Annotated in this window: 42 protein-coding genes and 8 pseudogenes; 24 read left to right on the top strand and 26 right to left on the bottom strand. The window is 70.0% G+C overall.

Annotated features, from left to right (window positions below; all coding sequences use genetic code 11):
• Positions 1-137 (top strand): annotated as a pseudogene (locus tag ACWD6R_RS27350) (IS110 family transposase); the annotation flags it as partial.
• Between the two features lie 8 nt (positions 138-145).
• Here ACWD6R_RS27350 and ACWD6R_RS27355 read toward each other — a convergent pair.
• The gene (locus tag ACWD6R_RS27355; RefSeq protein WP_451821141.1) at positions 146-1,288 is read right to left on the bottom strand and encodes a CaiB/BaiF CoA transferase family protein; all 1,143 of its coding nucleotides are present in this window, start codon (positions 1,286-1,288) and stop codon (positions 146-148) included.
• 366 nt (positions 1,289-1,654) lie between these two features.
• Between ACWD6R_RS27355 and ACWD6R_RS27360 the strand changes: the two genes are divergently transcribed.
• The gene (locus ACWD6R_RS27360) at positions 1,655-2,845 is read left to right on the top strand and encodes a saccharopine dehydrogenase family protein (protein ID WP_451821142.1); all 1,191 of its coding nucleotides are present in this window, start codon (positions 1,655-1,657) and stop codon (positions 2,843-2,845) included.
• Between the two features lie 44 nt (positions 2,846-2,889).
• On the opposite strand, the gene mmpA is transcribed toward ACWD6R_RS27360, so the two are convergent.
• Both mmpA and ACWD6R_RS27370 read right to left on the bottom strand, forming a co-directional pair.
• Positions 2,890-3,033, bottom strand: a complete 144-nt coding sequence (mmpA, locus tag ACWD6R_RS27365; RefSeq protein WP_451821143.1) for a morphogenic membrane protein MmpA — start codon at positions 3,031-3,033, stop codon at positions 2,890-2,892.
• 284 nt (positions 3,034-3,317) lie between these two features.
• Entirely contained in the window at positions 3,318-3,995 is a 678-nt protein-coding gene (locus ACWD6R_RS27370; RefSeq protein WP_451821144.1) for an endonuclease V, read from the bottom strand.
• Positions 3,996-4,349: 354 nt separating this feature from the next.
• On the opposite strand from ACWD6R_RS27370, the gene ACWD6R_RS27375 reads away from it, so the two are divergent.
• Both ACWD6R_RS27375 and ACWD6R_RS27380 read left to right on the top strand, forming a co-directional pair.
• Positions 4,350-5,885: a hypothetical protein gene (locus ACWD6R_RS27375; RefSeq protein ID WP_451821145.1), complete on the top strand. Its 1,536-nt coding sequence runs from the start codon at positions 4,350-4,352 to the stop codon at positions 5,883-5,885.
• Positions 5,843-7,084, top strand: coding sequence for a CHAT domain-containing protein (locus tag ACWD6R_RS27380; RefSeq protein ID WP_451821146.1), 1,242 nt, complete (start codon positions 5,843-5,845; stop codon positions 7,082-7,084). Before ACWD6R_RS27375 ends, ACWD6R_RS27380 begins: the two co-directional genes overlap by 43 nt.
• 602 nt (positions 7,085-7,686) lie before the next feature.
• On the opposite strand, the pseudogene ACWD6R_RS27385 reads toward ACWD6R_RS27380, so the two are convergent.
• The 3 genes and pseudogenes from ACWD6R_RS27385 to ACWD6R_RS27395 form a co-directional block, all read right to left on the bottom strand.
• Positions 7,687-8,017 (bottom strand): annotated as a pseudogene (locus ACWD6R_RS27385) (helix-turn-helix domain-containing protein); the annotation flags it as partial.
• A 286-nt stretch (positions 8,018-8,303) separates the two neighbouring features.
• On the bottom strand, positions 8,304-9,107 hold the full coding sequence (gene dpgD, locus ACWD6R_RS27390) for an enoyl-CoA-hydratase DpgD (RefSeq protein WP_451821147.1): 804 nt from the start codon (positions 9,105-9,107) through the stop codon (positions 8,304-8,306).
• Entirely contained in the window at positions 9,104-10,144 is a 1,041-nt protein-coding gene (locus tag ACWD6R_RS27395) for a hypothetical protein (RefSeq protein WP_451821178.1), read from the bottom strand. Before ACWD6R_RS27395 ends, dpgD begins: the two co-directional genes overlap by 4 nt.
• A 416-nt stretch (positions 10,145-10,560) precedes the next feature.
• On the opposite strand from ACWD6R_RS27395, the gene ACWD6R_RS27400 reads away from it, so the two are divergent.
• Entirely contained in the window at positions 10,561-10,977 is a 417-nt protein-coding gene (locus ACWD6R_RS27400; protein ID WP_366692242.1) for a spore wall synthesis regulator SsgD, read from the top strand.
• Between the two features lie 6 nt (positions 10,978-10,983).
• On the opposite strand, the gene ACWD6R_RS27405 is transcribed toward ACWD6R_RS27400, so the two are convergent.
• Complete coding sequence (locus ACWD6R_RS27405) at positions 10,984-12,345, bottom strand: hypothetical protein (protein ID WP_451821148.1); 1,362 nt, start codon at positions 12,343-12,345, stop codon at positions 10,984-10,986.
• Between the two features lie 347 nt (positions 12,346-12,692).
• Here ACWD6R_RS27405 and ACWD6R_RS27410 point away from each other — a divergent pair, with 347 nt between their 5' ends.
• The 3 genes from ACWD6R_RS27410 (at position 12,693) to ACWD6R_RS27420 (ending at position 16,318) form a co-directional block, all read left to right on the top strand.
• Complete coding sequence (locus ACWD6R_RS27410) at positions 12,693-14,324, top strand: ABC-F family ATP-binding cassette domain-containing protein (RefSeq protein ID WP_451821149.1); 1,632 nt, start codon at positions 12,693-12,695, stop codon at positions 14,322-14,324.
• Positions 14,325-14,451: 127 nt separating this feature from the next.
• On the top strand, positions 14,452-15,228 hold the full coding sequence (ddaH, locus tag ACWD6R_RS27415; RefSeq protein WP_451821150.1) for a dimethylargininase: 777 nt from the start codon (positions 14,452-14,454) through the stop codon (positions 15,226-15,228).
• 115 nt (positions 15,229-15,343) lie between these two features.
• Complete coding sequence (locus ACWD6R_RS27420; protein WP_451821151.1) at positions 15,344-16,318, top strand: acyl-ACP desaturase; 975 nt, start codon at positions 15,344-15,346, stop codon at positions 16,316-16,318.
• Positions 16,319-16,815: 497 nt separating this feature from the next.
• Here ACWD6R_RS27420 and ACWD6R_RS27425 read toward each other — a convergent pair whose 3' ends face one another.
• The gene (locus tag ACWD6R_RS27425; protein WP_327243128.1) at positions 16,816-17,070 is read right to left on the bottom strand and encodes a WhiB family transcriptional regulator; all 255 of its coding nucleotides are present in this window, start codon (positions 17,068-17,070) and stop codon (positions 16,816-16,818) included.
• A gap of 72 nt (positions 17,071-17,142) precedes the next feature.
• Positions 17,143-17,943 carry a VOC family protein gene (locus ACWD6R_RS27430; protein ID WP_451821152.1) on the bottom strand — a complete coding sequence of 267 codons (801 nt, stop codon included), beginning with the start codon at positions 17,941-17,943 and terminating at the stop codon, positions 17,143-17,145.
• 278 nt (positions 17,944-18,221) lie between these two features.
• Between ACWD6R_RS27430 and ACWD6R_RS27435 the strand changes: the two genes are divergently transcribed.
• Positions 18,222-18,620, top strand: a complete 399-nt coding sequence (locus ACWD6R_RS27435; RefSeq protein ID WP_451821153.1) for a hypothetical protein — start codon at positions 18,222-18,224, stop codon at positions 18,618-18,620.
• A gap of 28 nt (positions 18,621-18,648) precedes the next feature.
• Here ACWD6R_RS27435 and ACWD6R_RS27440 read toward each other — a convergent pair.
• Positions 18,649-19,026: pseudogene (locus ACWD6R_RS27440) on the bottom strand (HAD-IA family hydrolase); the annotation flags it as partial.
• On the opposite strand from ACWD6R_RS27440, the pseudogene ACWD6R_RS27445 reads away from it, so the two are divergent.
• Together ACWD6R_RS27445 and ACWD6R_RS27450 are read left to right on the top strand one after the other, a co-directional pair.
• Positions 19,000-19,248 (top strand): annotated as a pseudogene (locus tag ACWD6R_RS27445) (IclR family transcriptional regulator domain-containing protein); the annotation flags it as partial. The pseudogenes ACWD6R_RS27440 and ACWD6R_RS27445 sit on opposite strands and share 27 nt — an antisense overlap.
• Positions 19,249-19,369: 121 nt before the next feature.
• The gene (locus ACWD6R_RS27450; RefSeq protein ID WP_451821154.1) at positions 19,370-21,574 is read left to right on the top strand and encodes a DEAD/DEAH box helicase; all 2,205 of its coding nucleotides are present in this window, start codon (positions 19,370-19,372) and stop codon (positions 21,572-21,574) included.
• A gap of 30 nt (positions 21,575-21,604) precedes the next feature.
• Here the strand turns inward: ACWD6R_RS27450 and ACWD6R_RS27455 are convergent.
• The 3 genes and pseudogenes from ACWD6R_RS27455 to ligD form a co-directional block, all read right to left on the bottom strand.
• A pseudogene (locus ACWD6R_RS27455) lies at positions 21,605-22,006 on the bottom strand (multicopper oxidase domain-containing protein); the annotation flags it as partial.
• 90 nt (positions 22,007-22,096) lie between these two features.
• Complete coding sequence (locus tag ACWD6R_RS27460; protein WP_451821155.1) at positions 22,097-23,176, bottom strand: ABC transporter permease; 1,080 nt, start codon at positions 23,174-23,176, stop codon at positions 22,097-22,099.
• Positions 23,173-24,195 (bottom strand): non-homologous end-joining DNA ligase, encoded by a 1,023-nt coding sequence (gene ligD / locus ACWD6R_RS27465; protein WP_451821156.1) that lies wholly within the window; start codon positions 24,193-24,195, stop codon positions 23,173-23,175. Before ligD ends, ACWD6R_RS27460 begins: the two co-directional genes overlap by 4 nt.
• A 76-nt stretch (positions 24,196-24,271) precedes the next feature.
• Between ligD and ACWD6R_RS27470 the strand changes: the two genes are divergently transcribed.
• Positions 24,272-25,333, top strand: coding sequence for an ATP-dependent DNA ligase (locus ACWD6R_RS27470; RefSeq protein ID WP_451821157.1), 1,062 nt, complete (start codon positions 24,272-24,274; stop codon positions 25,331-25,333).
• Positions 25,334-25,475: 142 nt separating this feature from the next.
• The gene (locus tag ACWD6R_RS27475; RefSeq protein WP_451821158.1) at positions 25,476-25,649 is read left to right on the top strand and encodes a hypothetical protein; all 174 of its coding nucleotides are present in this window, start codon (positions 25,476-25,478) and stop codon (positions 25,647-25,649) included.
• On the opposite strand, the gene ACWD6R_RS27480 is transcribed toward ACWD6R_RS27475, so the two are convergent.
• A complete protein-coding gene (locus ACWD6R_RS27480) occupies positions 25,646-26,665 on the bottom strand; it encodes an MASE1 domain-containing protein (RefSeq protein ID WP_451821159.1) in 1,020 nt (339 codons plus the stop codon). The genes ACWD6R_RS27475 and ACWD6R_RS27480 overlap by 4 nt on opposite strands.
• Positions 26,666-26,754: 89 nt before the next feature.
• The gene (locus ACWD6R_RS27485; protein WP_451821160.1) at positions 26,755-27,585 is read right to left on the bottom strand and encodes a PP2C family protein-serine/threonine phosphatase; all 831 of its coding nucleotides are present in this window, start codon (positions 27,583-27,585) and stop codon (positions 26,755-26,757) included.
• A gap of 325 nt (positions 27,586-27,910) precedes the next feature.
• Here ACWD6R_RS27485 and ACWD6R_RS27490 point away from each other — a divergent pair.
• The 4 genes and pseudogenes from ACWD6R_RS27490 to ACWD6R_RS27505 form a co-directional block, all read left to right on the top strand.
• Positions 27,911-28,216, top strand: a pseudogene (locus tag ACWD6R_RS27490) (PucR family transcriptional regulator); the annotation flags it as partial.
• 219 nt (positions 28,217-28,435) lie between these two features.
• Complete coding sequence (locus ACWD6R_RS27495; RefSeq protein ID WP_451821161.1) at positions 28,436-28,699, top strand: hypothetical protein; 264 nt, start codon at positions 28,436-28,438, stop codon at positions 28,697-28,699.
• Positions 28,653-28,808, top strand: a pseudogene (locus tag ACWD6R_RS27500) (acyl-CoA dehydrogenase family protein); the annotation flags it as partial. The gene ACWD6R_RS27495 and the pseudogene ACWD6R_RS27500, both read left to right, overlap by 47 nt.
• Positions 28,809-29,334: 526 nt before the next feature.
• Positions 29,335-30,174, top strand: coding sequence for a hypothetical protein (locus tag ACWD6R_RS27505; protein ID WP_451821162.1), 840 nt, complete (start codon positions 29,335-29,337; stop codon positions 30,172-30,174).
• Between the two features lie 223 nt (positions 30,175-30,397).
• On the opposite strand, the gene ACWD6R_RS27510 is transcribed toward ACWD6R_RS27505, so the two are convergent.
• Complete coding sequence (locus tag ACWD6R_RS27510; protein ID WP_451821163.1) at positions 30,398-30,856, bottom strand: YchJ family protein; 459 nt, start codon at positions 30,854-30,856, stop codon at positions 30,398-30,400.
• A 246-nt stretch (positions 30,857-31,102) separates the two neighbouring features.
• Between ACWD6R_RS27510 and ACWD6R_RS27515 the strand changes: the two genes are divergently transcribed.
• Together ACWD6R_RS27515 and ACWD6R_RS27520 are read left to right on the top strand one after the other, a co-directional pair.
• Complete coding sequence (locus ACWD6R_RS27515) at positions 31,103-31,519, top strand: cupin domain-containing protein (protein WP_451821164.1); 417 nt, start codon at positions 31,103-31,105, stop codon at positions 31,517-31,519.
• A gap of 58 nt (positions 31,520-31,577) precedes the next feature.
• Complete coding sequence (locus ACWD6R_RS27520) at positions 31,578-33,065, top strand: membrane-associated oxidoreductase (RefSeq protein ID WP_451821165.1); 1,488 nt, start codon at positions 31,578-31,580, stop codon at positions 33,063-33,065.
• A 12-nt stretch (positions 33,066-33,077) separates the two neighbouring features.
• Here ACWD6R_RS27520 and ACWD6R_RS27525 read toward each other — a convergent pair.
• The 3 genes and pseudogenes from ACWD6R_RS27525 to ACWD6R_RS27535 form a co-directional block, all read right to left on the bottom strand.
• Positions 33,078-33,185, bottom strand: a pseudogene (locus ACWD6R_RS27525) (SAM-dependent methyltransferase); the annotation flags it as partial.
• A gap of 33 nt (positions 33,186-33,218) precedes the next feature.
• A complete protein-coding gene (locus ACWD6R_RS27530) occupies positions 33,219-33,461 on the bottom strand; it encodes a DUF397 domain-containing protein (protein WP_037698613.1) in 243 nt (80 codons plus the stop codon).
• 3 nt (positions 33,462-33,464) lie between these two features.
• A complete protein-coding gene (locus ACWD6R_RS27535) occupies positions 33,465-34,325 on the bottom strand; it encodes a helix-turn-helix domain-containing protein (RefSeq protein WP_451821166.1) in 861 nt (286 codons plus the stop codon).
• A gap of 204 nt (positions 34,326-34,529) precedes the next feature.
• On the opposite strand from ACWD6R_RS27535, the gene ACWD6R_RS27540 reads away from it, so the two are divergent.
• The 4 genes from ACWD6R_RS27540 to ACWD6R_RS27555 all read left to right on the top strand — a co-directional run bounded on the left by ACWD6R_RS27540 (position 34,530) and on the right by ACWD6R_RS27555 (position 36,800).
• Entirely contained in the window at positions 34,530-34,988 is a 459-nt protein-coding gene (locus ACWD6R_RS27540) for an ATP-binding protein (RefSeq protein ID WP_451821167.1), read from the top strand.
• Positions 34,982-35,425 carry a hypothetical protein gene (locus ACWD6R_RS27545; RefSeq protein ID WP_451821168.1) on the top strand — a complete coding sequence of 148 codons (444 nt, stop codon included), beginning with the start codon at positions 34,982-34,984 and terminating at the stop codon, positions 35,423-35,425. The genes ACWD6R_RS27540 and ACWD6R_RS27545 overlap by 7 nt, the downstream gene beginning before the upstream one ends.
• Before the next feature lie 63 nt (positions 35,426-35,488).
• Positions 35,489-35,626: a hypothetical protein gene (locus tag ACWD6R_RS27550; RefSeq protein ID WP_451821169.1), complete on the top strand. Its 138-nt coding sequence runs from the start codon at positions 35,489-35,491 to the stop codon at positions 35,624-35,626.
• Positions 35,627-35,753: 127 nt separating this feature from the next.
• Positions 35,754-36,800 carry a WGR domain-containing protein gene (locus ACWD6R_RS27555; RefSeq protein WP_451821170.1) on the top strand — a complete coding sequence of 349 codons (1,047 nt, stop codon included), beginning with the start codon at positions 35,754-35,756 and terminating at the stop codon, positions 36,798-36,800.
• Here the strand turns inward: ACWD6R_RS27555 and fusA are convergent.
• From fusA to ACWD6R_RS27590, 7 genes are all read right to left on the bottom strand, one after another.
• On the bottom strand, positions 36,689-38,794 hold the full coding sequence (fusA, locus tag ACWD6R_RS27560; protein WP_451821171.1) for an elongation factor G: 2,106 nt from the start codon (positions 38,792-38,794) through the stop codon (positions 36,689-36,691). The two genes, ACWD6R_RS27555 and fusA, sit on opposite strands and share 112 nt — an antisense overlap.
• A gap of 557 nt (positions 38,795-39,351) precedes the next feature.
• The gene (locus ACWD6R_RS27565; RefSeq protein WP_451821172.1) at positions 39,352-40,698 is read right to left on the bottom strand and encodes a 6-phospho-beta-glucosidase; all 1,347 of its coding nucleotides are present in this window, start codon (positions 40,696-40,698) and stop codon (positions 39,352-39,354) included.
• A gap of 133 nt (positions 40,699-40,831) precedes the next feature.
• On the bottom strand, positions 40,832-42,361 hold the full coding sequence (locus ACWD6R_RS27570) for a cytochrome P450 (protein WP_451821173.1): 1,530 nt from the start codon (positions 42,359-42,361) through the stop codon (positions 40,832-40,834).
• Positions 42,362-42,428: 67 nt separating this feature from the next.
• Positions 42,429-43,043, bottom strand: a complete 615-nt coding sequence (locus ACWD6R_RS27575; protein ID WP_451821174.1) for a GTP-binding protein — start codon at positions 43,041-43,043, stop codon at positions 42,429-42,431.
• On the bottom strand, positions 43,024-43,395 hold the full coding sequence (locus tag ACWD6R_RS27580) for a DUF742 domain-containing protein (RefSeq protein ID WP_451821175.1): 372 nt from the start codon (positions 43,393-43,395) through the stop codon (positions 43,024-43,026). The genes ACWD6R_RS27575 and ACWD6R_RS27580 overlap by 20 nt, the downstream gene beginning before the upstream one ends.
• Complete coding sequence (locus ACWD6R_RS27585; RefSeq protein ID WP_451821176.1) at positions 43,392-43,799, bottom strand: roadblock/LC7 domain-containing protein; 408 nt, start codon at positions 43,797-43,799, stop codon at positions 43,392-43,394. Before ACWD6R_RS27585 ends, ACWD6R_RS27580 begins: the two co-directional genes overlap by 4 nt.
• On the bottom strand, positions 43,796-45,400 hold the full coding sequence (locus ACWD6R_RS27590) for a sensor histidine kinase (RefSeq protein ID WP_451821177.1): 1,605 nt from the start codon (positions 45,398-45,400) through the stop codon (positions 43,796-43,798). Before ACWD6R_RS27590 ends, ACWD6R_RS27585 begins: the two co-directional genes overlap by 4 nt.
• A 363-nt stretch (positions 45,401-45,763) precedes the next feature.
• Here ACWD6R_RS27590 and ACWD6R_RS27595 point away from each other — a divergent pair.
• Positions 45,764-46,084, top strand: a 321-nt coding sequence (locus ACWD6R_RS27595) for an SDR family oxidoreductase (protein ID WP_451821179.1), incomplete at its 3' end; no start/stop codon positions are given.

The following is a 46,084-nucleotide window of genomic DNA, read 5'->3' on the forward strand; positions in this document are numbered from 1 at the left end:
AGCGCAAGCGCGCCGAAGGCAAGCGGCACACCCAGGCGGTCCTCGCCCTGGCCCGTCGACGGGTCAACGTCCTGTGGGCTTTGATACGTGACGGACGGTGCTACCAATGCGAACTCCCAGTCACCACAGCGGCTTGACAACAGCATTAGGAGGTGGGGTCCTTCCGGGGCCGGTGGATGCTCGGTACGTCCCAGTCCCGGGCGACGCCCTCGGTGTCCGCGCCGGGCTGCGCGGGTCCGCTGCGTACGGAGACGGGGGTGGCGGCGAAGCGGGGTGCGGGGGCGGGCTGGGTCAGGCCGCTGTGTTCGACGAAGGTGGAACGGGCCGCGAGGTGCGGGTGGTGCGGGGCCTCGCGGAGCGACAGGACCGGGGCCACACAGGCGTCCGTGGCTTCGAAGACCTCGGTCCACTCCGCGCGCGTCCGGGTCCTGAACCGGTCGGCGACGACCCCCCGCAGCTCCTCCCAGCGGGTGAAATCCCTGCGGTCCGGGGCCCGGTCCTCGATGCCGAGGAGCTTGCTGAACTCGTCGTAGAACTGCTGCTCCAGCGGGCCGACCGCCATGTACTGGCCGTCGGAGGTCTCGTACGACCCGTAGAACGGGCAGCCGCCGTCCAGGAGGTTGGAGCCGCGCCGGTCCTGCCAGCCGCCGGCCGCCAGCATCCCGTGGATCATCGTGGCGAGATGGGCGGCGCCGTCGACGATCGCCGCGTCCACGACCTGGCCCGCGCCGCCGGGGGTGCGGGCGTGCTGGAGGGCGGCGAGGACGCCGACGACGAGGTAGAGCGAGCCGCCCGCGTAGTCGCCGACCAGATTGGCGGGGACGGTGGGCGGCTCGCCGGGCTTGCCGATCATGGAGAGGGTGCCGGTGAGGGCGATGTACGCGATGTCGTGCCCGGCCCGTTCGGCGAGCGGCCCGTCCTGGCCCCAGCCGGTCATTCGCCCGTACACGAGCCGCGGGTTGCGGGCCAGGCAGGCGTCGGGGCCGACGCCGAGGCGCTCGGCGACGCCCGGCCGGTAGCCCTCGATCAGGATGTCGGCGCGTTCGACCAGGTCCAGGACGCGGTCCGGGCCGTCCTCGGCCTTGAGGTCGACGAGCACCGAGCGTTTGTTGCGGTTGGTGAGGTCGTACGCGGGGTCGATGCCGAGCCCCGCGCCGCCGGGCCGGTCGACCCTGACGACGTCGGCGCCGAGGTCGGCCAGCAGCATCGCGGCGAACGGGCCGGGTCCGATGCCCGCCAGCTCGACCACGCGCACACCCGCCAGCGGGCCGTGCTCTGTCGTTGCCATCGAACCCCCAGCGGTGTGACACAACTGATGTAACAGTGACGATGCTAAGAATGCTCCGCGCTCCGCACAACCCTTTTGGCCGAGCAAGCGCTTAGACCGACCGGCAATGGGGGGGTGGGTGAAGGAGCGGGGCTGGGGTGCGTGCATCACAAGGCGGAGGATTGAGCCATGGCGGAGCCATGGTGATGGACGACAACGCCGCGAGGTGCGTGCCCCAGCCCCGTGACGCCGCCCCCCAAATTGCCGGTCGGTCTTAGTTCTTTCTCAGGGATCCTCCCCCACGAGCGCCGCCCGGCTGCACACCGCCACGAACCCCTCCGCTAACCTCTGCCTGCTACATCGGCGCCGGCCCCTGCGGAGGCACTTGTGAACAGGCAGAACGGGGCACAACGCCCCTTTGACATAGTCCTCTTCGGCGCCACCGGCTTCGTGGGTGTCCTCACCGCCGAATATCTCGCCGCCCACGCGCCCGACGGCTGCCGCTGGGCGCTGGCCGGCCGCAGCCCGGCCAAGCTGCAGAAGCTGCGCGAACGCCTGGCCGCCATCGATCCGCGCTGCGCGGACCTTCCGCTGCTGCACGCGGACGCCGACGACCCCGGTTCACTGCGCGCACTCGCCGAATCGGCCCACGTGGTGGCCACCACCGTGGGCCCCTACGTCTGGTACGGCGAGCAGCTGGTCGCCGCCTGCGCGGAGGCAGGGACGGACTACACGGACCTGACCGGCGAGGCGGAGTTCGTGGACCGGATGTTTCTGGAGCACGATGCGCGGGCCCGCGAGACCGGGGCGCGGCTCGTGCACGCCTGCGGCTTCGACTCCGTACCGCACGACCTCGGCGTCTACTTCACCGTCCAGCAGCTGCCGCAGGACGTGCCGCTGACCATCGACGGGTTCGTCCGCAGCAACGCCGTCTTCTCCGGCGGTACGTTCGCCTCGGCGCTCACCGCGATGGGCCGCGGCCCGCAGATGCTGCGCGCCGCGCAGGAGCGCCGGCTGCACGAACCGCGCCTGGTCGGACGCCGCGCCCGCGCCCGCTTCGGCACCCCGCACTTCAGCTCCGAGACCGGCACCTGGGCGCTGCCCCTGCCGACACTGGACCCTCAGGTCATCGAGCGCTCGGCGCGGGCGCTCGCGCGGTACGGCCCCGACTTCCGCTACCGCCACTTCGCCTCGGTGAAGACGCTGCCGATGGCGCTGGGCGGCACGGCCGCGATCGGCGCCCTCGTGGGCGCCGCGCAGCTGCCCGCCGCGCGCAGCCGGCTGATGGACCGGTACGAGCCGGGTGAGGGCCCGGACGCGGAGCGCCGGAAGCGGAGCTGGTTCACGGTGCGGTTCGTCGCAGAAGGCGGCGGACACCGGGTCTTCACGGAGGTCTCCGGCGGCGACCCCGGCTACGACGAGACGGCGAAGATGCTCGCCCAGTCCGCGCTCTGCCTCGCCCTGGACGAACTCCCGCCCACATCGGGGCAGGTCACCACGGCCGTTGCGATGGGCGACGCACTGCTGGAGCGGCTGCGCGGGGCCGGGCTGCGCTTCCGGGTCGCGGCGACGCGCTGAGCGGATTCGCGCCGGGATGCCGCGGCCGGCGGGCCGTCCCGGTGTCAGAACATCCAGGACGCGAGCGTGCAGATCATCGAGACGGTCCAGACGACCCCGGCAACGACACCGAGAGTCATCCCTATGACGACGCGCCGCTGGGCGACGTAGACGGTTCCGGCACGTGTGGACGTTCGATGATCGGTCATACGCACCAGCGTGCCGTTCATGATCGGCAAGTGGTATCCGTACACATACTCAGATACTCGGACGCGGGCGCCGTCGGACGCTCAGAGCCTGTCGGGCGACCTTCGATCGGGCGGACGCGGTCTGGTGCGTGCGATTCCAAGGCGCCGGAAGGCCCTCGGATGGGGTCTCCCCTGCTCGAACGAAGCTGAGAGCTCGGGGAAGGAGCTACTGGGGGCATTTCGGCAACGCAGGAAGCGTGCGTGCCAGGGCGTGGCCGCCCGATCAGAGGTCACCCGACAGGCTCTCAGGCGGTCGCCTCCCGGAGGACCCGCCTGCAGAGTGCGTCGGCCCTGCGGGTGGTCTCCGGCTGGCGGAAGTCCCTGGCCAGCAGGAGTGTGTGCGCGCAGGCGTTGTCCAGACCGGTCCGGTGGCCGACGGACACGTACACCGGCTTGGTGCCGTCCTGGGTGCGCAGCGCCCGGCCCACCTCCTCATCCCCGTCGACGAGCGGGGAGAAGTCGCCGCGCCGGGGGCCCGGCTGTTCGTACGTGAAGGTGAACGGGTTCTTGGCGACGCCGATGACCGGCAGTCCGGTGAGGACGCCGAGGTGGCTGGCGAGCCCGAACCGGCGCGGGTGCGCCCTGCCGTAGCCGTCGCAGACGACGAGGCCGGGGTCGACCGGGAGGGATTCCAGCACGGCCAACACGGTCGGTATCTCCCGGAAGGCGAGGAGCCCCGGGATGTAGGGGAAGGTCACCCGGCCGGTGGCGGTGGCCTCGGCGACGACGTCGAGGGTGGCCGCGTCGAGCACGACCGCCGCTGCCACGACGAGGTCGCGCTCGTCGTCGTAGGCGACGTCCACACCGGTCACCCGTCCGGTGCCGGGCGGCGGTCCCGGCTCGTCCAGCACCACCCGGGCGCGGAGGGTGTCCTGGATGGCGCGGGCTTCGGCTGCGTCGGCCGGTGTGCGGAGCGTCGTCATGGCGCCTTCCAGATTAGCTTGATTTTTAAGGCTGCTGCTGTGCCCCGTCGCGCCTGAGCATGTCCTTTTTGTTGCGTTTCTTGCCGACTGGGTGGCGGGGTACGGGGACGGAGGTGCGGCCCTTGGGGCGGCCGGGCCCAGGGTGGGTGGCTTTCGGCGTGCTGGCTGGAGTGCCCAGGATCCGCCGGATGCGGGGATAGCCACGGCGGACCCGGCCGGGAGTGAGCCGATCCGGTGTCAGTGGTTTCTCCCAGGGCCGGCGCAGGTCCTGGGTCAGGGGGTGGGCGAGGCGGAGTTGGGTGTAGGCGGCGAGAACCGTTCGACAGCGGCTTCGCCCTGGCCTACGAGCATCACATGGCCGCTGATTTCGGGGCCGCGTGCGCCGTCTACGACGAGTTGCTCACCCTGGCCGAGTCCATCGAGGACTCGCCCGACGTGCGGTTCCTGCGGGCGCACCTGCTGTCCGATCTCGCGAGCGTCCTGCTCACCGCCTCGGACCTGCCCGGGGCGCAGGACGCCGTCGAGCGATCCCGCGCCCTGCTCGACGGCATCGCGTCGGCGCCGATGGGGCCGCAGGGCCGTCAACTGTGGCTGGAAATCGTGCTGAAGATGCAGATCGCCAGGTCCGATCTGCTGCGCGGGACGGGGCGCCTGGACGAGGCGCTCGCCTGTCTCGACGAGGCGGCGGCCAGGCTGCCCGAGTTCGACGATCCCGAGGGACTGCGCACCGCCGAACTCGGCCTGAACCGGGTGCTCCTGCTGATGGACCGGGGCGAGTGGGGAACGGCCGAGGAGCATGCCACGGTACTGCTGTCCACCACTCCGGCGACCGCGGTGGAGACCGTGCCGCGCCTGCTGACCGCGCTCGGCGTGATCTGCTCCTCGACCGGGCGGTTCGACCCGGCCGAGGACTGCTTCGCCCGTGCGGAGGACAGCTTTGGGGCGTTGGGGAACACCGGTGAGCGGCAGTCGCTGCTCGCGCACCGGGCGTACGTCGCGATGCACCGGGGCGAACTCGACCGCGCGGAGCGGTTGTTCGCCGAGGCGTCCGCGTTCTTCGAGCGACAGCGGCGGTTCGGTGATCTGGCGGTCTGTGAACAGGCCCGTAGCTTTCTCGCCGGTCGGCGCGGCGACGCCACGGGAGCGAACGACCTCATGGCGGCGAGCCTGCACCGGTTCGAACAACTCGGTGCCTCGATCGCCGCCGCCGACACCATGCTGCTGGGCGCCCAACACGCGTACGAGCGGGGCGACATCGAGGAGATGAAGCGGCTGGCTCAGGAAGCCCGCGACGTCTACCAGGAACGGGAGATCCACGAGCGGTGCGCGCAGGTCGACCTCATGCTCGCGAGAACCCTCGAGGACAACCTGAACCGGACGGACCACGGCGATCACGAGACGGCGTCCATCGACGCCGCGCTCTCCCTCGCCCTCCCCGCCGCACTGGCTCTGGCCGCGGCGCGCCACGACTTCGTCACCGCCCACGCGCGCAGCCAGTGGCTGGAACTGGCAGACGACGCCATGCGGTTGGCCTTCCGCCTCGCCGTACGCCGCCAGGATCAGGGGCTCCTCTTCGAACTGGTGGAACACCGCTGCGCGGGCGCTGCGCTGGCATGGGGCCCTATGTCGGGGTCCGTTGTGTCCTCCGAAGACACGGCGTCGGTCTTCCCGGACGCGGCCATGAAGTCGGCGTACGGGGATACCGACGGCGGTTCGATGACGCTCGGGGGTGTGGCTGCGGAGGCCGCCGCCTCCGCCGGTCTGCGCGTCGCACCGCCGCCGAAGGTGCGGATGTCGGCGGAGTCCGGCCGTGTCGCGCTCCAGGAGTTCATCGCGGCGGCCGCCCGGTGGTCCAGGTCCGGCTGGCCGACGCGGGCGACCTGTTCATGACCTGGACGTGGGCCGGCGGCGCCCGGGGGTTCGGCACCGGCCAGGGGCCTGCTGCCGAAGTCAACCAGGCGGTGAGCGAGTTGGCCGCCGCGCTGCCCGGGGCGGGCGAGGGAGCGGCGGGGATGCGACACGCGTTCGACTCGGGCGCGCTGGCCGATCAGCGCACCGAGCGACAGCTCGCGCGGACGCTGGCCGAGGCTCTGTGGCCGGAGGGGCTGACGGCGCAGATTCGCCAGGTGTCGGCGCGCGCGGGCCGCCCGCTGGTACGAATCCAGCCGTCGCCCCGGGTCGCCCAGGTCCCCTGGGAACTGCTGGCCGTCGACGAGGACGATGTCCGGCTCATCGATCTGGCGGACGTGGTGACCACCGTGCCGACGTCGTTGCGACGACGGAACGCTTCTGAACGTCCGGCACCGGACACCGACCCGGTCGTCCTCGTCCTCGACCCCCGGGTGCCCGGATTCCGGGCCGACTCCCCCCTCGGCTCGGTCCTGGGGCCGCCCGGCTCGGATCCGGGGCTGCTGTCGCTGGTCCAGAGCCGCCTCGACACGGGCGCCGTCGCGCCGCCCCTCGCCACCCCGGTCGAGGCGTTCCGCCGCACCGACCTGGACCGCGACTGGCTGAGCGGAGTGCTCCGCAAGGGGGCACGCAGACTGATGTACGTCGGTCACGTCAGCGGCGCGCCGGTCGAGGGCGGGCGGAGCGAGGACGGCACCCTCCATCTGTGCTGTGGTCCAAAGACCGCCGGCCTGGCCGAGGCGATCCGCACCCATCGGCCGCTGTCGGCCAAGAACCTCCTGCTGGGCACGCTTCCCCTGCGTGCCGACGGGGAGCCGGGTGCGCAGATCTGGCCCGCGCCGCCGCGTGTCGCCCTGATCGGCTGCGAGAGCGGCGGCGATCTGCGGTTCGCCGAGTCGTTCGGCCTGGCTACGGCGATGATCCACAACGGTGCCGAACTGGTCACCGCCACCCGCTGGGTCCTGCCGACCAGCTTCGCGTTCCACCGGCTGGCCGGTCTGCCCGAGTCCGTACGCCCGCTGTCAGAGGCGATCATCGCCGTCGACACCGCCCACGAGCACCGCGACCCCGTGCACCGGCTCGGCCGCTGGCAGCGCGAGCAACTCGACCGCTGGCGCGCCGGCGGCCGGATCGAGCACTCGCCCCAGCTGTGGGCGGCCATGACCTGCATCGTCGTGTGACCGCGGGGCGATCCACCGGGACCTGCCACTCCCAGAGGTTGTCTGTCCGCTGTACGAGCCTCCCGGCAGAACCCGCCTCACGCACACATGGACACACGTTGTTGGCTCCCCTGCTCCTCCCCCATGCATGGGGGACGCGGCCGCCGTCGAGAACGTCGTTGACGGTGCCGGAATCCATGCTGGCGACCTGCGCTGGGGGACCCCGTTGTTCAGCCAGGTGGTCAGGCACGTGTGCCGCAGGTCGTAGACACGCTTGCCGGTCGGGGAGTCGTACTCCGTCTCGGGAAGGACCGTCTTGCGGGCCTTGGCCCAGACCCTGCGGTAGACGGAGCCTGTGAGCAGACCGCCTCTTTCGCCCTGGAACAGGATGTCGTCACCGCGAAGACCGTAGTTCTCGGTCAGGTCACGCAGGATCGCGACGAATGCGGGATGGGCCGGTACGACGCGGGTGGCGCCCTCGCCGCGGCCCTTGAGATGCCGTTCGTCATGAACTTGGCCGGTGTCGGTCACTGGCTCCTGAGCACCGGCGTGGTCATGGTGCTCTGTATGGCGGGTTGAACTGCGGGCGGCTGGATGTAGCGCGGCTGCGCAGGGCCCTGGTCGTGGCGCTTGTGCTTCCCGGGGTAGTACGGGGTGTCGGCGGCAATCCGGTCGATCGGCAGCAGTGTGCCGTCCAGGATCACGAACGCTTTCCTGCGGATGGTTGCCATCGCCTCGGTCAGGGTAGGGGCGCGGGTGGACGGAACCTCGACGGCCTCACGTATGTAGCGGTACACGGTCGCGATGCCGATACCGAACCCGGCCGCGAGCTGTGAGCTGCGAGTAGGTATCCCCGCACCGCAGATGAGCCAGGACGAGCAGAGCCTGACGGCCGGCAGAAGGCCGCCGCCAGCGCGTCCCGACCTGCCGTTGCCGGGCCAGGAGCTTCGTCATTCCGTACACCCGGGTCCCGCCAACACCCGGACCACGCAGTCAGGTTGGAAAGGCCTCAGTGTGCTGCATGACCGGGATGACAATGAAGCAATTGAGATCTTGAATCAGAGCAGGGAATCCCTGTCATGCGGTGGAAGAGTATTCATCTGCGTCCTGATTCATACTTCGGTCTCATCGAGGCAAGTGGTTTCCAGGAGCGAGGTATTGGTCATCGGCGCTGTGGTCCGGCTCGGCCGAGCGGTGCGCGTCAGGGACAGACGTTCACCGCCCAGCTGTCAGCGGATACTCAACGAGCCTCCCAGCGAGGCGCGCGCTTCTCGGCGAAAGCGAGTGGGCCTTCGAGCGCGTCCTTGCTGTGCATGCGCCGTTCTTCCCAGGGGTAGCGGGTCGCGAATGCCGACTCCATCGGCATGGTCGCGGACTTCGTGGCCGCTTCCTTGATTGCCCGGACGGAGAGCGGCGCACAGCGCAGGATGTCGGCCACCCAGCCGTCGACGCAGTCCTCGAGATCCTCGACAGGGACCACCTCGTTGACGAGGCCGAGTTCGAAGGCGCGATGTGCGTCCATCGGGCGACCGGTCAGAAGATGCCCCATCGCTGTCTTCCACGGCAACTGCCGGGTCAGCCGGAACACTCCGCCCGCCCCCGCCATGAGGCCGAGTTTGGCTTCAGGCAGGGCAAAGGTCGCGTCCGCGGAGGCAATGACGATGTCGCATGCGAGAGCGAGTTCGAAGCCGCCGCCCATGGCGTACCCCTGGACCTTGGCGACGACCGGCTTGGCAAGATCGAACCGCTCCGTCAAGCGTGGCCAGCCCGCCTTTCCGCGGCTGCCGAATGTGGCCGTGCTCGCGGTTCCCTCGCGGACACGGTCGGCCACTTCCTTCAAGTCCTGACCGACGGAGAAGGCGCGGGTCCCGGCGCCGGAGAGAACGGCCACCCACAGATCGTCGTCGGTTTCGAAGTCGTCCCATATCTCGGCGAGTTCCTCATGCATGCGTAAGTCCATTGCATTGAGGACCTCGGGCCTGTCGAGTGTGATTCGGGCAAGGTGGCCATTCTTCTCGTAACGCACTCTAGATCTAGGCTTCATGGGAGGATCGTAATATGCTCGGCAATCAATTTTGGGTGAATTGTTGAGCCGAAACCGACGGATTCCCGGCTCGTTGATCGAGTGTGATCGAGGGTGGGGAGATGCGGCGGCTGTCGCCCGCTGCTCAGGAGGATCTGCGGCTGTGAGTGGTCGCGGCGCTGGAGTCGGGGTGGGTGTCGACGGACGACCGGGCCGGGGAGAGTCGCCCGATGGGACTGCTCGTGGAGCCGCGCTGAAGGCGATGCGCGATACTTGCGGACGATCGGCCACTTGCTCAGTACAGTGACGCCGCCGTCCTCCGGAGTGGTGGCTGAGTAGGCGCCGCCCGTGGTATCCCAGCCGCTCTTGCTCCGGCCCACCACCGACGTCTGATACGGATATGGGGCGGAGGTGTTCCGCGCCAGCGCGTCGGAGGCGGGCTTGCGGTGCTTCTTGCGCCGGGCGGCCCGCTGCTCCAGACGCAGAAGCCTGGCCTGCTCGGATTTGGTCAGCCACTCGCCGTGGCCGTACGTGGTGCCGTCCGAAAGGGCGAGGGGCACGGTGATGCCGACGTCGATGCCGACCTCCGGCCCCCGGTGCGGTTCCGGCTCGGGGGCCAGGGTCTGGACGCGGAAGGCGATGTGCCAGCCGAGGGCATCCTTGACCAGCCGTGCCCCGGTGATCCGGTTGTCACCATCGGCCTGTCGGCCCACGGGCAGGTTCTTCGTCCAGCGGAACCGGACCCGGCCGAACTTGGGAATGTTGACCATCCCCCACCGGCGGTGGACGCGGGCGATGTTCAGGTCCCGGCCCTGCGGAATGTCCACCGACATCACCGACCGCAAGCGGGCCTTGAAGTCCGGCGCGGCCGCACGCCCTTCCCAGCAGTTCTTCCCGGCCTGGAGGTACGTCTTCAGAACTGCCTGCGCAGCCTGCGCCGCAAGGACGGCGAGGAAGTCGATGTCCTTGCGGGCCTGGCGTATCGCCGCGTCCGCGTTCGCCGGGGTCCGCTTGTCCTTCGGCATCATCTGCCACCACGCGTGCAGCAGATTCCACATCGTGCGCGCCGCATGAGCCTGCTCATCGGCCCTGGCCGAGAGCACCGGGTCCAGCGCCAGCCGGGCACGGTGCCCGAACTGCCGCTTCTCGTACCCGATTTCCGTCCGGTCGCCGGGTCCGTGCCGCTGCCCCGGCGCTGCCTGCGCTGCCGGCGTGACCAGTACCGCGGTCAGCACCGCCCCGCACAGCCCCCATGCCATCAGTCGTGTCGTCTTCCCCTTGGGCCTCATGGCGCAGGAAGCTAACCCACGGGCAGTACGCCGTCCAAAGTGCGCCGCCGCCACGCGGGCACGTGCGTCGAAGGGAGTGCGGTGCGGTGACGCAGCTCACTCCGTCGCGCGAGCACGGATCGGGAAGTTCCGTCGTCTCTGCCAGTGCCGGGAACCGTTCATCTGGCCGCAAGAGGGAGTAAGTCTTGTCCAGCGTTATCGAGCAGTCCGTGCAGGCCCGCATGGTCGCATCCGCGCCGCGGATGGAGACCCTTCCCGCCACCTTGCAGTACGACTGCAGGGATCCGTTCGCCGTGCGCATGGCCTTCCCTGCCCCGGCAACCCTGGAGGGAACCGAGGTGTCCTGGGAGTTCTCCCGCGAACTGCTGGCGGCAGGAATGGAAGGAGCGGCCGGGGTCGGGGACGTACGGATCAGGCCGTTCGGCTACGACCGTACGGTCCTGGAGTTCCATGCCGCCGAGGGCATCGCCATGGTGCATGTCCACACGGCGGAATTGCGTCGCTTCCTCGGGCGCGCCGAGGAGCTGGTCCCGTCGGGGCAGGAGCACCGGTTCCTGGATCTCGACCGGAGTCTGACGGACCTGCTCGGCGGAGCGTGCTGAGCCCGGTCAGTCCTTCTTCACGGCTTTGACCTCCACCAGGTTCCGGCCGTCGCAGTACATCACCACATCGGACTTCACGGCGGCGAAGGCAATGCAGTCCGACGTCCCGCGCCAGCGCACCGCGCCGTCGTAGCCGACAAGCAGCAGTCTCCGCCCGACCTGGAAGAGGTCCCCCACCACCTGCCGGGCCCCCGCCTCCAGCGCCTTGGGCGGCTTCCGGTCGACAAGGGCGGCGTCGAGCGGGCGGTCGGGGCGGCCGGGGGCGCGGATCAGGTCCGGGGAGCCCCTGCCGTCCGCCGCGACCACGTACTCCCCCTCGGCGAGCCGCCGGGGGTGGTGCTCCGGGCCGAAGTACGGATCGAGGACCAGGGCGCCGCCCCGCTCGGGCAGCACCAGGTCGTAGCCGGTGTTCAGCGGCAGGCTGGGGTTCCAGCGGCAGCCGGTGTGCGGATCGCGTGCGGCCTGCGGCTGGTCCCAGACGAAGTCGTACCGCCACCCCTTGTGTTCGTCTCCCTGCGGAGCGGCTGCCAGGACCGTCGCCCGGCAGCTCCCCTTGGCCGGTGCGGTGACCAGGAAGGTCCGGTAGCTGAACCGAGCGACCCGGTCGACGGTCCCGGCCGGAGGGCGCAGCCCGGGGATCCACTCCGGGCGATGCGTCTCCTCGTCCAGGGTGCCGACCCGGTCCTTGCCGATGACCAACGGCTCGCACAGCCCGGGGGCGGCTTCGCGGCCGCCCAGCGCGTCGGCGCCGCACGGGGTCCGTACCCGGTACGCCCCCGGGATCCGGCGGCTCCACTGCCGTGTCCCGCGGTGGACGTCCCAGGCGGTGAACCGGCAACCGGCCTCGGAGCAGGTGGCCGCTCCGATCGCCGGCCCGGTGGTGCCGGGCAGCAGGAGGACCCGGCTGTCGGGCGGCAGGGTGTGCCTCCAGAGCAGGGCGCCGCTGCTGGGGTCGGCGAGGGCGACGGCGGTGGGATCCGTACGGCCGGTGCGGCCTCCGATCAGCACGATGCCGTACGGGAGAGGGACCGCCGAGTGAGGCCGGCCCGGCAGCCGCGAGGTGATCGCGAACTCGGCGGGAAGGGCTGCCGTCCAGCCCTTGACCGGGGCGCGCCCGCCCTCCTCGCCCTCCTGCGGGATCCGGGCGAGCTGACGCCCCTGGCCGATGAGCCCCTCCTTGGCCACGAGCAGCGCCCAGCTGCCGTCCGGCCCCGGCGGGACGGTCAGCGGAATGCGCCGCTGCTCGGAGGGGACGGACACGCCGTCCCCGAACCTCGGTGGCTGCGGTCCGAAGCAGCCGGTCAGCACCGCACCGGCGCAGAACACCGTGAGCATCCTCAGGGCTCTGCCCGTCCAGCGACCTGTCATCGTCCGGCCCCCCGATCCGCCGCACGCGCCGGCACGGCCGGGATCAGCGTAAATCGTTTGCCGGGGCGCGAGGTCCCGTCGTACCGTTTGTGACGTCCTTGTTGTCGTCGGATCGGAGAAGGACGTTGCTCGTCTGAGGTCGTGAGACACCGCGTTGCGCGCCGTGTCCGGACAGTGCATGCCGTTCAGGTCTGTCATGTCTGTCATGTCTGCGCGCCCGAGTGTGACCTCAGCTCTTCGAGCCGTCCTCCGCAACCGGGGCTCCTCCTTGGCCATGTCCGTGGAACGCCCGTGACCGGTGTCTCGCCCGTTGCCCCCCTGCCCTTCCTCGCAACCGGGAGATCCGTATGTCTACCCCCATGACTCATATCGCCTGTTCGTCACTCTCCTTCGTCTGGCCCGACGGCAGTGAGGTCTTCGACGACTTCCAGCTGGCCGTGGGCCCCGGCAGGACCGGTCTCATCGGCCTCAACGGGTGTGGAAAGTCCACCCTGTTGCGGCTGATCGCCGGTGAACTCACCCCCACCGATGGCCACATCCGCTCCTGGGGCGAGATCGGGTATCTCCCGCAGAATCTGGTCCTGGACACGGCGCTGCGGGTCGATGCGGCCCTGGGCATCGCCGGTACCCGGGCCGCTCTGCACGCCATCGAGGCGGGCGACGTCCGCGAGGAGCAGTTCGCGGCCGTCGGCGACGACTGGGACGTGGAGGAGCGCGCCCGCGCGACGCTCGATCAGCTCGGCCTCGGTCACATCGGGCTCGACCGCACGATCGGCGAGATGTCGGGCGGCGAGTGCGTGCTGCTGCGCCTGGCCGCGCTGTTGTTGGCCCGCCCCGGGGTGCTGCTGCTCGACGAGCCCACGAACAATCTGGATCTGTACGCGCGCAGGCGGCTGTACGAGGCGGTCGACGCCTGGGCGGGTGTCCTGGTCGTCGTCAGCCATGACCGTGAACTCCTGGAGCGGGTCGACCAGATCGCGGATCTGCGGGACGGATCGGTCACCTGGTACGGCGGGAATCTCTCGGAGTACGAGGAGGCGCTCGCCGTCGAGCAGGAGGCGGCCGAGCGCATGGTGCGGGTCGCGGAGGCCGACGTGCAGCGACAGAAGCGAGAACTGGCGGACGCCCAGGTCAAGTTGGCTCGACGCAAGCGCTACGGACAGAAGATGTCGGACAACAAGCGCGAGCCGAAGATCGTCATGGGCAACCGCAAGCGGGCCGCCCAGGAGTCGGCCGGCAAGCATCGACTCATGCACGCCGGGAAGCTGGCGGAGGCGAAGGAGCGCCTCGACGACGCCGTCGAGGCGGTGCGGGACGACGACGAGATCAGGGTCGAGCTGCCGCACACCAAGGTGCATCCGGGCCGGGGTGTGCTCGTACTGCGCGATCTGGAACTCGCGTACGGGGCACGGGTGAGCGGCGGGTTCGAGCTGCGGGGCCCTGAGCGGATCGCACTGGTGGGCCGCAATGGCGCGGGCAAGACAACGCTGTTGCGGACCATTGCCGGTGAGCTGGCGCCGGTGTCCGGCGAGGCGACACCCCAATTGCCGTTGGGCTTTCTGCCGCAGCGTCTGGACGTGCTCGACGACGGACTGAGCGTGGTCGAGAACGTGGCGCGATTCGCACCGAATGCCACGGACAATCGGATCAGGGCGAGGCTGGCGCACTTCCTGTTCAAGGGGGCTCGGGCGGACCGGCCCGTGGGGACGCTGTCGGGCGGGGAACGATTCCGTGCGGCACTGGCGGCGCTGCTGCTGGCCGAACCGGCACCGCAGCTGCTGATGCTGGACGAGCCGACGAACAATCTGGACATGGCGAGCGTGCGCCGGCTGACGGCGGCTCTGGAGTCGTACGAGGGAGCACTGATCGTGGCGAGCCACGATGTGCCATTCCTGGAATCGCTCGGCATCACGCGCTGGCTGCTGCTGGACGGCGAACTGCGTGACACGACGGCCGAGGCGGTGGCGACGGAGCTCTGAGCCGCGGGGGACGCGGGGTGGATCCCGTGCCCCCTGTGCCACTGTTGCTCCGAGTACGCCGACAGCCCCGAGCACCCGCCACCGGGGCCGTCCCCACCCCACGCCGAAAACTGTAGGGAGCCTGCCCGTGCCCAGTAGAAAAGCCCTGGTCCGCCGCCCCGACCCGCGCCTCGCCGAGGGGCTCGTCACCCATGTCGAGCGTACCCCCGTCGATGTCCGCCTCGCGGTCGAGCAGTGGGAGCGGTATGTCGCCGTCCTCGGCGAGTACGGATGGGAGACGGTCGAGGCGAAGCCGGCGGACGGATACCCGGACAGCGTGTTCGTCGAGGACACCGTGGTGATGTTCCGGAACGTGGCGCTCATCGCCCGGTCCGGCGCGGAGTCCCGCCGGGGCGAGACTGCGGCCGTGGAGGAGGCACTGGCCGGACTCGGCTGCTCGGTGAACCGGGTGAGGGAGCCGGGCACGCTGGACGGCGGCGACGTCCTGAAGATCGGCGACACGGTCTTTGTCGGGCGCGGCGGCCGGACGAACGCGGAGGGGGTGCGGCAGCTCAGATCCGCGTTCGAGCCGCTGGGCGCCCATGTCGTAGCCGTGCCGCTGACCAAGGTGCTGCACCTGAAGTCCGCGGTGACGGCACTGCCGGACGGCACAGTCGTCGGGTATCCACCCTTGATTGATGAACCGTCGCTTTTCGGACGTTTCCTACCTGTTCCGGAGGAAGCGGGCTCGCACGTGGTGCTGCTCAGTGGCGGGAATCTGCTGATGGCTGCGAGTGCACCGAAGACCGCGGAGCTGTTTGCCGGGCTCGGATATCACCCTGTATCAGTGGATATCAGCGAGTTCGAGAAACTGGAAGGATGCGTGACCTGTCTCTCCGTACGCCTGCGCGACCTGCAGACATAACGGTACGTAGTCGGACTTCGCGCGGGCGGAGTTGGCGGGGGCCTTACTCCCGCTTTAACCTACGGTCTCGTAACCTACGAGACCGTAGGTACTTCTCCCGTCCCCAGGAGCCCCCGTGACGATCACCTCTCCCCACCTCGGCAGTTCAAAGGCGTGGACCGACGCCCAACTGCTGCACTCCCTGGAAGAGGTGGTGGAGAAGGAGCTCAACCGCCATCTCAGGGTCGCCAAGGACTGGATGCCCCACGAGTACGTCCCCTTCTCGGACGGCCGGAATTTCCCCGGCGTCTTCGAGGACGGTGAGGCGTGGCAGGCCGACCAGTCCAAGGTCACCGACATCGGCAAGATCGCACTGGTCGTGAACCTGCTGACCGAGGACAACCTCCCCAGCTACCACCACGAGATCGCCTCCCTGTTCGGCCGTGACGGCGCCTGGGGCACCTGGGTGCACCGCTGGACCGCTGAGGAGGGCCGGCACGGCATCGTGATGCGCGACTACCTGCTCACCTCGCGCGCCGTCGACCCGGACAAGCTGGAGCAGTTCCGCATGGCGCACATGGCGGAGGGATTCGAGTCCGACAACCGACACTCGATGCTGCACTCCGTGGCGTACGTCGCCTTCCAGGAACTCGCGACCCGCGTCTCGCACCGCAACACCGGTCACCAGTCGGGCGACCCGGTCTGCGACCGCATGCTGGCCCGGATCGCCACCGACGAGAACCTGCACATGGTCTTCTACCGCAACCTGCTCGGCGCGGCCTTCGAACTCGCCCCGGACCTGACGATGCAGGCCGTGCGTGACGTCGTGGTCAACTTCCGGATGCCCGGTCACGGCATGCCCGGCTTCGAGCGGGCCGCAGCGCAGATGGCGATCGGCGAGATCTACAACATGCGGATCCACCACGACGACGTGATCCAGCCCGTGCTGCGTTACCTGAAGATCTTGGACATCGACGGGCTCGGCCCGGACGGGCTGAAGGCGCAGGAGGAGCTGGGGCTCTACATGGGCGGACTGGACAGCGAGGCGGCCAAGTTCGACGAGAAGCTGGCCGCGCGCAAGGCGCGGATGGCCGCCCGCGCGAACGCCTGACCCGCCGCTCTCGCGGAGGCCTGCGCCCCAGGCCTCCGCGAAACGCCTGACCCACAGCCCGCACAGCACCCGACGGCCCACGAGCCCGCTCAATCATGGGCCGTCACCTCTGCGTGACGCGGCATCACGCACATCGGGACCGCGACGGTGATACGGGGGCAGCACATCGAGCGGCGTGGCGCCCGCGGTGACGAGAGAGACCTCGCCCGCCGGTCGGCAACCGCTGCGTGGAAGGCGCCGTGCTGTAGTCCCAGTCGTAGGCGGTCCTGAGGAGCTTCGGGATGGCGGCCGGAATCCCGATCTCCGGCTTTCGGTCGCGCCCTCCCGCCTCGACGAGCGCGACCCGGACCCGTGGGGTCCTCGGAGAGTCGCGCGGCCGGCATGCAGTCGGCCGATCCCGCCCCGACGACGATGTTGTCGTACTCGCTCAACCCGGCTCCCCGGAGATACGGACTCAGGACCGCGGAGGGGCGAAGTCTGGGATGTACAGGGGAAGTTCAGGCCCTGTCGCGCTCAACTCTGCGCAGCCGTTCCCGCTCCTTCTCCGAAAGTCCGCCCCAGACGCCGAACCGTTCGTCGTTATCGAGGGCGTACTCCAGGCAGGCCACCCGGCCCTCGCAGGCGTTGCACAGCTGCTTCGCCTCACGTGTGGAGCTGCCGGGGGCAGGGAAGAAGAACTCGGGTCCCGCTTGCGCGCAGAGCGCCGTCTCCTGCCAGGCGAGTGCGGGGTCGGTCACGGTGTTGATCAGCATGGCGCACACAGTGCCCGGTCGCGATAAACGACTGCTCAACGCCGCATCAATGCGCGGACGTACGCCCTCCGGTCAGCTTTCCGACGTGTCCGAGCTCTTGATCACGGCGAACTGCGCCCCGTACGGATCGGCGACGTTGGCGAACTTGCCCACGCCTTCCATCTCCATCGGCTCCAGCGTCAGCTTGCCGCCCAGCCGCTCGACGTCCGCAACCGTGGCGTCGCAGTCGTCGACCTCGAAGTACGGCAGCCAGTGCGGTCCCAGAACGCCCTGTGTCGCAACGGCGTCGAGGGGTACGAGCCCGCCGAAGTCGGCGCGCTCGCCGCCGCCCTCGGTACGGATCAGAGTGTAGGACCCACCGCCGCCGGGGTACGCCACCTGTTGGGTCTCCCACCCGAAGACCATGCCGTAGAACGCGGCGGCCGCGGGCACGTCCGGGGTGTACAGCTCGGCCCAGCAGAGCGAGCGCGGCTCGCTCATCACGCCCAGGCCGGTGTTCTTCTTGGGCTGCCAGGTCCCGAAGTACGCCCCGTCCCGGTCCGTGAAGCCGCCCATCCGACCGAAGTCGAGGACATCCATCGGCTGGAAGGGCACCGCGCCGCCGGCCTGCTCGACCGCCTTGGCGGTGGCATCGGCATCGGGCGTCCGGAAGTAGACCGACCAGGACGACTTCGCCTGCTCCGGAGTGACGGTCATGGCTCCCGCGACCGATTTCCCGTCCAGCATGAACATCCCGTACCCGCCGGTCTCGGGACCGCCGGGAACGAAGTCCCAGCCGAAGAGGCCCCGGTAAAAGGTGGTGGCCCGGTCGAGGTCGGGCGTGCCGAGATCGAGCCAGTTGGGGGATCCGGTGACAAAACCGGTAGTGAGCATGGTGCGCTCCTTCAGCGAGTCCCGCGTGTGCACTGCAGGGGTTTCTCCTGACCATCCGAGTCTTGCACCGGGCACTGACAACCGCAGACTGCGCAACGCGGGAAACCATTGCGCCTCGGCGCGGCCTTCATGGATGATCGGCGCATGACCACCAGAAAGGCTCATGCCTCGTAGGCGCCCCCTGCTCCGCCCCTCGGCCCACGCGCCGCCGGCACCTGTGCATGTCCGCAGCCGCCCGGTTCACGTTCCGCGTTCCTGCTTTCCTGCCGAGGAGCACCATGGAGTCCACACCTCTGACCCCGTACGCCCGTCTGCCGCACACCTACCGGGGTCTGCACATGATGAGCAGCACCGTCGACGCGTACGGCCGCGCGCACTGGCTGCTGAGCAAGCACATCCCCGTGCGTGGCACGTCCGATCCGCATCCGTACGAAGCCACGATGGTCACCGCGGACGACGGCCGTGTGTACGAGACACACCTCAGCGCGGTGCAGTTGTACTGCTCTGCCTTCGACGCGCTCCCGGACGGCGGATTCGTACTGGCGGAATGCTGCAGCACCATCGACAGGCAGCACGTGCAGGTCTTCGACGCGCTGGGCCGGTCGTCCTGGATGTTCCGGATGTATGTGCGGGAGCGCAAGGGCACGGACTGGTCGGTGTTCGACCTCGGCGAGTAGTACCGCCGCGGCCCGCCCCTCTCCGGGATCAGAAGAGGTCCAGGATCTCGTCGAGGGCCGCGATCGAGGGCATGTCTTCGGTGGCGGCGACGTCACGGCACAGCGCGCGCCCCTCGTAGCCGAGCTCGATCGACGCCGCGACGAGGTCCGGATCGTCGTCGACGAACAGGCTCTGTGCGGGCTCCAGCCCCAGGCCGGCGCTCGCGTGGCGGTACATGCGGGGGTCCGGCTCGGTGCAGCCGAGCTCGGCGGAGGTCGCGTACACCTCGAAGAACTCCCCCGGTCCGAGCCCGGCGTGAAGTCCGGGGAGATTGGGCCGGGCGTCCGACACGACCGCCATACGCACGCCGCGCCTGCGCAGCTCCTGGAGCGTTCCCAGCACGTCCGGGTACGTCTCCAGGACGCCTACGCGCTCAACGACGGCGAGTCTGCGTACGGGGTACGGACGTTGGCCGTCCCGGTGCTGGACGGCGCCGGTCCTGCGCGGTTCGCCCTGGCGGTACGGGCGACGCCCGAGGTGATCACGGAGGGGCGCACCGAGTGGTTCCTGGCGCGGGCGCGGTCCTGCGCCAGGGCGCTGGAGGTCCTGCTGCTGTCCCCGGCCGAACGCCGTCCGCCCGCGTCCTGACCGTGTATCGGGGCTCTCGCTCCGCCGGGCCTGCACTGTCATCGGCCCATGGCACGATATGTCTCACTCGGGCAGCTGCCGGGCAAGGCGGCAGCGGGGCTGCGCGGACAGAGGAACGTACATGACAGAGGCCGGGGAGACCGGTACCGGGGCGAGGGACACCGGGGCGCCGACGGGGAAGGCAGCCCGGGAGCTGATCGCAGAAGCCGAACGGCTGCTCGACGCGGCGCGTGCCGTGCTGGCCGACCACACCCGCGCGACCGACGCCATACACGCCGCTCTCACCCCGATCCTCGACTCCCTGATCCACCGTGAGCTGGCCGCGATCCCGGTCTCCCGGCTCAAGGACGTCACCGAGGGCCGGTTGCGCCTCGGCGCGGTCGAGCAGGCGGGCTACACGACGGTCGGTCAGGTCCATGAGGCCAATCGGTACGAGCTCCGCCAGATCCCCGGCGTCGGTGCGCAGACCGCCGATCAGGCGCTCGCCGCCGCGGGCCAGATCGCGCACGCGGTCCGGGACACGGTCGCCGTCCGGATCGACGTGGAGGCGCCCGACGAGTCCACGACCGCCCTGGTCATGGCGTTGCACCGACTGGTCGAGGCCGGTCCGGACGTCCGGCGGGCCGTGGACGCGGCCCGGCGGCTCGTCGGGCGGCTGGAGCCGCTGCTCACCGAGGCCGGACCGGCCCGCGGGCGGTTGCGCATGCTGTTCGCCGGGCGGCAGGCCCGTGCGGCGGCGCTCACTGCCGTCGCCTCTGTCCGGACCGTGGTCGAGGCGGCGGAGCGCGGGCTTCCGCTGCTGTTCGGGCAGGTGTCGGTCGATCTGCTGCGGGCCCCGGAGTCGGACCTCGCGGCGTGGGTCGACTTCGAGCTGCGGTCCGCCGAGTACTACAGCCTGCTCGCCGAGATGTCGGGCACGCGCCCCGACCGGGACGCCGCCGAGGGGTTCCTTCCGTCGGGGATCGCCGACCGGGTGCGCGGGCTGCGGCTCGACGATGCGCATCTGCGGGTCTCCCTGCGGGGCTACCAGTCGTTCGGTGCGCGCTTCGCGCTCGCGCAGAAGCGGGTGATCCTCGGCGACGAGATGGGGCTCGGGAAGACCGTGCAGGCGATCGCCGCGCTCGCGCACCTCTCGGCGCGGGGCGAGACGCACTTCCTGGTGGTCTGCCCGGCGAGCGTGCTGATCAACTGGGCGCGGGAGCTCCGGGCCCGGTCCACCCTGCGGGTGCTGCCGGTGCACGGCCCCGAGCGGCAGGAGGCGTTCGCCGATTGGCGCGAGCGCGGCGGGGTCGCCCTCACCACCTTCGACGCCCTGCACACCCTCCCGGCCGCCCGGGACGGCGGGAAGCGGCCCGGCATGCTGGTCGTCGACGAGGCGCACTACGTCAAGAACCCCGCCACCCGCCGCTCGCGCGCGGTCTCCGGCTGGGCGGGGCGCACCGAACGGGTGCTGTTCCTGACCGGTACGCCGATGGAGAACCGGGTCGAGGAGTTCCGCAGCCTGGTTCGTCATCTCCAGCCCGAACTGGCACCGTCGATCAGGACCACCCACGGGATCGCCGGTTCACACGCCTTCCGCCGCGCCGTCGCGCCCGCCTATCTGCGGCGCAACCAGGAGGATGTGCTGACCGAACTCCCGGCGCTGGTGCAGGTCGACGAGTGGGAGGAGTTCAGCGAGGCGGATCTCGACGCCTACCGGGAGGCGGTCGCCGCCGGACAGTTCATGCGGATGCGCCGGGCCGCGTACGCCCGTCCGGAGACCTCCGCGAAGCTGAACCGGCTGCGCGAGCTGGTCACGGAGGCCGCCGGCAACGGGCTCAAGGTCGTCGTGTTCTCCTACTTCCGCGAGGTGCTCACCACGGTCCGGGAGGCCCTGGGCAACGGGGTGTTCGGGCCGGTCTCCGGCAACGTCCCGGCCGCCCGGCGGCAGGAGCTGATCGACGAGTTCAGCACGGTGGACGGCCACGCGGTCCTGCTGAGCCAGATCCAGGCCGGGGGCGTCGGGCTGAACATGCAGGCCGCGTCGGTTGTCATCCTCTGCGAGCCACAGATCAAACCGACGATGGAGCACCAGGCCGTGGCCCGCGCCCACCGGATGGGGCAGATACGCACGGTCCAGGTGCACCGGCTGCTCGCGACGGACAGCGTCGACCAGCGGATGCTGGACATCCTGGCCCGCAAGGAGCGGCTGTTCGACGCGTACGCGCGGCGCAGCGACGTCGCCGAGACGACGCCGGACGCCGTGGACGTGTCGGTCGGGAGCCTGGCCAGGCGCATCGTCGAGGAGGAACAGCTACGCCTGGCGACGGTGCCGACGGAACCCTGAGCGGATTGTGTCAGCCTCGGTCCGTCGGCCTCAGGTCTTGTCGGTCATCGCCTTGTCGTTCATCGGCGTGTCGGCCGTCATGTCATGCATGGCATGGGGGTCGTAGCCCGGGACCGTGCCGTCCGCCTTGGCGACCAGCAACAGTCCGGCCAAACCCATGTCGGAGTGGCTCTGCACATGGCAGTGGTACATCCAGGCACCCGCGCCCACGTGTTCGCCCGCGATGACCTGGAAGCCGAAGGAGTCCGCCGGGCCGACGATCTTCGTGTCGATGACGCGGCTGGGATCGTCGGGCCCGGCGAGCAGCCCGGTGCGATTGTCCGCCCAGCGATGACCGTGGATGTGGAACGTGTGGTAGTACTCGCCGTGCGTGATCATGACCACTTCGAGCCGGTCGCCCACGGTGGCCTCGAAGTTGGGGCTCTCGTGGGCTACACCAAGCTCTTCGACGGCACGGCGACGTCGTTCGCCAAGTGGCAGCAGGTCGGCGGCGGCAGGTTCGGGCTCAACGCCGACGGAAGGTCAGGAGGCCGTGGCCGCATGCTGAGGCATGTGGTCACGGCCTCCGGGGTACCGGTGGCGCCATAGCCAGAACACCGTGCAGGAGACCAGCGACCAGCCGGCGAGCACCAGGTAGGGGAAGATCCGCTGGTGCCCCTGGTAGTAGACGGCGGCGTGCTGGGCGTTGACCGAAGCGCCCGGGGGGAGCCAGCGGCCGATGAAGCCCAGCACCGACGGCAGCAGCGGCCAGGACACTGCACCGCCGGAGGACGGGTTGCCGAGCAGCACCATCAGTCCCCAGGTGGGGATCATCGCCCAGCGCCCCATGAGGGTGTTGAACATGGTGAAGACCATGCCCGTGGTGAACATCGTGAAGGCGAGAATCATCCACGACTGGACGAACGGCAGATCGACGGAGCCGAGCAGCCAGTCCACCACGGCGGCGATCGCGAAACCGCCGAGCAGGGCGTAGGTGACGGTGAACCCCATCCGCTCCAGGGGATTCAGCGCCTTGGCGTGCACGCTCAGCTGGATGGCGCCGATGAATCCGACGACCACGGCGGCGAGCGAGATATAGAAGAGGGCGAGGCCGCGCGGATCGCCCCGCTGCAGGGGCTTCACGTCCGTGACCTTGACCGGCACCTGGGCCGCTTCCCCCACCTTCAGCGTGGACTCGGCGAGCAGCTGGGCGACCGAGGCTCCGGACGCGCTCGCGACATCCACGGCGACCCCGCCGTTCGCGGACCGCAGGACGGCGAAGGCCTTCTGTTCCTCCAGCGCGGTGCGGGCCTCGGCTTCGGTGGCGTACTCGTGCAGCACCAGCGAGGTGTCGAGCGCGACCTCCAGCCGGGCGAGGAATGCCTTGTCGCGCGGAGTGCCGAGGTCGCCGACCGCGGCGGCCGGGATGTTGCGCGGGGTCGGATTGGCCATCGCGTACGTGTAGGAGCCGGCGAAGAGACCGGCTGCCGCCGCGATGATGAACAGCAGCACGACGGCGGGCAGATACGGGGACTCCTTGAACGCCGCCCAGCTGTCACCGCGGGTCCGGGGGCGGGCGTGTTCCCCGTACGGAGTGACGGGCTCCAGATCGGGCGCGCTCATGCCTCCCCGTCCTCGTCGTGCCGGGCGCGGCTCGGCTGAACCCGCTTGGGTTCGCCGGGCATCTTCGGGTACTCCGGCGGGTAGGGCATGTCACCGAGCCCGCGCTCCCGCTCGTCCCGGTCCGCCAGTTCCAGCAGCCGGTCGAGCCGGAAGGCGTGGTCGTCCATGTCCGCGTGCACGTCGCCGACCTCCGCGTACCGCTTCGGCATGGTGCGGATGTCGAAGTCCCGCGGCTCGGCGTCGTCGATCTCGTCCCAGCGCAGCGGTGCGGAGACCGGAGCGTGCGGGCGGGGCCGCACGGAGTAGGCGGAGGCGATCGTCCGGTCGCGGGCGGTCTGGTTGTAGTCGACGAAGATGCGTTCGCCGCGCTCCTCCTTCCACCACGCGGTGGTTACCCGGTCCGGCATCCGGCGTTCGAGTTCGCGGCCGGCCGCGATGGCCGCGCGACGGACCTCGGTGAAGGTCCAGCAGGGTTCGACGGGGACGAAGACGTGGATGCCGCGGCCGCCGGAGGTCTTGGGCCAGCCGCGCAGACCGTGGTCGTCGAGGACGGCGCGCAGCTCATGGGCGGCGGTGACCGCGTCGGCGTAGTCCGTGCCGGGCTGCGGGTCAAGGTCGACGCGGAGCTCGTCCGGGTGGTCGGTGTCGGCTCTCCGTACCGGCCAGGGGTGGAAGGTGAGCGTGCCGAGGTTGGCCGCCCACAGGACGGCGGCGAGTTCGGTGGGGCAGATCTCGTCGGCGGACCGGCCGCTGGGGAAGGCGATGCGGGCGGTGGGGATCCAGTCGGGGAGGTTCTTCGGGGCGCGCTTCTGGTAGAAGAAGTCGCCGTCGACACCGTCGACGAAGCGCTGGAGTGTGGTCGGCCGGTCGCGCAGGGCGCGCGTGATCCCGGCGCCCACGGAGAGGAAGTACTCGGCGACGTCCCGCTTCGTGTAGCCCTTCTCCGGGAAGTACACCTTGTCGGGGTTGGACAGCCGCACTGCCCGTCCGTCTGCATCCAGCTCCACCGCTGCGCCCATGGGGGCCACGGTAGGCCGGGCCCACATATGCCGCATATCGGGAGCCACGTCGAGGTATCCGAGCAAGAATCGGTCCATGGACCTGCCGGTGATGCCGCCCGTGAAGCCGATGCTCGCCAAGTCCGTGTCCCGGATCCCGCCGGGCATGCAGTACGAGGCCAAGTGGGACGGCTTCCGGGCGATCGTGCACCGCGACGGCGACGAGGTGGTGATCGGCAGCCGCACCGGCAAGCCGCTCACCCGGTACTTCCCCGAGCTGGTCACGGCGGTCCGGGAGAATCTGCCGCCTCGCTGTGTGATCGACGGCGAGATCGTCGTCGCGTACGACGGGAAACTGGACTTCGACCGGCTCAGCGAACGCATCCATCCGGCCGATTCACGGGTGCGGCTGCTCGCCGAGCAGACCCCGGCCAGTCTGGTCGCCTTCGACATCCTCGCGGTGGGCGACGACTCGCTGCTCTCCACCCGGCAGGCGGACCGCCGCTCCGTCCTGGAAGCGGCGCTGTCCGGCGCCTCGGCCCCCGTCCATCTCGCCCCCGCGACCACCGACCCGGCCGTCGCCCAGCAGTGGTTCGAACGGTACGAGGGTGCCGGGCTCGACGGTGTCGTCGCCAAGCCGCTGGATCTGCCGTACCGCCCGGACGTCCGCGTCATGTACAAGATCAAGCACGAGCGGACCGCCGACTGTGTGGTGGCGGGATACCGCTTCCACAAGAGCGGCCCGGTCGTCGGCTCGATGCTGCTCGGCCTGTACGACTCCGAAGGCGTCCTGCAGCACGTCGGGGTCTGCGCGGCGTTCTCGATGAAGCGCCGCGAGGAGCTGGTCGCTGAGCTGGAGCCGTTGCGGACGGAGTTCGCCGACCATCCGTGGGCGGCGTGGGGGGATGCCGCCGCCCACGAAACCGCCCGGCTGCCCGGTACACCGAGCCGCTGGTCCGGGAAGAAGGACCAGTCATGGGTGGCGCTGCGTCCGGAGCGGGTGTGCGAAGTCGGTTACGACCACATGGAGGGCGACCGGTTCCGGCACACGGCCCGGTTTCGCCGGTGGCGGCCCGACCGCACCCCCGGGAGCTGTACCTACGCACAGCTGGAAGAAATGGTGCGGTACGACCTGGCCGAGGTGCTGTCAGCCCGCTGATATCGCGCCCGACGGGGTGGCGCAGCCCCAGCCACCGTCCCGCCATGCCGGCCGCGGACGGGACGGGGCGACGGACGCAGCTGTCTGTGTCTCCTCGCACTCGGCAAGCGGCTCCATCAGGCTCGGCAACACCGTGGTGCCGGTGGGTGCCGGCGACCTCCAGGTCGACATGGTCACGCACCCGGGCGGTGGCGCGACGGTTGTCTCGCCTCCGGGCGGCGCGCTCGTCGCCGACTCCGCGCAGATCCCCGGTGGGCTGCTCGGCCTGATGTCCACCGGGGCGCGTACGGAGAGGTCGCCGGCCGGACACCCCTAACGATCGTCGGCGCGGCCGTCCGGGTCGTCGGGGTCGTCGGACGTCAGCCACTGGTCGGTGACCGGGTGGTCCGGCATGGCCGCCACTATGTCGGTGAGCCGCCCGCAGAGCCGGTTGATCTCGTCGTGGGTGCGGTTCCGCTCGGTGATGACCGCCGCGAGCAGCAGCGCGGTCAGTGCCGTGGCGCCGTTGAAGGCCTGGAGCGTGACCATATTGGTGAAGAGCTCCTTATGGGCGAATGGACCGGCCCCGCGGCTGGCGGCCAGAATCGCCAGCATGGAGACTCCGAGCGCACACGACGCGGCGCCGGCGCGTTCGAATCGGAACGCGGCCCAGATCAGGAACGGGAAGACAAGGAAGAGCAGGGAGGCACTGCTGCTGCCCGTCGCCAGGAGCGTGACCGCAAGGGTGCCGAGCAACAGGGCCGCCGCTTCGGCCCACCGCCGGAGTGCCACACCGCGTGGCCACCGCGCCTCGCGAAGGACGAGCAGAAACGGTGCGACGACCAGCACCCCCATGGCGTCGCCGGTCCACCACACCGACCACGTGGGCCAGAAATCTCCTGCCGGCACGGCGCCGGAGAGCACCAGCACGCTGCTGCCCATGGTCGCACTGATGAGCATCCCGCCCAGGGCGCCGATGAAGACCAGCGCCAGCGCGTCGCGCAGCCGGTCCAGATCGTTGTGGAACCCCGCACGCCGCAGCATCAGGTAGGAGCAGACCGGTGCGAGCGTGTTTCCCACCATGATGACCAGAACGGTGAGAGCCGTCGGTCCGATGGACACGTTCGCAAGAAAGGCCCCGATCGCAATGCCCGGCCAGACGCGGAGCCCGAAGACGAGCAGACCGGCCAGGGCAATGCCGGTAGGGGGCCAGAGCGGCGTGACCTGTCCGCGCACCAATTGTTCGAGGAGACCCAGCTGGGCGGCCCCGTAGTAGGCGGCTGCGACAGCGAGGACCAGGAGAGTCGCGGCGCCCTTGCGCCGAAGCTCCGGATTGGTCACCACGGCAGTCATCAGACACCACCTGGAAGGGCTCGACCGGCCATGACGGGCCGGGAGCCACCTCGGTCGTTGCAGCGCGGAACATGCAGCGCGGGCCATGGCTACCCCGCGCCGGGGAGGCCGGCATATCGGACGACGAGGACTGCGGCATCGTCGCAGTGGCCCGTCAGATCGGCCACCTTCACCACGTCACGAGCCAGCTCGTCGGGGTCGCCGTCGTAACCACTGCAGACCAGCCGTACCACCTCCTCCAGCCCTTTCTCCATCGGGCAGGCCGGTCCTTCCACCACCCCATCGGTGACCATGACCAACGATCCCGGCTCCGTCAGCCATCGTCGCGTCACCGGATAGACCTCCCCGGGGAGTATGCCGAGGGGCGGACCGCCACTGTCGAGGATGATGCCGGAGTGACCGGCGGACGTGGCCCAGACCATCGGGATGTGGCCTGCGCGGGAGATGGCGAGCGCGCCGCTGAGCGGGTCGAAGGTCAGGAAGCAGCAGGTCGCGAAAAGGCCGCAGCCCATGGAAATGAGCAGATCATTGGCGCGGCTCAGTACCTCGCCCGGATCGGTCGTGGCGCAGGCGAGGGCCCTCAGGCTGGTGCGGGCCTGTCCCATGAAGGCAATGGCTTCCACGTCGTGACCCTGCACGTCACCGATGGCGATCCCGACCGCCCCGTTCGTCATCGGAAAGGCGTCGTACCAGTCGCCCCCTACATCGAGACCGTCATGCGAGGGGGTGTAACGGGCCGCGATGGCCAGGTGGGGCAGCTGCGGAAGCCGGGGCGGGAGCAGATGGCGCTGCAATGCCTCGGCCAGTTCCACGCGCGCCCGCTGGATCCTGAGCCGCTCCAGCGCCTGGTCGACAAGACGCCCGAGGGTGAGCAGGGCTTCCTGGGAGCTGTCGGCATGGGTGGTGCGGTGTCGGCGCATGGGCCCCTCCGGGGGCGTTCCTACATGACCCGTATACCACCTTAGTTCTCTTCGTACCGGGGGGCCGGACTACTGGCTGACGGTGCAGGGACCCTCCAGCGGGATGGGGTCACCGCCGTTGATGGGACTTCTCCGAGGTAGGCGGATCCGGTCCAGCCCTGAGGAACCGTCGCCGACGACGACGCCATCGTCAACAGGCGTCACGACTTCGTGCCAGGCATCGTCGGCATGGTCGGCGGGCAGGGGGCAGAGGGCTCACTCGGAATACAGGTGGTGTCCTGGTTCATGGTGATCGCGTTCCCGGGGCCGGAGAGGGAAGCGGTGGTGGTTCCTCTCCGACCCGGCCTTCCTCGACCAGCTCGCCCGGCGCGAACTCGCACCCATCGCGGAGATCAGCGCCAACCGGCGCGAGCGGCTGATCGAGACGTTGCGGATCTGGCTCGAAACCCGCGGTACCGCCGCCCAGATGGGCGAGCTGCTCCACGTACACCCGCAGACGGTCCGCTACCGGATGCGCAATCTGGAGACCATCTTCGGCGAGCAAATCGTCGACCCCGAGTCGCGGTTCTCGACCGAGGCGGCGCTGCGTGCGATGCAGCTGCGCGCCCGCAGCGACGACGCGCCGCCCTGATCGGCGCAGCGCGGATTCCGACCGAGCACGTACCTCACGCGGAGTCAACTTACTTGCGAGTAAGGAGAAATAGCCGGTCACTCTCAAACGGTTGCCAGACGGAGACGTTCTCCATGGGAAACCCGGAACTGCTTCCCGTTACATAAGGAGGAGTCGACCGCCCACCCGGCGGCCGCGGAGCACCACCTCCTGGTCAACCATCCGAGAGGGAAACCCCCCATGACCGCCTCGCACCTCCTCGTTCCCGTGCCGATCCCGGACCGCGTCGCCGAACTGATCGGGTCCTGCATCCCGCCGCACATCGTGCGGGCAGAGTTCGACGCCGAGTGCGCCGCCCGCGAGGTCCGCAGGTTCCGCGGCCCGCGGCTCTGCATCGAGGACCAGGCGGACCGCGAGCAGGCCCTGTCCGAACTGGCGCAGGCCAACAAGGTCCTGGCCGCCCACCATCCCCGGCTGGCGGTGCGCCCCGGCAGCTCCTGGTGACTCACCCGCATCCGACCCGAGGGTCGCTGCCTTTTGCGTCTCCGAACCTCAGGCCGGCTCCGATGTCTCCGCGACGACCACCAGGGCCCGTTACGACGAATCCCACGAACGCCGGGCGCGAAGCCGGACGATGTGCCTGCGTCGCCCCCGATTCCACCCGGTCCGGGGGCGGTTGGATGTGCACACTGCGGGCGTGGGGGGCGCTGTCGCCGGAGAGTGCGGCCCGACGCCGGGCTGCTGGTGGAGTGGGCGGCCGCGGTCCGGCCGATGTCGGGACGGCCTGAACTGCGCGGCTCCGGCTGAGGCATCGGCCAAGGAGGGTACGGAGCGGCGTGACGGGCTCGGCGAGCGCCCCTGCCGCCCATCAGCGCCGATCGAGATGCCGTGGGGGTGGCCGGCTGAGACGCGAAACCATACGATCACGTGTGACCGGCGCACGGGGGCGGAGGCGACTTCGGGCCCCGGGCAAAGACGCCCTGCCCGGAAGGGGTGAATCCGTCGCGAGAGAATGTCGGGCAGTGGCGACACGTGCGACTCCTGTGGGGCAGAGGTCAGGATGCTCCAACGTGGTGAACGGGCAACGCCATCAAGGTTATTGATCCGCTGTCCGCCCCCGCACCCCCTGGGAGAACCTCATGCCTGCCGGTCCGCGCCCGTCCGTCCTCTTCGTCACCGACCTCGCGTACCAGGCGCGCGGCCGCCGCTACTGCGACGAGGACATCTTTCTCACCTCGCGGCTGCGCGAGGAATTCGATGTCGCACTCTGTCATCCGCGCGACGCGGCGGCGCTGCTCGACGGCTTCGACGCCGTCGTTGTCCGCAACAGCGGTCCGGTGCTGCACTACCAGGAGGCGTACGACGCGTTCTGCGCCCGCGCCCGCGAGCGGAAGGTGCCGGTGTACAACCCGCTGACCGGGCGCGGTGACATGGCGGGCAAGCAGTATCTGGTCGATCTGAGCACCTCGAAGTACCCGGTGATCGCGACCGTGGACCGGGCGGGCGATCTGGGGCAGCTGCCCGGGGCGGCTGAGTATGTGATCAAGCCGAAGCTGGGCGCGGACTCGGTCGGGCTGCGCTTCGTCACGCCGGACGAGCTCGCGGCCGAGGTGGGCGCCGAGCCGGACGGCACCGTGCTGGTTCAGCCGAGGATCGACTTCCGCTACGAGGTGTCCTTCTTCTTCATCGACCGCGACTTCCAGTACGCGCTCTACGCACCGCACCCCGAGCAGCGCTGGGTGCTGGAACCGTACGAGCCGACGGTGGCGGATCTGGACTTCGCCCGCCGGTTCGTGGAGTGGAACGACCTCGCCCACGGCATCCAGCGCGTCGACGCGTGCCGGACGGCGGACGGTGAGCTGCTGCTCGTCGAGCTGGAGGACCTCAATCCGTATCTTTCGCTGGACCGGGTGACGGACGAGGTGCGGGAGGCCTTCGTGGCCCGGATGAAGAAGTCGGTACGGGCGCTGCTGCGCTGACCCGGCCGCCCGTCCCCCGCATGCGGGCCCGGACCGTCTCCGGCGCCCGGACGGAGTGGGTCGAGGAACAGCTCTGGATCACGACGGTGAGGGCGTGCCCGAGATTCCGTCGGCGCATCTGTCGTACGCGGATCTCGCGGTGGCGCTGGTGGACGGGTTCGAGAAGCCGACGCTCCACCGCACGCGGGTGTCCGTCTTCAACTGAGCCGGGCACGGGCAGCCGTCAGTCGACGAAGACCGCCGTCGCGTAGACCCAGGCGCCCTCGTGCCGGACGAACCGGCTCTTCTCATGGAGCGAGTCCGGACGGCCGTGGTCCCTGTAGTGGGCGCGGAAGGTGACCGTGCCCGTGGTGTGGAACGCGCTGCCGTCCGTCGTCTCCAGGATCTCCAGGCGCACCCAGCGCATGCCGGGATCGAAGTCGACGACGGGCGGCCGGGTGTCCGGGTGCCAGGTGCGGAGGAGATACGCCGCGTCCTGGACGACGAAGGCGGCGTACCTCGAACGCATCAGCGCCTCGCAGGTCGGCGCGGCGGCGGTGCCGGCGTGCAGTCGTCCGCAGCAGTCCGCGTACGTGGCGGGCAGGCCGCACGGGCACGGCGAAGCCGGGGTGATCGCGGTCACCGGGGCGTTCCGGGTGCTCGCGGCGGAGGGCTGCCGGGGGCGTGTGCTGCGTCGGGACATGCGTCCATTGTGACCTGTGGCGGGCGGGTCAGTGCGTCCGGGTGAACGTGCGCCGGTACTCGGTGGGGGTGAGCCCGGTACGGCGGCGCAGCTGGGCGCGCAGGTTCGTCGCCGTACCGAGTCAGCCGGCGCGGGCGACCAGATCGAGGCGTTCCTCGCCGCGCTCCGGCAGCCGCGAGGATTCTTGCGTCCTATGCGTTGCACAGCACTCCCCCTTCGTGGGGCCCAGCACCGAAGATGGGGATCATGAGCGATGACACGACGAAGGCCGGCCCGGACCCCATCCTGCTGAGCGAGGTCCTCACGACATTCGAAACCCTGTGGAGCCCCCGGATCGTGACCCGCGTCAACGACTACGACGTACGGGTCGCCAAGGTCCGGGGCGAGCACGTCTGGCACGTCCATGACGACACCGACGAGTTCTTCCTCGTCCTCGACGGCACGCTGGACATCGTCCTGCGCGAGGACGGCGGCGAGCGCACGGTCACGCTCGACCGGGGCGCGGTGTTCGTCGTCCCGCCCTCCACCTGGCACAAGCCGTTCTCGGCGGACGGCGCCTCGCTGCTGCTGTTCGAGCCGTCCGGTACGTCATCGGTGGGCGACCGGCACGACGACGTGCCCGACCATGTCGACGCCACCACCGGACACACACTGGAGGGCTGAATCGACCGGGCGAAGGCGTGGGTTGACACTCCGTCGGACACGGGTCAGAGTCCCGCCGATGGAGATCACCGAGTTGACCCCCGCCGAGCGCCGTGTCCGGGACGCCTTCCCGCGCGGTGTCGCTGTCGATTTCCGTACCGGAGTGGAGGCCGAGGACGACCCGGAGACCGGGGAGGGCTGGGGTCCTGAGCGCACCGTGCGCGCCGAGTTGCTGAGGGCGCTGCTGGTCGGCGGCCTGCGGGAGGACGGCCAGGTGTCCGCGCTGCGCATCCTGGGCGCACGGATCACGGGCACGCTGAATGTGCGGTACGCGATCGCCGAGTGCGCGGTGCTGCTGGCCGGATGCCATTTCGAGCAGGCACCCAACCTGTACGGCTCGCAGCTTCGGCAGCTCAATCTGAGCAATTCCGTGCTGCCTGGCCTGATCGCCGCGACCATCCGGATCGACGGTGTGCTGCGGCTCACCGACTGCCGGATTTCCGGTCCGGTCCGGCTCGGCGGCTCGAAGATCACCCAGGCGCTGTTCTTCGACCGGACCCGCATCGGGGTGAACGCGGACGGCACGCCCGCACCCAACGACGAGGCCGTTCTCCAGCTGAATCACGTGGCGGTCGGGGACGACCTGTGGTGGCCCGGACTGGTCGTGCACGGTGAGGTCCGGCTCGGTGGAGCCGCCGTCACGGGGCAGATCCAGCTCGACGACGCCGAACTGCACCACCCCGGGGCGACCGCGCTGCAGGCCGAGAACCTCACCGTCGGATCCGATGTCCACGGGATGCGGATCCGGGTCCAGGGGCGGGTCAATCTGCGCGGCGCCCGGATACCGGGCCAGCTCAACCTCGCGTACGCCCACCTGTCCAACCCCGGCGGCGTCGCGCTGCGCGTCAGCAGTGCCACCATCGGCGAACTCTGGCTGCGGGAGGCTGCCCCGATCGAGGGCGGGATAAATCTGCGCCGGGCGAAGTTCGATCTCATCCACGCCGACCCCGCGGTCTGGCCGCACCGTGCCCGGCTCGACGGTCTGACGTACACGGCCCTGCTCCCCCACCTGCCGGCCGAGCAGCGGCTGCCGCTGCTCGAACGGGAGGAGGAGGGCTACGTACCGTACGCATACGAGCAGTTGACGGCGGCGTACCGGCGGATCGGCGACGACGACGCCGCGCGTACGGTGCTCCTCGCCAAGCAGCGCAGACACCGCGCCACCCTGCCCGCGTACGCCCGGCTGTGGGGGCATCTCCAGGATGTCACCGTCGGGTACGGCTTCCGGCCGGTGCGGGCCGCCGCCTGGCTCTTCTCGCTGCTGCTGGCCGGGTCGCTGGTGTACACGCTGCATCATCCGAGCCCTCTGAAGGCCGACGAGGCTCCGCCGTTCAGTCCGTTCGTCTACACACTGGACCTGCTCCTGCCGATCGTCGACTTCGGGCAGGAGCGGGCGTTCAACCCTCAGGGCTGGTACCAGTGGCTGTCGTACGTCCTGATCGCGACCGGGTGGCTGCTCGCGACGACGATCGCCGCGGGCATCACCCGGTCGGTCAGCAGGCAGTGAGCATGCCGGTGACGCCTGTTCGAGGATGGTCTCCGGCTCTCGGGCATCGACCTGGATGTACTCGGTGGCGCCCTCGGGGGTGGAGCGCAGCAGGGCCGCCGCGTGCGCAAGGACGATCGGGACTGAGTGTGGCAAGGACAGACGCCGGACGCGTCAGATTCCGGTAAGGAGGAAGTCCGCCTGGCCGGCCTTGGCTCCCTGGATGAAGGCGGCGATCTCACGGTGGGTGTAGATCAGGGCGGGGCCGTCGGGATCCGCGGACTGGCGTACAGCGACTCTGCCGTCGGCCAGCTTCATGGCCTCGACACAGTTGCCGCCGTTCCCACCGCTCCACGGCTTGTACCAGCCTTCGGAGCCGAGTTCGCCGGCGGGCATGCCGTTGTATATGGGGTCCATCGATCACAGCTCCTTGCGGAAGTCCCGGAGGATTTCCTTCGTGCGTTGTGCAGTTGCGGCCTGAGCCGCCATGCGGTCCATGACTTCGAGGTAGGAGGCCACCTCGGGGCGCGCGTCGAAGTAGACGGCGCCGGTCAGGTACTCGCTGTACACCATGTCGGGCAGTTCGGGGACGGCGAAGCGGAAGAGGACGAACGGGCCGTAGGTGCCCGGGTGGTGGCCGGTCTCGAACTCCGCGATCTGCAGTGTCACATGGGGCATCTCGGTGGCGTCCAGCAGCCGGTCGATCTGCGCGCGCATGGCGTCGACGCTGCCGACGGGACGGCGCAGGACCGTCTCGTCCATCACCACCCACAGCTTCGGGGCATCCGGCCGCGTCAGCAGGGACTGCCGCTCCATCCGCAGCGCCACATGGCGCTCGATGTCCTCGGGCCGGGTCTGGCCGACGGCGCCGGTACGCATCACCGATCGGGCGTAGTCCTCGGTCTGCAGGAGTCCGGGGACGAAGTGCGGTTCGTACATGCGCAGGAGGTTCGCTGCGCCCTCCAGGCTGACGTACATGCTGAACCAGTCGGGCAGGACGTCGTGGAACCGCTGCCACCAGCCGGGCTTGTTGGCCTCCTCGGCCAGCTCGACGAAGGATTCGGCCTCCTCGTCGGCGATCCCGTAGGCCTTCAGGAGCAGTTGCACATAGGGGATCTTGAGCGCGACCTCGGCGTTCTCCATCCTGCGTATCGTCGCGGGAGCGACCCGGAGCACCTTGGCAGCCTGGTCACGGCTCAGGCCGACGCGCTCCCGCAGATCCTGCAGGCGCTTGCCGAGAACGACCTGACCCACAGTCGGGGCGGACCGCGGTTCGCTCACTTCAGACCTCCCGATGCTGTTTGCGAGCAGTGTGCCATGCATATGCCGCCAAAGACACGGCCACTCTGAAATTTTCAGAGTGCCCCTTGCCAAGTGTTCACGACAGGGGGAGAGTTGGTGAGTGAACCAGTTCACGTAGTCATGCCCGCCCTCATGCCCTGGGATGCGAGGCGTGACGAAGCCCCCCACTGTGAGGAATCGGTCGTGGCACCTGGCAGTGCGCTCATCCCCCGGCTCATCGACCTCAGCCCCGGGACGGAAGCGCTCCGATACTGCTTCGCGCTCCCTGCGCACCCGGAGTCGGTGGCCGGTGCACGGCGGCTGACACGCACCCGGCTGGACGAGTGGCAGCTGGACACGGAGGCGCACGACGCGGCGATCCTGATCGTGTCGGAACTGGTCACCAACGCGGTGGTGCACACCGTGAGCACGCGCGTCGTGTGCGAGCTGCGCTGTCTCCGAGAGACGTTGCGCATAGCCGTGCAGGACCAGGGGCACCAGCCGGGCGGCCCGAAGCTGTGCCGCACTTCCGACGACGAGCACGGACGCGGCCTGCTGCTCGTCGACGCGCTGAGCAGCGCCTGGGGATCCCGTGACGCGGGCGACGGATCGGGCCGGATCGTCTGGGCAGAACTGCCGCACGGCACGGAGCGGTCATGTTGAGGAACGCGATGTCCCATCTGCTCGGATCGCGCCTCTCCCGCGAGTCCCGGCTGCCCGGCTCCGGGGGTGACCTCGTGCAGCTGCCGCTGCCTCCCGCGCTGTCGGCGAACCTGGGCTGCGACGCGGTGGGGGTGCCTGCCGGGTACGGCTTCCGGCTCATGTCCCATCTGCCGCGCACCGGCTGCGTCTTCGCGGACGCCGACCGCTGGTGGTGGATCGTACCGGCGGGCTCGGACCTCGATCTGGACTGGCCGGCGCAGGTCGCGTACGCCAGGGGCGCGTACGTCCCCGCCGTGCGGCCGCGGCTGATCCACGCACCCGACAGTTGCACGCCGTACACCCCGCCCATTCCGCTCTTCCTGATGGTGTGCCAGGTCACGGGTGTGACGCCGTCCTGGGCGGTGGCCGGTGGTTCGCACGCGGTACCCGCCGGCTGATCCGGCCGGTACGGCCGCGGGGGCCGAGGCGTCGTCACCGTCGCCGCGGCCCCCGCGCTCGCCGTGACCGACCCGGAGCCCCTGCCGCTCGGGGATCCGCTGCTCGACCTTCCCGGAGCGTTTCTGACACCGCATCTGGCGGGCTCGCTCGGCAAGGAGCTGGAGCGGCTCGGCTCGGCTCCGCAGCGGTCGACGAGGTGAAACGGCTGGTCGCGGGGCTGCCATTCACCCGTCCCGTCCACCGCGAGGAGCTGGCACGTAGCGCCTGATCTGCGAATTTTCACGCTCTGTGGACCGTCACGCTGCGTTGTCAGTGGCGGGATCTAGTGTGGCAGCACTGATCGAGAAGCCCGCCGGAAGCGGGCTGTCCGGATGTGAAGGGGGCGGGCCGGTGCGGCGCTGGGAGTACGTCGAGGGAACTGCGTCGAAGTTCTGGGAGACCGGGGCCGATGGCGGCGTGGTGACGGTGCGCTACGGACGGGTCGGCAGCGACGGACGGACGCAGAGCAAGGAGTACGCGTCGGCGGACGCCGCGCAGGAACAGCTGCGCTGGACGATCGCGGAGAAGGAACGCAAGGGGTACCGCGAGGTGGGCGGGGCGGCATCAGCGGTGACCGTGGCCCCGGTGGTTGCCGAAGGCGCTGTGTCGGACGGGACTCCGGGCGCCCTTCCCGACGAGGACACCTTCGAGCTGCCGGCCCTCTGGCGGCGCCATCTCCACCCGAGGCGCGGGGGTGTGCGGCGCGGGGCGGCCATGATCGCGCAGGACACGCTGGACTCGGTGGAGCTCAGGCTCTCCGAGGACCGCGAGTGGATCGCCGAATTCCTGGCGGCTCCGCGCAGCGACGACCGGCTCGTCGAGGCCACCCGGGCGCATCTGACGGGCAGCCCCGATCCGGTCGGTGCGGCGGTCCTCGCCTCGGTGACCGGCCTTCACCCGCTGACGTATGCGGCATGGGCGGACCACGCGCAGGGCAAGCCCGTCGCGGTGACCCACCCCGGAGCCCGTGCGAACCGGGCCCGGGCGAGCGCTGCGGCCCGGCGCGGCACGCCGGGCCCGGCCGAGCACGGCCCTGACCGCCTGTGCCGCGACCGGAGGTTGGCGCCTTTGCTGAGTTCCGTCAGTTTGCATGCCGGCCGCTCGGTCCATGCAGGGATACGCGGGATGCGGGTCCGGCATGCCGTCGCACAGGGCGAAGCCGGCCCGGCAGGCACGACGGCCGGGCCGGCCCCGCCCTGGTTCGGGCGAGGCCGGCCGTTGCGTCACCGGGACGGAGTCCCGTCGGGCGCCTCGCTGGGCGCTGGGGCGAAGCCGGTGGGACGGGTGGTGAAAGTCCCCCGGCCTTGGGTCCGACTGCGCAACCGGGTCGCGTAGCCGAACAATTCGGCCAGCGGCACGGCCGCGGTGATCACCGCCGTACCCACCCGTGCGACCGAACCCGAGACCCGGCCGCGCCGTGCCGCCAGGTCGCCGAGCACCCCGCCCACAGCGTCGTCGGGCACGGTGACCGTGACCTCGACCACCGGTTCCAGCAGCACCATGACGCCGGCGCGCAGGGCCTCCCGAAGTGCGAGCCGGCCGGCCGTCCGGAACGCCATCTCCGAGGAGTCCTTCGCATGGGTGGCTCCGTCGGTCAGCGTGACCCGCAGCCCGGTCACCGGGTGACCACCGAGAGGCCCCTCGGCAAGAGCATCCCGGCAGCCGGCCTCCACCGCCCGGACGAACTCCTGCGGCACCCTGCCACCGACGACAGTCGACCGGAACACGAAGTCCACTGCACTGCCACTGCCGTTGTCACCGGACGTGTCCGGAGCGGACTCCAGCGGCTCCGTGTCGAGGACGACATGGGCGAACTGGCCCGCGCCTCCGTCCTGCTTGACATGCCGGTACACCAGCCCCGACACACCACGCGCGACGGTCTCCCGGTAGGCCACCCTCGGCCGGCCGATGCCGACATCCAGTCCATGGGCGCGCCGGATCTTCTCCACCGCTACCTCCAGATGCAATTCGCCCATCCCCGACAGGACCGTCTGGCCCGTCTCGCGGTCGGTCCTGACCACAAGCGAGGGATCCTCCTCGGCCAGCCGCGCCAGCGCCGACACCAACCGGTCCGTATCGGTGCGCCTGCGGGCCTCGACCGCCACGGAGACCACCGGGTCGGCGACGGTCGGCGGTTCGAGGAGCAGAGGAGCTGCGGGTACACACAGCGTGGCCCCGGCACGGGCCGACTTCAGCCCGACCACCGCGACGATGTCCCCGGCCACCGCCCGGTCCGTCTCCGAGTGGTGGTCGGCCTGGACCCGCAGAATCCGGCCGATCCGCTCGGTGCGCCGCGCGCCGACGTCCAGCACCGCATCTCCCCTCTCGATCGTTCCGGAATACACCCGCAGGTATGTCAGCCGCCCCGTGGCGGTCGAATTCACCTTGAACACCAGCGCCGCGAACGGAGCCGCCGGGTCGGCCACGCGCTCCTGCACTGCGCCGCCCTGGGTACCGCGTACCGCCGGCACGTCCAGCGGCGAGGGCAGATAGGCCACGGCAGCCTCCAGAAGCGGCTCGATCCCGCAGTTGCGGTACGCCGAACCGCACAACACCACCACGCCCTCACCGGTACGGGTCAGGTCGCGCAGCGCGGAGGCCAGAGTCTGCGCGGAGACCGTCGACTTGGCACAGAACTCCTCCAGCGCGACCGGGTGGAGTTCCGCCACCGCTTCCTCCAGCAGCCGGCGACGCCGGTTCGCCTCTTCGCGCAGCGCTTCCGGCACCGGGCCCTCCTCGAACGTGTCGCGGGCCCAGACCAGCGACCGCATACGCAGCAGATCCACCACCCCTCTGAACCCGTCCTCCGCTCCGATCGGCAACTGGACCACCAGCGGGGCCGGATGCAACCGTGCCCGGATCGACTCGACCGCCGTGTCGAGGTCGGCACCGGCCCGGTCCAGCTTGTTGACGAAGGCGATTCGCGGCACCCCGTGGCGATCGGCCTGCCGCCACACCGACTCGCTCTGCGGCTCGACTCCCGCGACAGCGTCGAACACCGCAATCGCGCCGTCCAGCACCCGCAGCGAGCGCTCCACCTCGTCGGAGAAGTCGACGTGGCCCGGGGTGTCGATCAGATTGATCCGGTGGCCGTCCCAGGCACAGCTCACCGCAGCGGCAAAGATGGTGATCCCACGGTCGCGTTCCTGGGAATCGAAGTCGGTGACGGTCGTCCCGTCATGGACCTCGCCACGCTTGTACGTGGACCCGGTGACGTACAGGATCCGTTCGGTGACGGTGGTCTTGCCGGCATCGACGTGAGCGAGGATGCCGAGGTTACGGACACCGGTCAGCGGGCTTGTGAGATGACGGTTCAGGTTGGTGCGCACGGCCCATGGCCTTTCGGGGTGATCCGGAGCGGGCAGCGCAATTCCCGGGACGAACGGGCCCGCGGTCAGGCCACGTGTGAACCCCTGATGCGGCGCAACCTCATCGGGATGTTCCCGACCGGTTGACTCGACACCGGGCTGACAGGGGTCAGGTGTTCGTCACGGACATCCGGTTCCGGCCGCGCAGCCGGCACCGGGCGCACGAAGACACCAGGATCACCTCATACCGTGACCGGGGAACGACAACAGCGGTGCGATAGCGCACGGCCGGGCTCCCCTCACTCGTCACGGCGCGCGCTGCGTCGGTGTGGTAGCGCGCGATTCCTGGTCAGTGTAGGGAACCGGGCCCAGGCGGGAAACCGACTTTTTCCGCAAGGAGTTCGACGCCGTGTGCAGGCTCGTCGCCGTACGCAGCGCGAAGATCGGCGGGGTGCGCGGAATCGTCCGGTCCACCGATGCCGGAGCGAGCTGGACAAGGATCAACGACGACGCACACCGGCTCCGCCTTCGGGTACGTACGAACCCGAAGGCGGGTACCAGGAGGCAGGGGCCGGACCTCAAGGCCGGTTCAGGTAGGCGAGTCCGGGATGGACCTTCGTGTACCCGTCGACCAGCCGGCGGGCGACCGAGACCGAGTCGACGAGGGGGTGCAGTGCGAAGGCCTGCACGGCGGTCGCGCGTGAGCCGCTCGCGGCCGCGTCCAGGACGGCGCGTTCGACGGCCTTGACCGCGGTGACCAGTCCGACGGCGTGGTACGGGAGGGGGTCGACGCTGACGGGACGGGCACCGTTCGCGTCGACGAGGCACGGCACTTCGATGACGGCGTCGGCGTCGAGCACGGAGAGCGTGGTCCGGTTACGGACATTGAGGATGAGCGAGGTCCGTTCATCACGCGCGACGGCCCGCATGAGTGCGAGGGCGACCTGCTCGTACCCGCCGGACTCCAGATCGCTCTCGTCGCGCTCGCCGACCCCGGCGACCTCTCTGTTCTCCGACATATAGGTGGCCTCGCGCTCGGCGCGGGTCCGGTCCCAGGCCGGGAAAGCGGGAGCGGCCGGGTCCTTCATCCGGGTGTAGAAGCCCTCCTGCTGGTCATGGAGGAAGGCGCCGCGGGTCTGTTCCGCATCCTGGTAGGCGCGGACGGCTTCCCGGTTGAAGTAGTAGTAGTGCAGGTACTCGTTGGGGATCGCACCGAGTGACTGCAGCCAGTCGGTGCCGAAGAGCCTTCCCTCCTCGAACGAGCCGAGCAGGTGCGGGTCGGCGAGCAGGCGCGGCAGTTCGTCGCGGCCGTCGACGTGCAGCCCACGGACCCAGCCCAGGTGGTTGAGGCCGGCATAGTCGATCCGGGCCCGCTCGGGGTCGACGCCGAGGGTCCGGGCAATCCGGCGGCCCAGGCCCACCGGGGAGTCGCAGATTCCGATGACCTGGTCGCCGAGGTGACGGGACATCGCCTCCGTGACCAGACCCGCCGGGTTGGTGAAGTTGATGACCCAGGCGTGCGGGGCGAGCCGGGCGATGCGCCGGGCGAGGTCGACGGCGACGGGGACGGTGCGCAGTCCGTATGCGATGCCGCCCGCGCCGACTGTCTCCTGCCCGAGCACGCCTTCATCGAGGGCCACCCTTTCGTCGGCGGCACGTCCTTCGAGACCGCCGACCCGGATGGCGGAGAAGATGAAGTCGGCACCGCGCAGTGCCTCGTCGAGCTCGGTCGTAGCAAGGACGACGGGGGCGTCCGGCACCCCTTCGGCCTGATCGGCGAGGACGCGGGCAATGGCGGTGAGCCGGTCGGCGTCCGTGTCGTACAGGGTGACGGCGGTGACACGGCCCTCGGCATGGTCGGCGAGCAGCGCCCCGTACACGAGTGGGACCCGGAATCCGCCGCCACCCAGAATTGTCAGCTTCACGCTTCCGCATGGTACGGGGGACCTTGTGCCTGCGCCGTGCCCGCCACCACGGCAGCATCGCGCAGACCGGTGGCCCGGAGCCAGGGGCCCCGGCCACCGGCCCGTCACGAATGTCGTACCGCGGACGGCCCGGTCAGTAGCCGCTCCACCACCGTGTCACCGCATGCCACAGCCGTGCCGGTGCGGCCGGCCTGCGCTGCTGCGGGATCCGGCCGGCGGACGCACCATGGGGCGAGGCATCGGTCCGCACCCCGTCGGCGTGGCTCTGCCCGGTCTGCGCAGCCACCCCCGCCGGAACGGGCGCGGGCGTCGTGTGCGGGACCGGCGACTGCGCCTCCCAGTCCTCGCGCGGCGGTTTGCGTCGCCCCGTCGACAGCGGCTCGTCGTCCTTCGGCGAGCGTGGCGCGAAGTCGGCCGGCAACTCCACCAGATGTCGGGACACGATGTTCCCGATCCAATTCAATTCGCTTTCCTCGACGGCAAGTTCGAGGTCGGGAAGACGCATCAGCAGGGCGTCGACGCCGGCATCCGCCATCGCCCGTCCGATGTCCTGCCCGGGGCACTCGTGCGGTCCGCCACTGAACGCCAGGTGCGCGCGGTTGCCCTCCATGTCGGCGGCCAGATCGGGCCGAACCACCGGGTCCGTATTGGCGGGTGCGATGCCGACGATCAGCGCGTCGCCCGCCTTGATCCGCTGCCCGCCCAGCTCCGTGTCGCCGACCGCCCATCGGCCGAAGACCGCGGTGAACGGCGGCTCGTCCCACAAGATCTGTTCGACCGCCTCCGGCACCGTCATGTGGCCACCGCTGAGCCTGGCCCGGAACCGCGGGTCGGTGAGGACCATCCGCAGCACACTGGCGATGAGGTTGGCGGTCGCTTCGTACGCGGCGATGAGGATCAGTCGCAGATGCTCGGTGACCTCGGTGTCGGTCATGCCCGCGGGATGCTCGACGAGCCAGGTGGCGAAGTCGGCGGCGGGTTCGGTCCGGCGGCGCCGGACGAGCCGGTTCAGTGCGGCGACCACGTACGCGTTGCTCGCGACGGCGGTCGCCGTGCCCCGGATCATGTCGCGGGCGGCCTGGACCATCCGGTCGTTGCACTCCTCGGGCATGCCGAGAATCTCGCACATCACCATCATCGGCAGCCGCTCGGCGAACTGACCGACCAGGTCGACACGGCCGTCCTGGCAGAACTCGTTGACGAGCCGGTTGCTGTAGCGGTTGATGTGCCGGCGGACGCCACGGTGGTCGATGCGCGCCATGCTGTCGGTGACCGCGCCGCGCTGCCGCTCGTGGGTGGCGCCGTCGGCGAAGACGCAGACGGGCTGCCAGGTGAAGATCGGGGCCAGCGGGTGGTCGGGGGCGACGCTGCCGTCCTGCAGGGCCCGCCAGCGCCGGGAGTCGCGGGAGAACTGCGAGGGGGTGCGCGTCATGTGCAGGTTCTCGCTGTGCCCGAGCACCAGCCAGGCGGGTACGTCTCCGTGCAGCAGGATCGGCGCCACCGTGCCGTGTTCGGCGCGCAGCTTGTCGTACAGCCCTGCCGGGTCCCGCTCGGCCTCGGGGCCGTAGAACCGGCGCAGTCCGCCGAGTCCATGGGCCGGGCATTCGGGGGGCGGAACCGGCCCCGTGGCCGCTCCGGGCTCGTGAGGGAAAGGGGTTGTCACGATCGCTCCAGGGATCAGGCTTCCAAGGATCAGTGCGAATGATCAGACGGCGTTCGAGCGGGGGTGGTCAGGCGAGCGGGACGGCCAGGCTGTGCAGATAGCGCATCAGGGTCATCAGCACATCGCGGCTGGAGCCGCGCAGTCTGGCGTCGCAGTCGATCATCGGCACCTCGTCCGGCAGGTCCAGTGCGCTGCGCAACGCCTCGACGGGGTGCTTCGGGGCGTCCGGGAAGGTGTTGATGGCGACGACGAACGGCACACCACGTTCTTCCAGGCGTCCGATCACGTCGAAGCTGACCTCGAGACGCCGGGTGTCGATGAGGACGACGGCGCCGAGGGCGCCCTCGAAGAGACCGTTCCACAGGAACCAGAAGCGCTCCTGGCCCGGGGTGCCGAAGAGGTAGAGGATCAGTTCCTCGCTGATGCTGATCCGGCCGAAGTCCATGGCGACCGTGGTAGCGGTCTTGCTCTCCACCCCGAAGTTGTCGTCCACGCCGACTCCGGCCTGGGTCATGGTCTCTTCGGTGGTGAGGGGGCGGATCTCGCTGACGGAACCGACCATGGTCGTCTTGCCGACCCCGAACCCGCCGACGATGACCACCTTCACGGCAGCCGTGGCCGTGGTCGGAAGGATGTCCTCGGTCCTGGGGCCGGTGATCGTGTCAGAGCTTCTGAAGTCCATGCATCACCGCTTCGAGGAGGGACCTGTCCGGGAGAGTGGCGCGGACGATGGGCGCGCGCGATTCGATCAGTTCGCTCGCGAGGAGTTCGGTGAGGAGCGAGGTCACCACGCTGAACGGCAGGCTGAGGTAGGCCGAGATCTCGGCGACGGATAACGGTGCCTGGCAGAGCCGCAGGATCACGGCCTGCTCGGGCTGGACCGTCGGCGTCGGCTGCTCCTTCGCAACGACCATCGTGACCAGGTCGAGCGCCGCCCGCTCGCCGCCGTCAGGATCGCCGGTGATGACGTACAGCCGCTCCGGGTCGCTCAGCGCCGGATCAGCCTCCCGGCGTTCTCGTCGGAGAGAACTCATCCGGCCTGCCCGTCATGGCGCGGCGGGCTCGTGAGATGGGCACCGATCCGGACGACCATGTCGCGCATCCGTGCTCCGACGAGTCCCGCGTCCACCGTCTCTCCGGCGAGGACGGCGAGATACGCACCCGTCCCCGCGGCCATCAAGTAGAAGAATCCGCTGGTGACTTCGATGACGACGAGCCGCATCAGGCCGTCGCTGTAAGGGATTTCGGAGGCGACGGCGGCCGCCAGACTCTGCAGTCCGGCGCAGGCGGCCGCCAGCCGGTCGGCGACATCGGGGTCGCCACCGTACTGGGCGATGCGCAGGCCGTCCGCGGAAAGCACCACGATCTGATGGATGTCCGGAACGTCGTCGGCCAGTTCCTTGAGCATCCAGTCCATATTTCCCCGCTGCTGGATCACTTCAGGTCTCCCTTGTCCCACGCGTCAACGGTGTCTTCGCCGGTCTTCGACTCCTGCGGCACGCCGTTGACGGCGTTGGTGAAGGCCTCGAGCCAGAGCCCGGGCGGCTGCTTTTTGCCGCTGTCGCTCCCGTTGGCGTGACCGTTGCGCTGCCTCGAGGGCGGGGCGGCGTGCTGCACGGGGAGGTTGTGCGAGCCCAGCGGCGCGCGGCCGCGGCTGCGGCGCTGCGGGAGTCCGCCCGCGGTCCACTCGGTCACCACGGGGGCGTCGTCGCCCATGGCCGACGACGCGGCCACCGGCCGGGAGTCGGAGGCGACCGGTCCGGTGGCCGGGCGGGATTCCACCGCGAGAGGCTTGCGGCGCTTGCTGCGCGGCGGGACGACGTGCTTCATGCCCGCCAGGTCGATGTCGCTGGTGGGCCTCGACGTGGCGCCGATGCCGTGGGCGATACCCGGGGCGGGACCGGTGGTGATCATGGCACGGGGCACGACGAGTACGGCGCGGACGCCGCCGTACGCGGACTGTCGCAGCGAGACCTGGAGGTCGTACATCCGGGAGAGCCGGCCGACGACGGCCATGCCCAGCCGGGGGGACTCGCCGAGGTCGTTCATGTTGGACCCGGCCTGAGCCCGGGCGAGCATGTTCTCGGCCCGCGCACGGGCCTCCTCGCTGAGGCTGACGCCGCCGTCCTCGATCTCGATGGCGATGCCGGTCTGGACCTCGACCGCGGTGACGTGCACGCGGGTCTGCGGCGGCGAGTAGCGGGTGGCGTTGTCGAGGAGCTCGGCGCAGGCGTGGATGAGCGGTTCGACGGCGGTGCCGATGATGGCGACCTTGGCAATCGAGTGCAGGTCGACGCGCGGGTATTCGAGGATCCTGGACATGGCACCGCGCAACACGCTGAACAGCGGTACGGGCTTGGGCCATTGACGGCTGGGGCGGGCGCCCCCGAGTACCGCGATGGAGTCGGCGAGCCGGCCGATCAGCGCGGTGCCGTGGTCGATGCGGAGCAGGTCGTCGAAGACATCGGGGTTTCGCCCGTGGTGCTCCTCCATCTCCCGCAGCTCGCTGGCCTGCCGGTGGACGATCGCCTGGACGCGCCGGGCGACGTTGACGAAGGCGCGCTGCGCGGAGTCGCGCATCGCCTCTTCGTTGTCGATGATGTCCAGCACCGTGTGGACGAGGGCGCGTTGGGCGTCGGGAAGGTCGCGGTAGACCTCATCGGCGTCGACGATGTCGCGCAGCACCTCGTCGGGCGAGTTGCCCACGCGGAGCCGGTGGATCGCAGCCGGCAGGAGCTCCTTGTTGATCCGGACGACCTCTTCGTCATGGGTGGCGAGGCGGCGTTCCAGGACGGCGAGGCGGTGCTCGTACTCCGCGCGCTGCCCGCGCATCGCGCGGGCGCGACGGGCCAGCGCGACGGCGAGCGAGGCGATCACAACAGTGGCAACCGCACCGCACCAGGCGACTGGCATCCGGGCGGCCCCGGAAACCAGCGCCGCGGCTGCGGCGGTCGCGCCGGCCGCCAGGAGCACGGGGAGCAACGCGGCTCGGGCAAGGGGGATTTCTCGGTGGATCGGCGGTGATTCAACACGAGCCATCTAAGACCTCTGGCGGTTGATTCGGGATGCATACGCACGTGTAGGGCATGACGGAACAAGCGCTCGAATTCATATCAACTCGACTTCACTGCGCGTGAGCTTAGTCAGATCGAAACAGTGCTTCGGCACATTCACCCAACCCTCTGCACGAGCGTTCCCGCGGTAATACACTCACGAGTTTTTGCACGCACCGCTTCCGGCCGTGCGCAAGGAGTGACGATCGCCGATCGTGTCGCGAAAAAGCCTCGACCGTACCGCTCCGAGGGACGCAAAGTCGCGACAGTGACGGGCGGTGCGGGCGGTATCGGCACGGAGATCTGCCGGGTCCTCGCCTCACAGGGCGCAACCGGCGTCGCCGCCGACATGGCCCCGGCCGGGACGACCCGCCCCGGAGGCCGCCGTCTACGCCCGACGGATGCTGGACTCCACGCCGATGGACACCGCGGTGCCCCGCAGGACATCGCGTACGGCGTGCTCCACCTCGCCTCCGAAGAGGCCCGCTTCGTGACCGGCACCGAACTCGTCGTGGACGGCGGCTGTACGGCGGTCCGAGCCGTCACCCCCCGATCATGTCTTCGGGCGCCCACTGCGCTCAGAGCCTGTCGGGTGACCTTCGATCGGAAAGCGGACGCGGTCTGGTGCGTGCGATTCCAAGGCGCCGGAAGGCCCTCGGATGGGGTCTCC

This window comes from Streptomyces sp. NPDC005151, from assembly GCF_053599875.1.

Coding starts and splice junctions, on each gene's coding strand:
- ACWD6R_RS27395 (WP_451821178.1), bottom strand. CDS start 10,144: ATGTGGAATCTGCTGCACGCGTGGTGGCAGATGATGCCGAAGGACAAG.
- ACWD6R_RS27480 (WP_451821159.1), bottom strand. CDS start 26,665: ATGACTGCCGTGGTGACCAATCCGGAGCTTCGGCGCAAGGGCGCCGCG.
- ACWD6R_RS27495 (WP_451821161.1), top strand. CDS start 28,436: ATGACCGCCTCGCACCTCCTCGTTCCCGTGCCGATCCCGGACCGCGTC.
- ACWD6R_RS27530 (WP_037698613.1), bottom strand. CDS start 33,461: ATGGACCCCATATACAACGGCATGCCCGCCGGCGAACTCGGCTCCGAA.
- ACWD6R_RS27485 (WP_451821160.1), bottom strand. CDS start 27,585: ATGCGCCGACACCGCACCACCCATGCCGACAGCTCCCAGGAAGCCCTG.
- ACWD6R_RS27460 (WP_451821155.1), bottom strand. CDS start 23,176: ATGAGCGCGCCCGATCTGGAGCCCGTCACTCCGTACGGGGAACACGCC.
- ACWD6R_RS27375 (WP_451821145.1), top strand. CDS start 4,350: ATGGCCGCTGATTTCGGGGCCGCGTGCGCCGTCTACGACGAGTTGCTC.
- ACWD6R_RS27510 (WP_451821163.1), bottom strand. CDS start 30,856: ATGTCCCGACGCAGCACACGCCCCCGGCAGCCCTCCGCCGCGAGCACC.
- ACWD6R_RS27435 (WP_451821153.1), top strand. CDS start 18,222: ATGGAGTCCACACCTCTGACCCCGTACGCCCGTCTGCCGCACACCTAC.
- ACWD6R_RS27410 (WP_451821149.1), top strand. CDS start 12,693: ATGTCTACCCCCATGACTCATATCGCCTGTTCGTCACTCTCCTTCGTC.
- ACWD6R_RS27355 (WP_451821141.1), bottom strand. CDS start 1,288: ATGGCAACGACAGAGCACGGCCCGCTGGCGGGTGTGCGCGTGGTCGAG.
- ACWD6R_RS27590 (WP_451821177.1), bottom strand. CDS start 45,400: ATGGCTCGTGTTGAATCACCGCCGATCCACCGAGAAATCCCCCTTGCC.
- ACWD6R_RS27515 (WP_451821164.1), top strand. CDS start 31,103: ATGAGCGATGACACGACGAAGGCCGGCCCGGACCCCATCCTGCTGAGC.
- ACWD6R_RS27405 (WP_451821148.1), bottom strand. CDS start 12,345: ATGACAGGTCGCTGGACGGGCAGAGCCCTGAGGATGCTCACGGTGTTC.
- ACWD6R_RS27430 (WP_451821152.1), bottom strand. CDS start 17,943: ATGCTCACTACCGGTTTTGTCACCGGATCCCCCAACTGGCTCGATCTC.
- ACWD6R_RS27505 (WP_451821162.1), top strand. CDS start 29,335: ATGCCTGCCGGTCCGCGCCCGTCCGTCCTCTTCGTCACCGACCTCGCG.
- dpgD (WP_451821147.1), bottom strand. CDS start 9,107: ATGAAGCCTAGATCTAGAGTGCGTTACGAGAAGAATGGCCACCTTGCC.
- ligD (WP_451821156.1), bottom strand. CDS start 24,195: ATGGGCGCAGCGGTGGAGCTGGATGCAGACGGACGGGCAGTGCGGCTG.
- ACWD6R_RS27545 (WP_451821168.1), top strand. CDS start 34,982: ATGTTGAGGAACGCGATGTCCCATCTGCTCGGATCGCGCCTCTCCCGC.
- ACWD6R_RS27370 (WP_451821144.1), bottom strand. CDS start 3,995: ATGACGACGCTCCGCACACCGGCCGACGCAGCCGAAGCCCGCGCCATC.
- ACWD6R_RS27470 (WP_451821157.1), top strand. CDS start 24,272: ATGGACCTGCCGGTGATGCCGCCCGTGAAGCCGATGCTCGCCAAGTCC.
- ACWD6R_RS27450 (WP_451821154.1), top strand. CDS start 19,370: ATGACAGAGGCCGGGGAGACCGGTACCGGGGCGAGGGACACCGGGGCG.
- ACWD6R_RS27425 (WP_327243128.1), bottom strand. CDS start 17,070: ATGCTGATCAACACCGTGACCGACCCCGCACTCGCCTGGCAGGAGACG.
- mmpA (WP_451821143.1), bottom strand. CDS start 3,033: ATGACCGATCATCGAACGTCCACACGTGCCGGAACCGTCTACGTCGCC.
- ACWD6R_RS27580 (WP_451821175.1), bottom strand. CDS start 43,395: ATGAGTTCTCTCCGACGAGAACGCCGGGAGGCTGATCCGGCGCTGAGC.
- ACWD6R_RS27520 (WP_451821165.1), top strand. CDS start 31,578: ATGGAGATCACCGAGTTGACCCCCGCCGAGCGCCGTGTCCGGGACGCC.
- ACWD6R_RS27575 (WP_451821174.1), bottom strand. CDS start 43,043: ATGGACTTCAGAAGCTCTGACACGATCACCGGCCCCAGGACCGAGGAC.